This is a genomic window from Gordonia sp. McavH-238-E, assembly GCF_022348225.1.
Lineage (GTDB): Bacteria > Actinomycetota > Actinomycetes > Mycobacteriales > Mycobacteriaceae > Gordonia > Gordonia terrae.
Window position 1 is genome coordinate 1 of record NZ_JAKRFE010000012.1, and the last position, 57,142, is coordinate 57,142.

Here is a 57,142-nt window from a genome sequence, read left to right on the forward strand (position 1 = left end):
GTGCGATACTTTCACTGAAAGTGCCTTCTGAGCTGGAATGTTTTGTTGTCTCAACACCACCAATCATTCCAGCTCAGAGGGCATTTTCACGTTATCGACACCCCGCACCCGTCCACGGATCCAGGCTGAGGTGCGAGCGATGCGCCCCAATGCTCCCTGAGGTGCGAGCGACAAACCCCTCTGCTCCCTGAGGTGCGAGCGACAAACCCCAATGCTCCCTGAGGTGCGAGCGACAAACCCCTCTACTCCCTGAGGTGCGAGCGAAGCGAGCCACGAAGGGCTCGCGAGGTATCTCACCAGGCCCTTCGAGGCTCGTCGCTATCGCTCCTCGCACCTCAGGGAGCAGAGGGGGGTCACTTCTTTCGGATCAGGGAGCAGAGGGGGGTCGCTTCTTTCGGATCAAGGAGCAGTGGGTGTGTGGTTCTTTCGGATCGGGGAGCGGGGGTTGCTCTTCACGCAGCGCCCACCTCAACGCCGGTCGCGGGCCGAGAACGGACGATCCTTGTCCGCTCGGGGCTCCGGCGGCAGGCCGAGCACCCGTTCACCGATGATGTTGCGCTGGATCTGGTCGGTACCACCCGCGAGTCGGTACCCGGGGCTGCCGAGCAGGTGTTCGGTCCACGCGAACCGACTCGGGTCGGTCGCCACCGCGATGTCGTTGCCCAGCAGATCCGCGGCGATCTCACCGATCTTCACGAGAACATCGGACGCCATCAACTTGCCGACGGAAGCAGCGGGTCCGGGTGACCGGCCGGCGGCGGCGGCCCGCGCCACCCGATCGGCGGTGGCCTTACGCAATTCCGCCCGGATGTAGACGTCGGCGAGCTGCTGGCGGACGACCGGATCCCCGGCCGCCCCGACCTGTTGCGCCAGTCCGACCAGTTCGTCGACCGAGCCGCCCTTCTTGCGGGTGACCGATCCGGACGCGGTCCGCTCGAAAGACAGTGTCGCACCGGCGATCTTCCACCCCTGGCCGATGTCACCGAGACGCGCGGAGTCCGGGATACGGACGTCGTTCAGGAAGACCTCGTTGAACGACGCCCCGCCGCTCATCTGTCGAATCGGCCGGATCTCGACACCGGGCGCGTCCAGCGGGATCAGGAACGCGGTGATGCCCTTGTGTTTCGGCAGATCGGGGTCGGTCCGGGCGAGCAACATGCCGAGATCCGCGAAGCGTGCGCCCGAGGACCAGACCTTCTGACCGTCGATGCGCCAGCCGTCGCCGTCGCGCACGGCCCGGCAGGACAGGGAGGCCAGGTCGGAACCGGCGCCCGGTTCACTGAACAGCTGACAGGCCAGGAGGTCGGTCCGCAGCAGAGGTCGCGCGTACGCCTCGCGCTGTTCGTCGGTGCCGAACATCGCGACCGCGGGACCGACCAGTCCGGTGGTGACACTGATCAGTTCGGTCGACGGGGGCACGTCGAACTCGAGTTCGGCGCGGGCCACCTCCGACGCATACGACGCGGGCAGGCCCCGCCCACCGTGCTCGGCGGCGAGTGTCAGCGCGCCGTATCCGGCGTCGTAGCGCTTGCGCCGGTACTCTCTCGCCGCGTCGAGCAGCCGACGTTCCTCGTCGTCGGACAGGTTGCGGAACACCGCGAGATCGGCGGGCCCCGACGGGGTTGCCGACTTGGGTGCCGCGATCCCGGAGAGCCATTCGCGAACCTCCGTGCGGAACACCGCGAGGTCCGACCCACCCGGGTCCGTGGTCGACAGTGCGGGTGCCGACATCGGCAACCTCCTCAGACAGTCAGAACCGTGCACGCCGACAGTCCCGGCGCGCCATAGACATGTGTGAAACCGACCTTCGGTGCGCCCGGCACCTGTTTGCCCTCGGCACGACCCTGCAGCTGGCGGACCACCTCGTGCACCTGGCGTAGCCCGGACGCACCGATCGGCTCGCCGTTGGCGAGACAACCGCCGTCGGTGTTGATCGGTGTGGCCCCGTCGACAGCGGTTGCGCCAGAGCGGATCAGCTCAGCCTGTTCGCCGTGCCCACACAACCCGGCCTCGGCGAGGTGGATGATCTCCGAACCGCTGTCGGTGTCCTGCACCTGTGCGACGTCGACGTCGGACGGGCCGACCCCCGCTGTCGCGAAAGCAGCTGCCGCGGCGTCGATGCTAGGGCTGTGCACCGGGTTGGTGGTCAGCCACGGCGAGAACACCTCGAAGGAACCGAAGCGTCGTGTCCGCACCTCCGCGGCCGCGAGCCGGACCGGCTTGTCGCACATGTCCGCGGCGCGGTCGCCGGACGCGAGGATCAGGGCGACACCGCCCTCCCCCGGCGAGCAGAACATGTACTGGGTCAGCGGGCTGTTCACCGGCGCCGCCGCCAGGATCTCGGCCTCGGTCAGGGGTTTACGACGCCACGCCATCGGGTGCGCGGCGCCATTGGCGAATGCGCGCTCGGCGGCCGCTCCGAGCAACGACTCGTCGAGCCCATGGACGTGAAAGTACCTGCGCGTCTTCATCGCGAAGTACTGGGTGGTGACCATCATCCCGGACCGGGCGTACCAGGGTCCGAGCCCGTACGCGGCCGGGTCGGAACCGAAGGCCCCACGTTCGTGCTTGTCGAATCCGACGACGGCCACGACGTCTGCGCGTCCGGACGTGATCATGTCGGCTGCGGTCGCCAGCGCGACACCGCCCGTGGCGCAACCGTTCTTGACGGTGACGAAGGGAATGCCCGTGAGGCCGAGTCGCGAGACGAGCGAGTCCGGCTTGCCCGACACATTGCTACCGCCGACGGCCGCGTCGATCGAGGACCAGTCGAGGCCGGCGTCGGCGAGGGCCGCGCGTAGCGCGCTCTCGCCCATGTCCATGCCGCTGACGTCGCCGTGCCGGCCGAAGGCATGCATTCCGACCCCGACGATGTGGACGCCTGCAGCCCTTCTACCGGCGCTCATCCGGCGACCCTCTCGAACGCGAAAGTGGTGCAGTCGCCGAGATCGAGCAGTCGCAGTTCGACCTCGTCACCGATCCGGACCGGTGACGTCACCCGCGACTCCACCAGGACGACGCCCAGATCGACGTAGGCCACGACGAAGGGATCGAAGCCCGAGTCGGGAACGCGGAACGGGGGTTTGGGCGCGAAGGCCTGCTCCGTCCATGTCCACACCGTTCCGCGCTGCGGTAGCGCGACCCGCGATACCGATGTGCCGGCACAGCCGGGACAACGCGTCACAGCCGGGAACGCGACAACCGCACACTCCGCGCAGTCCGATCCGGCGAGTACCGGCGGGTCGAGCTGCGCGAACAGTGTGTCGTCGACAACCGCTGACACCTTCGTCACGCCCCCGAGAGCAGGGTGAGTGGACGGCCGAGGATCTCACCGACCGTGCGCAGGTACTCCGCCGCGGGAGCACCGTCGACCGCGCGGTGATCGAAGGTGAGACTCAGCGTGAGCACCTGCGTACGCACCGGTGTGTCTCCGTCCCAACGGAATCCGTCCTTCACCCGGCCCACGCCCAGTATCGCGACGTTGCCCGGGTTGATGACCGGGGTGAAGAAGTCCACTCCGTAGGCACCGAGGGTGCTGACCGAGAAGGTGGCACCCTCGAGGTCGGCGAGCCCGAGCTTCCCGTTGCGTGCAGCAGCGGCCAGTTCGGCGGTGTTGCCTGCTATCTCGCCGACCGACAGCTGATCGGCGTCGCGGACGACCGGCACCACGAGACCTCCGTCGACAGCGACGGCGACGCCGATGTCGACACGCTCGGCCACCACGATCTGGTCGTCGACGATCCCGGCGTTGAGCAACGGGTGCTCGCGAAGCGCAAGCGCCGCGGCCCGGATGATGAAGTCGTTGAGACTCGGCGCTCGACGCCCCGCGGCGGCCGACTCCCCCTTGAGCGCGGCGCGCACCGCGACGAGGTCGGTGACATCGACTTCGTATCCGTGGGTGAGCTGCGCCATGGAGTGCAGGCTGTCCATCATGTTCCGGGCGATGGCACCGCGCATACCACGCAGCGGGATCACATCACCGGGTTGCGGACCGACCGACGCCGAATCCGGCACGGCAGCAGAGGTGTCTGCGGCGGAACGGGATCGACCTGTGGCGGCGCGTTCCACGTCGGCGCGGGTGACCCGGCCACCGATCCCGCTGCCACTCACGGTCGCGAGGTCCACCCCGAGTTCGGCGGCGAGTTTGCGGACGACCGGACCCACGAATGTCGCGGCACTCCCCGGTGCCCCGCCCGCCGATGTCACGCCGTCCGATGTCCCGTTCGCCGATGTCGCGGGCGAGGAAGCCTCCGGACCGGACTGTTCTGCCTGCGGGCGCGCGAGGAAGTCCTCGACATCCTCGGACACGATCCGACCACCGGGCCCTGTCCCGGTGAGACGGCGCAGGTCGACGCCGGCCTCGGATGCGACGCGGCGAGCGTTCGGGGATGCCTTGAGCCGGGCGCCGTCGGTCGCGGTCGCCTCCGAGGGGGTGCCGGCAGGTGTCGCCTCCGGTGTGCTCTCGGCTGCGGCCGTCGACTCGGAATCGGGTGCGGTGGGGGTCGATCCACCGTCGGGCGCGGATTCACCGTCGGCGAGGAGCCAACCGACCACGGACCCGACCGGCAGCACCGCACCGTTGTCCGCATTGGTGGCCAGCACACCTTCGGCCTCTGCCTCGACGTCGACGTCGACCTTGTCGGTCTCGACCCGGAACAGGGTGTCGCCCAACGCGACCCGCTGTCCGGGTTGGGCGACCCACTCCCCGATGACACCTTCCTGCATGGTGAGCCCCAGTTTGGGCAGCACGATCTGGAAGGCCACGATCAGTTCCTTTCCAGGAGTCGCCGGGCACCGGCGACGATGCGGTCCGCGTCCGGCACGTAGGCCTTCTCGAGCGGCGTGCTGAACGGGACGGGCGTGAACGGAGCACCGATCCGCAGCACGGGCGCGTCCAGGTGATCGAACGCCTCCTCCTGGATCTGCGCCGCGACCTCGGCGCCGATGCCGCCGAACGTGACCGCCTCGTGGACCACGAGGATGCGGTTGGTCTTGCGCGCCGATTCGACGATCGTCGCGGTGTCGAGCGGCTGCACCGACCGCGGGTCGATGACCTCGGCGGAGATTCCCTTCTCGGCCAACGCGTCGGCCGCCTTGAGGGCCTCGGCGACCATCCGGCCGAACGCGACGATCGTCACGTCGTCACCGGTGCGGGCGACAGCCGCCTCCCCGATCGGGATCTCGTAGACCTCCTCGGGCACCTCCCCGCGCGAGCCGAGCAACACCTTGTTCAGCATGAAGACGACGGGGTTGTCGTCGCGCACCGCGGAGACGATGAGGCCCTTGGCATCCCGTGCATTCGACGGCATGACGACCTTGAGTCCCGGCGTGTGGGCCAACCAGGACTCCAGGCTCTGCGAGTGCTGCGCCCCTGCGCTCACCCCGGCGCCGTAGGCGACGGCGATGACCATGGGCACCTTGACCTCGCCGCCGTACATGAACTTCATCTTCGCGGCCTGGTTCACGACCTGGTCGAGGGCGACGGCGAGGAAGTCCATGAACATGATGTCGACGATCGGGCGCAGGCCACGAGCCGCCGCACCGACACCGAGGCCGATCAGACCCATCTCGGCGATGGGTGTGTCGACCATGCGGCGCTTGCCGAACTCGGCGAGCAGACCGTCGTACATGTGGAAGACGCCGCCGTATGCGGCCACGTCCTCGCCGATCACGAAGACGTTCTCGTCTTCGCGCATCACCTGCGCGACACCCTCGTTGAAGGCCTTCACGTAGGTGGTCGACCGCGCTGCCGGAGCCGCGTTGTCTGCGCCGGATTCTGTTGCGATGGTTTCTGTTGCAGTGGACATGTTCTCGGCTTCTCCGGGTCAGACGCTGTAGACGTTGAGCGCGATGTCGGCGGTGTCGGGGTACGGGCTGTTCTCGGCGAAGGCGACGGATTCGGCGATGTCGGCGTCGACCTCGGCCCAGATCTGGGCGAACTCAGCCTCGGTCACCACACCTTCGGCGACGGCCCGGGCCTCGAGCAGCTTGATCGCGTCGCGCTCCTTCCAGGCCTCGACCTCTTCCTGGGTCCGGTAGGTCTTACGGAGACCCTTGACGCCCTGGTGGTCGTAGTAGCGGTAGGTCTTTGCCTCGACCAGGGAGGGTCCCCCGCCGGCGCGGGCGCGTTCGACGGCCCGCCCGACCGCGGCGCGCACCTCGACGGCGTCCATACCGTCGCAGATCTCACTCGGCATCCCGTAGGCGGCCGCGCGGTCGGCGACGTTCTCGAGCTTCATGTGGTCACGCAGGGCAGTGAACTCGGCGTAACCGTTGTTCTCGCACACGAACACGACGGGGAGTTCGAGGATGCCGGCCATGTTGGCCGCCTCGTGGAAGGCGCCGATGTTGCTCGCACCGTCACCGAAGAACGGGATGGCCACCGAGTCCTCGCCGCGGTACTTCGCCGCGAAGGCCGCACCCACGGCGATCGGGATGCCACCGCCGACGATCCCGTTGGCGCCGAGCATGCCGATCGACAGGTCGTTGATGTGCATCGAGCCGCCGCGCCCCTTGCAGTAGCCGTCGACGCGGCCGAACAGTTCGGCGAACATCTGCCGGAACTGGGCACCCTTCGCGACGGCGTGGCCGTGGCCGCGGTGTGTCGAGGAGATCTGGTCGTCGTCGCGGAGGTTGCTCATCGCGCCGGCCGCGACCGCTTCCTGTCCGACGTAGAGGTGCAGGAACCCGGGAAGCCGGCCACCCTCCATCAATCGGCCCGCCTCGGTCTCGAACTGGCGGATACGCACCATCCGCCGGTGCAGGTCGAGCACGACCTCTCGGCTCGGCAACGGCTCCGCGGTCTTGGTCGCCTTTCCGGCAGGAGCAACCGGCGCGACGCCGGTCTCTGTGGTGGTCACCATGACACCTCTCTGGGATGACTGTGCAGGTGGCGGCGCTGTGAACCCCGCCGGAACCGCAGACTTTGTTGATCGCTTCTGCAGTATGTGTCACCACTGTAGACGATTGTTAGTAGAATCACTATCAAGTTAGTCGCCGAAAGTGGACCAGTTCGGACTGTTACTTGACTTGCTCTCCAGTTAACCCGACGATGGGTGCGCAGACAACCCGTGCGAAGGAGTGGTGACCGATGCTCGACCGGATCCGCGATCGAGCGAAGGCCGATCCCCAGAGCCTCGCGCTCGTCGACGATTCCGTCTCCCTCACTTGGGATCACGTCGCCGAGACCCTCGCGGCCCTTACGTCTGCACTGCGCCGTCTCGCACCGGGTCCCGACGATCGAGTGGCCGTGATCGGTGAGAACAGGGCGGAGACCCTGCTCGCCCATGTTGCGGCCATCGGAGCGGGGATCGGGACCGTGGCCGTGTCCCGCCAGTTGACCGCGGGTGAGATGGCCGACCAGTTCGTCGACGCGGGATGCGTCGCGGTCGTGACGGGCCCGGCGGGCCTGGCCGCCGCAGGTGAGGCGGCCGGTACGGCGTCGTTGCGGACGGTCATCACCCACAATCACGAGGGAACGGTCCCGCTCGACGGCCGAGTGGAGCATCTGACGTGGGACGGTCTGCTCACGGGTGAGCCGAGCCCACCGAACGACCTCGCCGACCGGCCGGCGCGACCGCCGCTCGTCTACACCTCCGGCACCACCGGGCGCGCCCGGGGCACCGAGGTTCGCTGGCTCCCCGGCCACGCGCGGGATGCCGCCGAATTCCAAGCGGCCGTGGCGACGAGGTCCGGCTACCCGACGGGTGCTCACCTGGTCGTCGGGCCGTTGCAGCACAACGGCCCCCTCACCTCCATCCGGCACCTCCTCTCCGGTGAGCCCGTCGTCATCCTCGGCCGCTTCGACGCCGACCGGGTCCTCCACCTCATCGACGCCCACTCGGTCACATCGACCCTGATGGTGCCGACCCATTTTCAGCGACTACTCGCGCTGCCGCCGCAGATCCGAGCCCGCTACGACGTCACCGGCCTGCGCTACGTCGCCCACACGGGATCCGCCTGCCCGGCGGATGTGAAGCGGGCGATGATCGACTGGTTCGGGCCGGTTCTGATCGAGTCCTACGGCGGGAGCGAGATCGGCACCGTGTGCAAGATCGACTCCCACGAGTGGCTCGCCCACCCGAGTTCCGTCGGCCGCGTCGTCGAGCCGTTCGAAGTGGTGGTGGTCGGATCGGACGGAGAAGTTCTCGGCCCCGGCGACACCGGCATCCTGGGATTCCGCACTCCCCCGGGTCGCGAGGTGGTCTATCACGGCGATCCGGAGAAGACCGCCAAGGCCTACATCCTTCCCGGCGTCGCCACCCTCGGCGACGTGGGTCATGTCGACGAAGACGGGTTCGTGTTCATCACCGACCGGGTGGCCGACATGGTGGTCTCCGGCGGAGTGAACCTCTACCCGGCCGAGAGCGAGCAAGTGCTGCGCAGGCATCCCGACGTCGCCGAGGTCGCGGTCATCGGCGTACCCGACACCGATCTCGGTGAGGCACTGCTGGCCCTGGTTGTCCCCGAGACCGGCGCGACCGTCGACACCGAGTCGCTGCGCGCCTTCGCCAGAGAGTCCATGGCGTCCTACAAGTGCCCGAAACACTATGTCGTCGTGGCGGAATTGACCCGCAACGCGATGGGCAAGCTCGACAAGAAGGCCCTGCGCCGACCGTACTGGGACTCCGAGCGCACCATCGCCGGCTGACCATCCACCGAAAGGCACACCCATGATCGAGATCCTGTTCGTCCGGCACGGACAACCGGTCTCCGGCATACGCAATCCCGATCTCGCGCCTGCGGGTATCGACGACGCCCGGCGGTTGGCCACCTGGCTGCGCGGCGAACAGATCGACCTCGTCGTCGCGAGCCCGTACGCCCGCGCATTGCAGACCGCGCAGGTCTTCGCCGCCGAGCTGTCCCGCGACGTGGACCTCGTACTCGACGACCTCCGCGAATGGGACGACGACATCACCGCGGAGGATTACACCGCGATCGAGGACATGGCGGCCGACGATCCGCGGCTGCTCGCCGTCAGCTCCGGGCGGTACGAGGAGTACGTCCCTTCCCTCGACCTCGGCGGATTCCGCCGGCGAGCACGGTCGGCGCTCGAGCAACTGTTCGCTCTCCGGCCCAGCGGACGGATCGTCGCCGTCGCACACGGCGGGATCATCAACGCGGCCCTCGCCGACGTCCTCGAGATGCCGAAGACGTTCTGGCACAACCCGGCCTACACGAGCGTCGCCCGCGTGCGACGTCTCGACTCCGGGGTCGTCGTGGTCGATTCCGTCAACGACACGGCTCACCTGCGCGGCCTGCCGTTCGCGGCCGAACCGGACCACCACACCGATGCCGCCTTCGACGCCGAGCCCGCGCGATGACCACGACGTCGACATCCGTTCCCCCGACCCCCGTCGATGCCGCTCCTGCCCCGGATGCCCTTCGCACGGACGTCCCAGACACGATCGCCCCAGACACGATCGCCGCCGCGAGCAAGATCATCCTCGTCCGCCATGGTCTCCCCGGCGGGCCGGCCGGGCCGGACCCCGGCCTCGGCGACGAAGGCGTCGGCCAGGCCCGCCGACTCGGCACCTGGCTGCGAGGCCTCCCGGTTGTGCAGGTGGTGGCGAGCTCGTACACGCGCGCCTATGAGACGGCACGTCACGCGGCCCAGCCGCTCGGTCTCGAGGTCACGGTCGACGAACGCCTCCGCGAGTGGGAGAGCGACCGCGCGGTCTACGCCACTCCGGAGGCCATCGCCGCCACCGACCGTGGGCGGGCCTTCGCCGAGGGCCGCTACGACGACTTCATCCCCGACTACGACCGGAACGCCACCGCGGCCCGGATGCGGGATGCGGTCCTCGACGCGGCGCGCTCGGCTCCCGGCGAGCTGTCGGTGCTGGTCTCCCACGGTGGGGCCATCAACACACTCCTCACCGACATCCTGCAGGCACCGTCGCCGTTCTTCTTCAATCCCGCCTACACATCGGTGAGCCGGGTCGCGGTCCTCGGTTCGGGCCGCATGGTCATCCAGTCGGTGAACGAGACAGCACACCTCGGCTGAAACAGCTTTCTTTACTTCGATACCTGTTAAGGTTCTCCTCAACAGTGATGTGCAACACACGCACTCGCTCGTTTCGAGGAGATCCCATGAGCCATTCCGGCGTCGTGGCGAGTCGTACACTCGCCGATGAATACTCGACCATCGTCCGCAGCCTCTCCGGTCCCGAGTGGTCGGCCCCGAGCCGGTGCGCCGGCTGGTCCGTCAAAGACCTTGTGGCACACACCGGCTCGAACTTCGCAGCCATCGTGAACCCGCCCGAACCCGACCCGGACGTGCCGGCCCCGACGACCGCCGAGGAACTCCAGGAGCGTCTCGTCGACGAGCGCCGCGACTGGGCCCCCACCCGGGTCGCCGACGAGTTCCTCAGCACGGTCGGACCGGCCATGGAGGTGCTCTCGGCGATGCAGGCGCCGGAGATCGGTTCCGCTCCGATGACGCTCACCGACCTCGGAACCTATGACAGTCACCAGCTCTCGGATGCTTTCGCCTTCGACATGTGGTGTCACATGTACGTCGACCTGCTCGCACCCGGCGGTCCGGTGTCGCGCCCGGTCGGCGACCCGGACGACGCGGTCCTGGGTGCGGCGATCGGATGGATGCTCGCCGGGTTGCCGCAGATGTGTCCCGACGTCAACGCAGCACTGGGTGGTCGCGCACTCGGGGTGCGGCTGACCGGCCCGGGTGGCGGCGAGTGGACCCTTCGGCCGGGTGAACGACTGCTGACCGTGGAGACCGGACTCGACCGGAGCTACACCGTGATCGATTCCTCGGCAGCCTATTTCGTCCTGTGGGGCACGACCCGGTCACCGTGGCGGCAACACGTGTCGGTCCACGGTGACGAGGCTTATGCGGCAACAGTTCTCGACAGGATGGACATCGTCTGAGCGTTCGGCCGCGCCACCCGCGATCGACAACAGAGCCCGGAACGCGACAAGCGTTCCGGGCTCTGCTGATGATCGAGGTCAGTTCAGTGCGACCAGCATCTTCCCGACGTTGCCACCCTCCAGCATCGACAGGAACGCCTCCACCGCGTGGTCGATGCCGGTGTGGATGGTGGACTCGGCTACGAGGTCGCCGGCGGACAGCCACCCGAGCACACGTTCCTCGAACTCGGGACGTAGGTCCTCGTGATCACGAACGATGAACCCGGTCAATGTGATCCGCTTCAGGATGGCCTGCATGAGGTGGTCCATCGACGGTCCGTCCCCACCGCCGGCGGAGATCATCCCGCACATCGCGACGCGTCCGTTGAGGCGTAGATCGTGCAGCGCGGCGACGAGGTGCTCCCCGCCGACATTGTCGAAGTAGAGGTCGATCCCGTCGGACACCCGGCGCAACCCGTCGGCCACCGATTCGGCGCGGTAATCGATCGCCGAGTCGAAGCCCAGACGCTCGGTCAGCAGCGCCACCTTCGCCGGTCCACCCGCGCTACCGATGACGCGCCCGGCGCCGAGAAGTTTCGCGAACTGTCCGGCCGCACTTCCGACCGCGCCCGCAGCGGCCGAGACGAACACGTCGTCCCCCGGACGCAGACCACCGGCACGCCGCAGTCCGCAGTAGGCCGTGAACCCGGGCTGTCCGAGCACGCCGAGCCAGTGGTGCAGATCGACGCCGCGCGGATCGATGACAGTGGCCGCGTCGGCATCGACGACGGCCAGTTCGCGCCAGCCGAGCCGGTGCCGCACACACGCACCGTCGGGGATGCGTGAGTTGCCGCGGACGACGATGCCGATCGCCGAGCCGTCGAGCGGCGCATCCTCCTGAAAGCTCGTGGTGTAGTGCATCTCCGAGGTGCCCAGGCGCCCGCGCATCGAGGGGTCGACGCTCATGAAGCGGTTCTCCACGACGATCTGGTCGTCGCGGACGGGCCCCAGCTCGGCCTCCCGGACCTCGAAGTTCTCCGTGCGCGGAACCCCGTCGGCGGGTCGCTGCTTCAGGAACACCGCACGTGTGGTCGTCTCGACCCCGCTCGTCATGACAGCTCCAGGATGGTGACCGTGCCCTTGGAGCCGTCGACCTCGACCAGCGTGCCGTCGGGGATTCTCCGGGTGGCAGCGGGAACACCGGCAGCACAGGGTATCCCGAGCTCGCGGCTGACGATCATCGCGTGCGAACCCATCGCTCCGACGTCGGTGATGGCGGCCGAGGACACCATGAACAACGGCGTCCAGGACGGATCGGTCTGCGGCGCCACCAGGACCTCGTCCACCTCGAAGCTGTCGAGGTCGTCCATCGATGTGATGGTCCGGGTGCGTCCGCGGACCACGCCCGGGGATGCCCCGGACCCGTGCAGGACCTCACCCTCGGTCACCTCATCCACCTCGACCTGGTCCTTTCGGCGCAGACTCGAGAGCGGGGGAAGCGGCTCACGGGTGTCGAGGAAGGTCGGCAGGTCCAGACCGAACAGGCCCTTCCACGCCCGATGCCGTTCGGCAAGGGTCTCGGTCAGTGCGGCCGGTTCGCTGGCCAGGAGGTCCAGCTCGTCGTCGACGGCCATGAAGACGTGATCGGCAGCGGCGAGATGACCCTGCTCGTGCAGCCGTCGCCCGAGCTCGGCCAGCGGCACACGCGCCTCGTGCAACACCTTGATGCAGTTCGTCTTCGCACGTTCGCGCCAGGCCGCGAAGCGTCGTGCCGAGGCGAGCGCCGCGTCGAGGGTCGCCTGCCCCTCCGCGTCGTCGCCGACGATCGCACGCGCCCGTTCCAGGGCCGAGTCGGTGTCCCCCGCGTGCTCGGCGAGACGCGCGGTGGGTGACGCCGAATCCTCCTGCAAGCGCAGGCGGTCGATGAGTCCGAGCACCAGTTCGGGTTTCGTCTCCCACGATGTCGAACCGAGGTCCCATTCGTTGGGGCCCCGGTAGCCGAACTCGGCGATGAAGTCGGCGAAGGAGGCGTCGAACTTGGGATCGAGCCCGCGCACCCGCGCCGCGACGCCGTCGATTCCCTGGTCGAATGCCTCGGTCAGGCGCTCGTCGGCGCGCACCATCCGGCCCAACTCCCAGAGCGCGAACGACGGTAGCGCCGAGTCGACGTCGCCCGCCGAGCCCACCAGCGTGACGATGAGGTCCTGGTTGTCAGCTCCGAGAAGCTGGCCGAGCACCGACGGGCCGACCGCCGCCCCGTTCGTCGCGGCCACCTCACCCCGCCATGCGGCCCGCTCGAGGGGCATGACCGACCGCGCGCGGGCGACGAGCGCGACCGGGGTCAGGCTCGACAGGTCGGGGCGTTCGGTGCGCAGCCGATCGGCGAGCACGCGGTCCTCGTCGAGTTCCGGGAAGGTCTCGGTGGACAGAATCCAGGCGTTGCGCGCGGCCAGGCGCGCACTGGCGTCGGCGTTTTCGTCGTCGGGGTGCCCGACGTACGCGGGGATGTCCGGATCGCCACCGTAGAACAGCTGATCCACGAGCTCGACCGACAGGCCGCCGCGGATTCCCACGAGTCGCGACATCGACAGGTTGATGTACAGATGCCCGTAGAAGATCCCCGACGAGGCGGCGACGTCCGGCTTCTCCACAAGTGAGTAGCTCCCGTGGAAGGCGTAACCGGCGTTCCATCCGGGCAGGATGTTCTGAATCCACCCGAGGTCGGCGCCCAGCGGCGTGATGGGATCGGACAGCACATCGCTGGCATTGAGCCGCGTGTAGATGGGTAGACGGGCACTCGGTTCGGTGTCGACCAACCAGCGCTGTTCGGACATGTCGTTCTCGTCTCTGCTGGGACCGCATGGGATGAGCGGCCATAGTTTCTTGACAGGGTATACACGTGGGCTGTGATGTGTGACACTCTACCTGCAAGACTGTAGGCGTTGGCAAGTAAGTCGTCTCGGTCTCTCGTACAGGAAGCAAGGAGACGTTCGATGAAGTTGCAGGACAAAGTTGTTGCCGTCACCGGCGGAACCCAGGGAATCGGCCGTGGGATCGCCGAGGCAGCACTCGCGGAGGGCGCGAAGGTCGCCCTGAACGGCCGGTCGAAGGAGAAGGGGGATAAAGCTCTGGCCGATCTCGGTGCAGGCGATCGTGCCGCGTTCTTCGCCGGCGACGTCACCCTGCAGGCCGATGTCGAGGACTTCATCGAGCAGACCGTGAGCACCTTCGGACGCATCGACGTCCTGGTGAACAACGCCGGTGGCGCAAACGACCTGCAGCCGACGGCGCAACTCTCCGACGAGGAGTGGAACCTCGTACTGAACTGGAACCTGAACTCCAATTTCTGGGCCACCCGCCGCGCGCTCCAACACATGATCCCCCAGTCCTACGGCCGCATCATCAACATCTCCTCGGTCGAGGGCAAGCAGGGCAAGCCGGTGTTCACCGCCTACGTCGCCGCGAAGCACGCGATCAACGGCATGACCAAATCGATTGCGCGCGAGGTGGGTACGCAGGGCATCACGGTCAATGCGATCTGCCCGGGGCTCGTCATCACCGACATCATCAAGAACAACGGCCCGCAGACCGCGGCGGCGATGGGCATGAGCTTCGAGGAGATGGTGGACCTCTTCGCCCAGGAGTCCGCCATCAAGCGGCCCAACACCGTCGAGGAAGTGTCCGCCATGGCGATGCTTCTCGCGTCGGACGCCGGCGCGGGTATCACCGGTGCCATCCTCAGCGTCGATGGCGGTACCGCTTCCTACTGAGCACCACTGCTCCCTGAGGTGCGAGCGAAGCGAGCTTGCGCTCCGCACACCTCAGGGAGCAGGGGAACAGACACTTCGGGCGTTCGTCACAACGTCCCGCGCACCGCCCAGGCCACGCAGCGCTCCAGGATCGTGCGGAACTGCGGGATATCCCAGCTGCCGCGGTCGACTCGGCCGAGGTCGTCGATGCCGAGATCCTGCACGTCGAACCTGCCCCGGCAGTGCCCGAGGGTGAAGTAGCAGACGGTCCCGGGGTCGTGGTGCTTGAGGTAGAGCACCGGGCGGGGTTCGTCGGTCGAGGTGTGTCCCTCGTCGAATCCGGTTGACTCACCGACAAAGCGGGTGTGGGCCAGCACCTCGATCGGTTCGAACAGCTCGCTCACGTACAGCTCGTCGACCGCGTCGAAGTCGTCGACGCCCGCCACCAACGGGTGTTCCGGGTCGGCGATCTCGACACGATAGGGCGCGATCGGCGGATGGCCGAGGAACTGACTGCCGACCAGCGCGGGCAGCACCCCCATGGATCGCGGGGTCACATAACGGCTTGCCGACCCCGGCGGGGTGGGTTCGATGGCCGAGTTGGTCGCGTGCAGGGCCAGCCAGCGGCCACCCCGCGCCAGGAAGCGCGTCAATGCATCCTGAGCGGCGTCATCGGGAATCCGGTTGCAGGTGTAGGTGATCAGCAGGTCCGCGGCGTCGAGGGCGGATACACATCCGTAGTCCTCGAACACTCGGGTGCGCACCGTCTCGTACTCGCCGAGCAGTCCGAGGATCTGCAACCGGGCGTGATCGAAGTCGTGCCACTGCCCGCCGCAGATGACGACCGCATCGAGGCGGCCGGCCGGTCCGGCCATCGTGGGCTCCTCCGTCCTCAGGCGTGCGCGTGCAGCGGCTTGCCGGCCAGAGCGAGATGGGCTTCGCCGAGCGCCTCGGCCTGGGTCGGGTGCGCGTGCACCAGGTTCGCGACGTCGTCCGCGTTCGCTTCCCAGTTGTAGATGAGCTGCGCCTCGCCGATCAGTTCACCCACACGGTCCCCGACGAGGTGGATGCCCACCACCGGACCGTCGGCGCCCGCCCGGATCAGCTTGACCCCGCCCGCGGTCTGCAGTATCCGACTCTTCCCGTTGCCGCCGAGATCGTAGACGGCGGTGGTGATCTCACCGTACCGTTCCGCCGCCTCCGCTTCGGTCAGGCCGACGGAGGCCACCTCCGGATGCGAATAGGTCACCCGCGGGATTCCGGTGTCCGCCACGGGCGCGCAGTCGAGGCCGGCCAGCTGTTCGGCGACGAAGATGCCGTTGCCGAAACCGCGATGGGCGAGTTGAGGTCCCGGCACGATGTCGCCGATCGCGTAGACGCCCGGCACTGCGGTCTGCAACCACTCGTCGACCACGACGAAGCCACGATCGAGTCCCACACCGGCCTCTTCGAGACCCAATCCGGCAGTCCGCGGTCCCCGACCCACGGCCACCAGCAGAACGTCCGCATGCAGTGGCGCTGACTCGCCGTCGAGCTCGACGACCACTCCGGACTCGGCGGTGCCGGCGGACGACACCATCGCCCCGGTACGAATGGTGATGCCGCGCTTGCGGAACGCCCTGGTCAGTTGCTTCGACGACCACTCGTCCTCGGTCGGCAACAACCGGGGTGCGGCCTCCACGACCGTGACCTCCACGCCGAGCGATGCCCACAGACTGGCGAACTCGCAACCGATGACACCCCCGCCGAGGACGATCGCGGTCGTGGGGATCGAATCGAGCTCCAGCGCACGGTCGCTCGTCATGATCGGGCCGCCGATCTCCACGCCCGGCAGGGTCCGCGACTGGGAACCGGTCGCGATGACCAGCGCCTCACCGCGGACGCGGGTCGTCCCGCCGTCGGTGAGCTCGACGTCGACGGTCCGCTCACCCGATACCCGTCCGAGCCCGCGGACCACCCGGATCCGACGCGACGAGATGAGACCCTCGAGCCCTCGGTACAAGCCGTCGACGACCTTCTGCTTGTACGCGTGGACTGCGGTGATGTCGATGCCGTCGAGAGACGCCTTGATCCCGAAATCTGGGGCTTGACGCACGGATTCGGCGATACCGGCGGCATGGAGCAACGCCTTGGTCGGGATGCACCCGTTGTGTAGACATGTGCCGCCGAGCTTGTCGGACTCCACGAGGACGATCGACATGCCGAGCTGCGCTGCGCGCAGAGCACACGAGTAACCACCCGACCCGCCTCCCAGGACGACGACGTCCACAGTCTCGGTCGTGCCGGTCTTCTCCGGGTCCGTGCTCATGTCAGAAGTCGAATCGGTTGGTGAAGCCGCCGTCGATCACGACATTGGTACCCGTGATGTGTCCGGCGGCCGGCGACGCGAGGAAGGTCACGGCGTTCGCGATGTCCTCGGCCGAGGCGAACTTGCCGAGAGCCGCCGCCGACATCGCCGCGTCGTACAGCTGCGGTCGCTGCTCCTTGATGGTGTCCCAGGGGCCACCCTCGAAGTACACCGGGCCGGGCGAGACCGCGTTGACCCGAATACCTTTCGGCCCCAGGGCGCGAGCCTGCGCCGACGAGTGTTGCAGCACGGCGGCTTTCAGCGCCCCGTAGCTGTTGGCGGTGGTGATCGGGCCGGCCTCGATGGCCGAGGTCGTGCTGATGGTCACGACGGACGCGGCAGAGCTCTGCTCCAGATGCGGTGTCGCGGCCTCGATGAAGTTCACGAGGCTCATGAGGTCGACGTTGAAGCTGTTCTCCCAGGCCTGGCGCCCCTTGCCGGTCATCGCAGACGCGTTGACGATGACGATGTCGACGCCGCCGAGCGCGTCGGCCGCGTCGGTGACGAAGGAACTCACCGCTTCGGACTCACCGACATCGACGGCCTTCCAGAACACCGTGCCGACTTCCGACAGCTCGTCGGCGACGGTCTTGAGCTGGTCTCCGCCCCGGGCGCAGATGCCCACCGAGGCACCTTCGGCGAGAAGACTCCTGGCGATGGCCAGGCCGATGCCCTTGCTCGCACCGCTGATGAGAGCGCGCTTTCCGTTGAGGTCGAGATCCATGTCGGGTCCTTCGTGTCGTGTCGGTGATCAGGTCGGTGGAGGATTGTCGAGGGGTTAGAGATTCATCGCCCCGACGGAGGTCTGGAAGTCGAGGACGTGGCCGAAGTCGTTGATCGACTGGACGGCACGTCGGGTGTCGGCGCCGCGGAGCACGCTGACCGAGGTGTGGTGGACGCGGACGGGCATGTCGAAACCGCTCGCGAGCGCGTCCGCGAGTACCGCGTTGATGACGCCGCTGTGGCAGGTGATGACCACCCGCTGGCCGAGATGGGCGTCGACGATGAGCCCGACCTCACCGAGTACCCGCTCGCGGAAGGCCACCGGATCCTCAGCGTAGGGGAACGCCTCATATTTGCGAGTTCGGATGTGGTCGCGGAAGATTCGCGAGATCTCCTCGTGGGGCAGCGTCTCGAAAGGCGATTGATCTGCCGGAAAGCTCTGCCACGGCTCGTATTCGGTGAGCCCCTCGCGGACGACCGGCTCGAGGCCGTGATGCTCGGCGATCGCACGGCCGGTGTCGAGGGCCCGGCGCAGTGGAGAGCTGTAGACGGCGTCGACGGCATGGGTGGACAGACGCTGGGCGACCGCCCGGACCTGACGTTGCCCGAGCTCGGAGAGCGGCGGGTCCACGGTCTGCGCCGCGCTCAGTTCCTTGCTGAGGGCCTGCTCGCCGTGCCGGATGAGCACGAGCTCGCACAAGCCGTCCAGCGGGGCGAACGGGTTGTCGAGGTCGATCGAGCGCGCACGGGTCTGATTGGGCACGCCCCCAGTGAACCATAAACTGAGGCCGCTATAAAGATACTCCGCCGATGTGCCTGTTCATCGCATCAAAAGGACCGCGAGGCTATAGGCGGCGACCCGCGAGGTCACACACTGGCGATGTCGGTGGCCAGTTCGCGCACCTCGTCGGAGAAGCGGCGTCGGCCCAGGTTCGCGAGCACGACGTCCTCGGTGAGCCAGGAGGACGCGGACACCTCGAGAAGACTCGACAGGGCCGTCGCCGCGGCGGCCTGCTTGGCCTTCGACGTGATCCGGTCGCGCACCCGCAGTTCGGCGGAGAAGATCGCCAGCATCTCCAGCCGGACCTCCCGACGGAGCGCCTCGATCGACAGGCTCCATCCGGGCGATCGCACGAAGTAGACCAGCGAGGCGGCGCGGTGCGCGTCGGTCCACTCGAGCACGGACACGATGACGTCGCCGAGGGTGGCGTCCGGGTCCTCGTCGATCACCGTTCTGAGCTGCGCCAGCATCTGCTCGGCGAACAGGCGCAGACCCCCGAGCAGCACTTCTTCCTTGGACGGGTAGTGGTAATAGACGGCCGCCGAGGTCATCTGCGCCTCGGCCGCGATGTCGGCGACGGTCACGTCCTCGATCGAACGCATGGAGTAGAGGTGCATCGCCGCCTCCACCACGACGTCGCGCCGGGAGGGACGGTGAGCGGCCCGCTTGGCGCCGGTCCCCGTCCCGCTCGCGGCCGCAGTCCGTGCGGCGCCGCGGCGACCAGAGGGAGTCCGCCCAGAAGGGGCCCGGCCTGAAGAATTCTTGCCCGCCATGCGATAGATCATGACAGCATCGGGACCTTGTAACCCGCTGTGCCATCCTGTTGGCACCCCGTTGTCGACGGCAGAGGTCGTACCGCGGGCAGACGACGACCGGGAATCGGTGAGGAGGACGCGTGGCGAGATCGAGACGAACCGATCGTACGACGGACCACACGGCGGACCCCGGGACACCGGATCCCGACGCAACCGGGCCGGACGCGGACTGGCTCGGTTGGGACTCGTCGCCGGCCGCCGACGATACGGCCTTCGACGAGGGCGTCGAAGCCGTCGCTGCCCGGGAGGTGCCGGACGACGAGTCGTCGGCATCACCGCCCGAAGACTCACCCGAACCCGCGCCCACCGGCACCGGTAACGGCTCGACTGCGCATCGCCCGTCACGACGACATCTGATCGTCAAGGCCGCCGTACGGGTCTTCTCTCGGAAGGGCTTCGCCGAAGCCTCGATCCAGGAGATCGCCACGGAGGCGGGAATGGTGCCGACCGCGGTCTACTACCACTTCGCGAGCAAAGAAGAACTGTTCGAGAGCGCGTTGGGTTACGCCATGGACGCGAGTTCGGCCGCCGCGCAGTCCGCGCGTCCCGATGATGTGTCGGCGGGCCCGGACACGTTCAAAGATGTCGTCTCGGCGGTGTGGGACTGGACCGCCGAGCATCCCAACTCGGCCCGCATGCTGTTCCTGCAGATGGCCGGCGGCGCGACACCCGGCACCCGACTCCTGGCCAAAGAGTACGAAGAACGCCACATCCGGCGCGCGTTCGACTATTTCCCCGCCGGCGAGGATCCCCCGAGCCGGCGGGCCGCGACCGCTCAACATGCCGCCCGCACGCTGCGGGTCCGGACCATGATCGCGATGACCATCGCGATCCAGCCGCTGCGCATCGAGGGCGGCCCGTTGTCGGACATACCCGTCACCAGCTTGCGCACCGCGACCACCGACGTCTGCACCAAGATGATCGAAGGACGCTGACCACCCCGGTCGCCGGACTACAGTAACTTGATCGAAGACACAGTTACTTCGATGCTGGTTGGAGTCCTTCATGCGCATCCTCGCGATCACCGGCGGCCATTCCTTCGATCGGACGGCCTTCGCCGACTTCGCCGAGTCCCTGCCGGGTGAGGTCACCTGGCTCGAACACCCCGATGCCGAGATCGGCCCGGATCAACTCGCGGACTTCGACGCATCTCTGCACTACGACATGCCCGGGACCCTGCCCGAGCCGTATGAACCGCCGGATGCGTTGCGCGCGTGCCTGCGGGACGCACCCCGGACGGGCCACGGTTATGTGGTCTTGCACCACGCCATCGCCAGTTGGGCGACCTGGGACGAGTGGGCGGAGTTCGTCGGCGGACGCTACCTGTACCGGCCCGGGACCGTCCGCGGTGCAGAACGCCCCGATTCCGGATATCGGCACGCTGTGGCACAGCGCATCTCCGTCGTCGACGGCGAACACCCGGTCGTCGCCGGCCTGCCCACCCAGCTCGATCTCGTCGACGAGACGTACTTGTGCGAGGTGTTCGAGGATTCGGTGACCCCGCTGCTGCGGACGGATGCGCCGATGACCGAGGACGTGCACTTCTCCACCGCACTCGCCATGTCCGGTCGGCGTGACGAGCGGGCGGGATGGCACCACGAGCCCGGGTCGTCGCTGGTCGGATGGTCTCGCACCAATGGACGATCGCGACTGGTCTACCTTCAGCCCGGCGACACCGCCGCGACTCTCGGCGACCCGCATTACCGCACGCTCGTCGCGAATGCGCTGACGTGGGTCGCGCGTCGACGCTGACCTTTTTTGACAGTCGATACAGTTCGATGTGTCGCTGCTCACTCCCGGTGCTACAGTAAGTGCATACGTTGCCAAGTAAGAGGCGGCAGTCCAGTCCACCGAGGAGATCCCGATGCGTCAGATCCGGCATCCGATGAGTCGAGCCATCTACGAATTCGACGAGGACTACAACGTGCTCGTCACCACCAAGGACGGGAAGACCGGCACCTTCGACCCGGAGGGCCGCTATCTGCACGGTGAGGTGAAGTCCGTCGATCCGGAGATGGCCCGGTGGGTCGGCCTCGGGCCGCGTGAACCCGTGCCCATCACCCAGAACCGCCGATTCATGGGCGCTGCAAAGCTGCTCGAGAAGATGCAGGCGGACAAACTCGCCGAAGAAGCCCGTGCCACGCGCCTGGCCGAAGGAGGCAAACTGTGACCGAGATCGACACTCGTACCGCCGACCAGACGGCTTCGACGGATGAACAGTCCGACTATGCCGAGAGTTACCAGCGGTTGCTGGACACCGACACGCACCCGGTTCCCCAGGTGCTGCGCGAGGAGACCCACGACCTCTACGAGGATCAGAACTTCGTCCCGGTCTCCCGCTACATCAGCCGGAAGTACCACGAACTCGAACGAGATCGTATGTGGTACAAGGTCTGGCAGATGGCCTGTCGCGAGGAGGAGATCCCCGAGCCCGGCGACACGCACGTCTACGAGATCTGTGAGAAGTCGATCCTGGTCGTGCGCGGACAGGACATGTCGATCCGTGCCTTCTACAACTCGTGCCTGCATCGTGGGCGCACGCTCCGCGAGGAGAGCGGCCCCGCCGGACACGACCTCCGGTGCCCGTTCCACGGCTTCTGCTGGAATCTCGACGGATCGCTGAAATCCATGACGTGCGAGTGGGATTTCCCGCACGTCGACAAGAGCACCATGAACCTCCCCCAGGTCAAGGTCGACACGTGGGGCGGTTTCGTCTTCATCAACATGGACCCCGCATCGGAGTCCCTCGCCAGCTTCCTCGGCGACCTGGGCAAGCACTTCGAGGCCTGGCCCCTGGAGGACCGCTACATCCAGGCGCATGTGGCGAAGGTGATCGACGCGAACTGGAAGATCGCCCAGGAGGCATTCTCCGAGGCGTTCCACGTCGTGACCACCCACCCGCAACGCGTTGTGGGAACCGGTGATTCGAACAGCCAGTACGACGCCTGGGGCAACTTCAACCGCGGTATCACCGCCAACGGCGTCCCGAGCCCACACATCAAATTCGTCCCGACCGAGCAGGAGATGTTCGACTCGATGGTCGATGCCCGCATCGACGAGGACCCCATGGTGACGCTGCCCGACGGCGTCACCGCCCGCGAGATGTCCGGCCTGCTCGCCCGCGAGGGCCTGCGTGACACCATCGGCGATGTCAAGGCGGACAACATGTCCGACGCCGAGTCACTCGACAGCATCTACTACACGGTGTTCCCGAACTTCCACCCGTGGGGCGCCTACCAGCGGATCGTCTACCGGTTCCGCCCCAACGGCGACGACCACGACACCTCCATCATGGACGTCTACCTCCTCGCGCCGTTCACCGGTGAGCGGCCGCCCGCGGCCAAGGTCCAATGGCTGACCCCGGAGCAGACCTGGATCGACGCGACCGTGCTGGGCAGCTCGGCCCGCGTCTTCGACCAGGACGCCTACAACATGCCCAAGGTGCACCGCGGACTGAAGACGACGACGCAGAAGTACCTGCCGCTTGCCGGTTACCAGGAACTCAAGATCCGCCACATGCACCATCTGCTCGCGAAGTGGGTGGGCGAGGACGTCGACTGATCCTCCGCCGCTGCCCGCCGGCGGTCGACCCCCATACCCGGGGTGATCGGCATGATGGGTGGGGTGGTGATGTTGACACTGGTACTCGTCGTCGGGGCCGCGGCCGCCGGATGCGCGATGACGGCGGCCTACGTCTACCTGCGGCCCGGTGACGATCACGTACGCGCCGAACACCTCGCCCGGCGCTGGTTGGTCGCGACCGCCGTCCTGGGTGTCACCGCGCTCTGCCTGCGGTTCGGGTGGCTGCTGCTGCGCTGAGTACAGACATGAGCCCCCAGCCAGAATGCGGGATCCGTATCGTTCTCCGATACGAATCTCGCACTCGGCATCGACGCTGCGCGCCCCTCAGCTCACTGGCGTCTTCAAGAACGCACTGTAGGGCTCCTTGCTGTCGACCACGATTTTCCCGCCGGCGATGTGGCCTGGGAACGCCCACAGATTGGCCTGGCGCGGCGCGGTCAGCACCGGTCCGTCGGTGATGGTGAAGTCGATGGGATGCAGGACATCGGTCTGGAAGTCGGTCAACCCGGTGGTGTGCTCGCGGAACGTGTCGGCGTTGACGACGTCGAGCTTGCGCGCCTCCTGGGCGAAGGTCCAGACGGCGAGCCAGTCGGTGGTCACGCTGCCGTCGTGCGGGGTCTTGATCTCCCCCTCCGGGTCGTACTTGGCGAGCTGCTCCTCGTACTGCTTCCAGGTGGGGAACTGTTCGGCGTCCTCCCCCTTCTCCAACGCCACGGAGTTCGGGATTCCCGATTGCGAGACCAGCTCGATCGTCGCGTCTTCCATCACATTGTTGCTGAGTACCAACGGGATACGAAGGTTCTGGTCGATCGCGGCCCGGATGAGCGAGGTCAGCTTCTCCGGCGTGTAGATCATGCCACCCCAGACGTCGGGGTTCTGCGCCTTGACCTGCGCGATGATCGGCGCGAAATCCGTTGTCTCCGGGGGTACCTCCACAACGGCGACGTCGTCCACACCGGCGTTGCGGTAACCAAGTTTCGCGTTCTCGATGTACGGGGTGTTACCGGCGAAGGCGACGTAGACGGCCTTACGTGGCTTGAATCGGGTACCGCCGAGGTAGGTACCCTGGCCCGCGCCCGCGCAGTTGAGCGCGGCGATCATGGACAGCTCGTTGGCGACATCGGCTGCGGCGCAACCCATCGGGAACCAGTTCACCACGCCGACCCGCTTGCCGATCTCGGCAAGTCCGTCATTGCTGTTCCCACCGATGAACGCGACGACGTTGTCCTCGTTCACCAGCTTGCGCGCGCCGGCGACGACATTGGCCGGTTGGCCCTTGGTGTCGTAGACGATGACGTTGAGCTTCTTGCCGTTGATGCCGCCCTGATCGTTGACGGCCTTCTCGGCGACCTTCGCGGCCAGCGCCGGATCCTGGAACGCCGATGGCGAGGACGACAGCGGCGCGACGAAGCCGACATTGATCGTGTCGGAGGTGTCCTCCGATGAGCACGCGGTCAGCAGGCCCGCGGTGACGGCCAGGGACGCCACTGCGGCGACAGGCAGTTTGATTCTGAACATGTTTGTGCCACTGCTACTTTCTCGAAACGGGACGCACCGGAGAGTGCGTTCAGGGATGGAGATAGGTGTTCTCGACGTCGCTGGTCTGTGCGGCCAGTTCGTCGGTGCTCAGGTCGAGCACGGTCCGGCCCTCGGACAGCACGAGCGTGCGGTCGGCGATGGCCAGCGCAGTCTCTACGTGTTGTTCGACAACCACGACTGCGAGCTGCCGACGGGTTGCCTCCGCGCGGACGACCCGGGCTATCAGTGCGCGAACCGCAGGGCTCAGACCGAAGGTCAGTTCGTCGAGGAGAACCACCCGGACGTCGCGCAGCAGGGCGCGGCCGACTGCCGCCAGTTGCTGTTGGCCGCCACTGAGGCTGCCCGCCACGACGTCCCGGCGTGACCCCAGCTGAGGGAAGAGGCCGAAGAACTCGTCGGCGTCGATCCTGGCGAGCGCCAGATTTTCGGCGAGTGTCAGACTCCCGAACAGCGATCGGCCCTTCACCACCAGCGACACGTGCTCACGACAGCGCCGGTACGGCGCACCCGAGAGCTGCGCGCCGTCGACCTCGACGATGCCCCGGTCGGGCGTCACGAACCCGGAGATACCCAGCAGCGCACTCGACTTCCCCGCTCCGTTGCGGCCGATCACGCAGGTGACCTCACCGGGCTGCACACGCAGATCGAAGTCCCAGAGTCCCGCGCCGTTCCCGTAGTCCACGGTCAGCCCCGACACGCTCAGCCCCTCGGCTCGGACCGATGTCGACGCACCGACCGCTGCGGCGGTCATGCCGGGACCCCCACGGTCTCGAGTTCGACGTCATCCGGTTGCTCGCCGAAGTAGATGGCGCGGACCTCATCGCTGTCGAGTACCTCGGTTGTCGGACCGGACGCGACCACTCTGCCGTCCTCGAGGATGTAGACGAGGTCGCAGACGGCACCGATCACGTCCAGGTTGTGTTCGACGAGGAGAATCGCGAGCCCGTCGTGATCGCGGAGCGTCGTGATCGTGTCGACCACGGCGTGCCGCGCATCGAGGCTGAGCGCCGCCGCCGGCTCGTCGAGCAGCAGGACCTGCGGGCCCTGGGCCGCAGCGCGGGCCAGATTGACGCGGGCATGCCAGCCGAGGGACAACTGCTCGACGCGACTCGTCCGGTACCTTGCCAATCCGTGTGTCTCGATGACGCGTTCGACCGTCGCGAGCGCGGCGGCCGAGGGGCGGCCGAATCGGAACAGGTCGCGCGCGAGGATCTTGCGTACACCGATCTCCGCCGCGCACAACAGGTTCTCTTCGACGGTCAGGTCCTCGAACAGGAGGTAGTCCTGAAAGGTTCGCGTGATCCCCGCCCGTGCCCGGCGAGCCGCACCGAAGCGGTCTACGGTACGACCGTCCACCGAGATGGTGCCGCCGACCGTCTTCTGGTACCCGGTGATGGCGTCGATCGTGGTGCTCTTGCCCGCCCCGTTCGCGCCGAGAAGTCCGACCACCGTTCGCGGTGGGACGGTCAGCGAGACGTCCGAGAGGATGCGGTGCCCGCCGATCTCGACCGACAGGTCCCGGACTTCAAGCTGTGGCATCGACTTTCCTGTTCTCTCGGCCCGGCTCGCCGCCGGTGACGGTCGGTTCGGGCCCGTCGGACCGAACACGTTTACGCCGCAGTCGGTCCCGGATACGGAGATACTGTCCGACCACTCCGTCCGGCTCGGTGGTGAGTATCCAGATCATGTTGGCCGCGAAGAACAGTGACAGCCAGTCGTTGATGTCCGGGGTGAACGACAGCAGATTCGAGAGCAACCCGCCGGGAGCGAAGGCGCCCGCCAGTACCGCGCCGGTCAGATGACCTGCCCCGGCGAGGATGACGAAGGCGATGAGCGCCAGCGATTCCGAGTAGCCGAACCCTTCCAGCCGGACGTCACCCTTCGAGATGAAGCCGCGCTGGATGGCGAACAGCACCCCGGCAAGTCCCCACAGCGTGGAGGAGACGACAAGACCGATCAGCTTGGACCGGGCCGAGACGATGCCCAGCGCGGCCGGGAGTCGCTCGTCCTGCCGCACCGACAGCACGTAGCGGCCGGTGGCCGACGATCGCAGATTGGCGACGAGAACGAGCGCCACCAGCAACACGATCCAGGCGACGACTGCGAAGGCGTGCGGGTCGGTGATGTTGCTGATCTCGATACCGAACAGCGTCGTGTCGCCGATCGTCCACCCTGTTCGACCGTTGAAGAACCAGTCGACGGAGAAGACGACGGTCTGCAGGATCGACGCGACGGCCAGCGAACCGATCGTGACCTCATAGACCTTGGCATTGACGAACAGGACGCTCAGTGCGAGGGCGACGACGACAGCCGTCGCGAGTGCGGCGAGAGCCGAGAGATACAGCGACGCTCCGGAATGGCTGACGGCGCCGAAGACGATCATCGTCACACCCGCGACGCCGAGCGGCAAGGCGTTGACCTGCCCGGTGTACCCGGTGGAGACGACGATCCCGAGCGCGACGAGACCGAAGATGGCGGTGAGACTGAGGGCGTCGACCACGGTTCCGGCGGCGCTGAAGATCGTCACCAGGACGACCGCCGCACCGACTACCACCCACGGCCAGCGGATGCGGCCGCTGCCGACATGGAACACCGCCTTGACCTCACGGGTCCCCCGCGCCATGTCTGTCCTGGCGATCAGCAGCAGCACGATAAGGGTGACGACGAACGGAATCGCCCGCGCGACCTGCGCATTGACGAGGCCGGTCACCAGACCTTCCAGGATTCCGGCGCCGACCCCGACCGCCAGGGCGATCGGGAAGCTCGTGAAGCGTGCGGCGAGTGCAGCCCCGAGAGCCGGCACCAGAAGCGTCGTCAGTGATGTCGGGGAGAGCTGGGTGATCGGCAGCACCAGAATGGCACTGGTCGCGGCGAGGACGCCGGCCAAACCCCACGCCACCGATCCCCACAAGCGGGGGTTGAGACCGATCGACTGGGCACCGAGGTCGGTGTCGCGTAGCGCAGTGGTGATGTGCCCGAACGCTGTTCGCGTGAACAGCAGGTGCAGGCCGATCGTCGCCAGCACCGCCACCGCCGCCAACAGGAGACTGATCGACTGGACCCGGACGCCGGCGACCTCGAATCCGCCGCCGACGAGGAACGGCTCGACGGTTTCCTGGTGGTTGGTCCAGATGATCCGGACGATCGCCTCCAGGACGAGCATCAACCCGATGGTGATGAGAATCTTCGTGATGGCCGGTGCGTGTGCCAGACGCCGGCCGATCAGGGCGAAGAAGGCGATCGCGATGGCCGCGCTCACCGCCAAACCGAGCACGATGGCCACGCCAAGCGGAATCCCGGCGTCCTGGTAGGACTTCCAGAATATGTAAGCGCCGAACATGCCGAGCGCACCCTGGGCGAAGTTGATGACCCCGGTTCCGCGGTAGGCGGCAACCAGCCCGAGGGCCACCAGAGCGTACGCGCCACCCGTGGAGAGCCCGAGCGAGGCGTAGGTCAACAGGTTCATCCTCGGCCTCGTAGATCGATGCCGCTGAGCCATGTCCGATAGGGCGAGGTGCCGTTCAGGTCATGGTCCCCGATGCTCACGAGGCGGTTCGGCGTGGGGTTGTGACTCGCCAGCGTCCGGGCGTTGCGCCAGTGGCGATCCCACCCGTGGGTCCGGCCGAGCGCCGATGCCCCGCCGACGTCGAAGACCCGGGTCGCGGCGGTCAGCACCGTGTCGACGACACTGACCTGCGCACGGTAGACCTCGATCTCCACCGCGTCGTATTGTTCGTCGGTGACGGTACCGGCGACGATCGCCGCATCGAGATCGGCCAGGACACCGGCGATCTGGCGGGCAATGGTATCGGCAACGTAGCGGGCCGAACTGATCTCACCGACCACGGACTGGACGACGGCGTCCTCGCGAGGCAGCGCCCCGCTGCCCTGACTGAAGTATCGCTTGCGGCCGCGCACGTAGTCGACGACGTCGCGATGCAGGGCGCGAGCGATACCGGTCAGTGCGGCGATGTGCCAGAACTGTGCGAGCGACGTGCCGTAGCTGCCCGGCACGACCTCGGCAGGCAGCGATGGGGAGTCGGTGATGTCGACATCTCGGAATCGGGTGGTGCCGCTGGCGGTCAGTCGCTGACCGAACCCGTCCCAGTCGTCGACGAGGTCGAGACCGTCGGCCGCAGCCGGGAGCACGACCGTCTCGATGCCCGCCGGGCCCTCACCCGTGGTGATGATCCAGTCGGCGTACAGCGAGCCGGTGCTGTAGTACTTCTCACCGTTGACCAGACGACGCCCGCGATCGTCGACCTCGATGCTGGTCGAGAAGTGGGTCTGGTTCGCCGCCGTTCGCTCGGTGTACGCGCCGCCGAACAGTTCACCGTTTCCGATGCGACGCAACCACTCCGACCTCGACCGCGACGCCGGCGCATGGATGAGCGACTCGGTGTAGAGGAAGTGCGCGCGAAGAAGCTGGACGAAGTTCGGATCCGCGCTCGCCAGGTCGACGACGAGTCCGGCGAGTTCACCGACCCCGATCTCGTCGCCGCCGAACTCACGGGGTACGCGCAGCGCGCCGAAACCGGCATGGGCCAGTTCGCGAACGAGATCGTGCGGGACTCGGCGTTCCGCGTCACGCTCGGCCGCTCCGGCCGCCACCCGTGCCAGGATCGGGTCGAAGCGCCCGGCCAGCGGCGCGCGCGTGGCGGCGGTGTTCTCGGTGATGGTCACCGCTCACACCCCCGCCGGTGCGAGGCCGACCTGGTGCACACGATGCCCGGAGTCGATGCGGTCTCCGTTGCCGAAGATCTTGTCGCGCAGCGTTCCCGGTGCGTAGTCGCGCTGCGCCAACCCGCGTTCCTGCAGAACCGGGACGACGTGGTCGACCCACTCGTCCCACCAGCCCAGGGTGGTGATCGGCACGACGTTGAAGCCGTCGGCGCCGGCGGCGACCCACTCCGCGACGTGATCGGCGATCTGCTCCGGCGTGCCGGCGAACTTGCCGGGCAGGAGGCCGTTGGTCAGCAGGTAGTCGCGCCACGAGACGGTGGACGCGTCGGCGGTCGAGTCGGCGGCCGCACGGAAGATGGACTGCACGTGATCGCCGAGCTGGACCCGTCGGGCCAGTTCGGCGAGGGGGGTGTCGGGATCGACGGCAGAGAGGTCGATGCCGCTGCCACCGCTCCAGAACGCCTGCAGCGCCTCGAAGTCGATGTTCTCGCGGAAGTACTCCTGCTTGCGGCGCGCCTCCTCCTCGGTCGAGCCGATGACGGTCGACAGCGCGACGATCTTCTTCAGCGCGTCGGGCGTCCGTCCCACCGAGCGGAGGTGGTCGTCGAGGGTGGCGATGTCGGCGCTCGCGGTGGCCGGGCTCATCGACGGCAAGAACGTCACCTCGGCATTCCGTGCCGCGAAGTCCCTTCCCGCAGGGGAGTTCCCGGCCTGGAACAGCACCGGGGTCCGCTGCGGCGAGGGTTCGACGAGGTGGGGTCCCTGCACTTTGTACCAGCGACCCTCGTGGTCGATGGCGTGGATGCGATCGGGGTCGAAGAACCGACCGGTCTCGGCGTCGTGGAGAACCGCACCGTCCTCCCAGGAGTGTTCCCACAGCTTGTAGGTGACGTCCACGTACTCCTGTGCCCAGGCGTACCGCTCGTCGTGGCCGACGATCGTGTCGTACCCGTAGTTGCGGAAGCCGTTGCTCAGGTACGACGTCACGATGTTCCACGCCACCCGACCGTGCGTGAAGTGGTCCAGCGAGGACAATCGGCGCGCGAACGAGAACGGGTGGTCTTGGATGATGTTGCTGGTCACTGCGATTCCGAGATCGGTGGTGACATGGCCGAGCGCTGAGACGATGGTGATCGGGTCGTTCTCGGGGAACTGGGAGCCGGCCCGGATCGTCGTCGAGCCGTCGCCGAAATCCAGGTCGTACACGCCGACGACGTCGGCGATGAACAGTGTGTCGATGCGACCGCGCTCCAGGGTGCGGACCACGTCGATATAGGGATCGAGATCCTTGTATCCGTACTGCACGCGACCCTCGGGGGTGCGCCAGAACCCGTGACTGTGGTGATTCGGGGTCAGATGCAGGAACGCGTTGTAGATGGGCGGTCTGGACACGGAGGAAACCTTCTCTCACGAACACGGTCGAAGCTCGACGCGGCGGTGCACACACGTGGCACTCACACATCGCTGCGGCCAGTATCGGAGCGTAAAGGCGATACTTACAAGCTGAGGGCTGGAACTTCGTGACTATTAATCATCACTTCTTGTAAGTCGAATCGAACCCGTTTCGAATGCTAACGACCGTTCCCTCATCACGAGATGAACACGACCGCGGGAACGGCGCCGAGGTTCGTGACCGCGCACCCGATGGCGCGGTCGATGTCGACGATGTCGCCGGCCCGGACCAGCGCCCGCTGCGGCGCCCGCTCGACCCGCAGCAACCCCCCACCCACCAGGAGCGTCAACCGCCCCGACGCCGACACCGGCGGGATGAGCGTGCCGCCCGGGGCGACGAGGGTGCTCCGCAGCGGGGGGCGAGGCACCACATTCGCCGTCGACTCCCTCCGCACCGGGGATCTTTCGCCCGCGATGCCCGGACGTTCCTCGACGACGATGTGGTCCGTGCCGGGTCCGCGGAGCAACTCGTCGAAGTCGACCCCCAACCGGTCGGCGACTTCGATCGCAGTCTCCAGCGACAACCCGAGCCGACCCCGCTCCATCTGCGAGATCGCACTCGCGCTCACACCGACCCGCCGTCCCAATTCCGCCTGACTCCAACCGAGTTCGACACGGCGGGCGCGGATACCGCGACCCAGGTTGCCGGCTCTGATCGAGGCTCGCCGACTCGCACCGTTGCCCTCGCCGTGTCCGGTCTGGATCACCGAGTCCGCGGCCCGACGCCCGTCCGCACGATGGACGATCACCTCGCCGGAGTCCGCCGACAGCACGCACTGGGCCGACCAGAGCCACTCGGCGCTGTCGAGTTGTTCACGGTCGAGCAGCCAGTGGCAGATCGCCGCCGAACCGAAGACAGTCCGGACCGCCTCCCCGATTCGGGAGGACGAGCGGACGAGATCCGACGGCCCGATCTGCGTGAGGTCCGTCAGCCAGACGGTCGTGGCCTCTGCCGACGGCGCGGGCAGTTCGTCGAGACTCGCGGTCAGCAGCGGAACCCCAGCCCCTGACGTCACCCGGCCGACGACATCGTCCCGACATCCAGGGGCGACACCCCAGACGATGTTCTCCCCCGGCACCAGCGGCCCGAGGAGGTCATCCAGTTCGGCGATTCCGCAGCCGACGCGCTCCGACCGTGCGGGGCCCGACCCCAATTCCATCCAGTCCGCCACTTCCCCCGAGATCCGGATCGACGCCGACACCCGCCCGCGATCGCCGGAGATGTCTCCGAGCGACGATGGGCCGCAGCACCGTCGACCATTACGCTGGTCCGGTGACCGGAGCACAGGACTCAGACGACGATTCGCTGAACGGTATCAGCGCGGCGCATCGTCGTGAACTCTCCGCTCGGCTCGGGGACCGCGAGCGGGTGTCGACGTTCAGCGGTCCCTGGGAGGTCGAAACGGTCTGGCGCGGCGGCTTCCGAGTCGATGCACAGGCGCGCGGTCACACGATCGAGTTCGACGAACCCGCCGATCTCACCGCGAAGGACTCGGCGCCGACGCCGCACGAGTACGTGTTGTCGGCGGTCGCCGCCTGCATCACCGACGGCGTCGTGCTGCACGCGACGACGCAGGGGATCCGCATCGACGATCTCGAGGTGCGGGTGACGGGGACATTCGAGAACATCCTGCGCTGGGCGGGCCTGGCGAGCACCGGCAACCCGGGCTTCGGTGCACTCCAGGTGTCCGGACGCATCTCCGGCGATGCGGACGCGTCGACGCTGACCGAGCTGTGGAACCGAGCGATCGCGGGATCACCCGTGGCGCAGACGATCAGCCGTCCGACGACGATCACGTCCCAGCTGTACGTCGACCCACGGTGAGCCGGTGACGATCGCTGCGCCACAGCGGCGTTCGGCAAGGATCGTCGCAGAGCCCACCACCGGGCCCGACTGGTGCCGGACTACGAAGCCGCCCCCGGAGTCGTGGTGGAAACCGTTTGCGGTCAGGCGCAGGCGATGACTGAACCAGGAGTTCCGTCGACTCCTGCCGGGGCAGAGCGAACTGCCCGTCGCCGGGAGGCACTCCTGCTGATCGCGGCCACCTCGACGATGGTCCTGCTCGTTCTCGATTCCAGCATCCTCGGCGTCATGCTGCCCACCATGATGCGGGATCTGGATCTCAGCGTGGGCCAGTCGTCGTGGCTGGTATCGGTCTATCTGCTGATGCTCGCGGTGTTCGCCCCGGTAGGCGGCCGCCTCGCCGATGCGCACGGTGCGGCGAGGATGTTCCGAATCGGGATGGTCGGCTTCGTCGCCGCGTCGACGATGATCGCGGCGGTGCCGACCTTCGAAGCGGTCGTGGCCGGTCGAGCACTGGCCGGCATCGCCGGTGCGATGCTCATGCCGGCAACCCTCGCCCTGCTCATCCAGACCGTCGACGAAGCGCGACGGGCGAGCGCGATGGCGGTCTACACGGGAGTCGGCCAGGGTTTCGCCCTCGTCGGTCCCGTCATCGGAGGAGTCTGTGCCCAGATCCTCACCTGGCAGGTGGGTTTTCTCGTCAACGTTCCGGTCGGGATCGCCGCCGTGGTCCTCAGCCATCTCGCCCGCCCGACACCTCACACGCACGCGACACAACCGTGGGATCTGCCCGGGATGGCGTTGCTGGTGACCGGACTCGGCGCGGTCGTCGCCGCACTGCTGCAGGGACCCGCCTGGGGGTGGCGATCGCCGGCGGTCCTCGTCCTGCTCGTGGTAGGGGTCGGCGCATTGGCGGCGTTCCCGATCGCAACACGACGCGCAGCCGTTCCCGTTCTCGACATCGGTCTGCTCCGTGATCGCGACTTCGCGGTCCACACAGCCGCTCTCGCCGCGATCGGTTTCGCGATGACCGCCGCGACGGTCTACGGCGCGGTGATGCTGCAGGAGGCCATGCACCTACAACCCGTCGAGTCCGGCCTCGCTCTCCTGCCGCTGGTGGTCCCGCTCCTGGCTGCCACCCGCCTGGTCGGAGGGCGATACCAGCGCTACGGACTGAAACGCGTCGTCGTGGCCGGGAGCCTGTGCCTGGCAGCCGGAATGCTGATCGTGGCAACCGGTTTCGCGGTGTCGTCGGTGGTGGTCACAGCCATCGGACTCGCTCCCGTCGGTGTCGGGATCGGTGCGCTGCTCAGTCCGCTGACCACCGCAACCGTCGCCTCCGTCCCGGCCGGACAACGCGGTCAGGCATCGGGGGTCATCACCACCAGCAGACAGATGGGCGCCATCCTCGGCGTCGCAGTGTTCGCGGCCCTTCTCGCGGCCTACCCGGGTCGCCCCGGGACCACGATCGGATTCGTCGTCACCTGCGCGTTGCTCATTGCTGTCGCGGTCGTCGCCGCCACCACCTCGTCGCGCGATACCGCATGGTGACGGATGCGTTTCGGTTCGATGGGCATCCCCTCCTCACCGTGTTCGGTCGTCGCCGAACAGCTGGGCGATGATGGCCGGCCGACTCGGCTTACCCTGCTCGGTGACCGGGAGGGTGTCGACAATCTCGAGTAGCACGTCGACGGGGTCTGGGATCGACACACGCAACTGCACGGAGATCTCCTCGACGGTCAGCGAGGCTGCGGAATCCAGCACGACGACCGCCCCGAACACCGCATCGGCCCCGTCAGGCGCCGGCACCGCCACGGCGTAGCGAACCTGCGGGAGGTCACACAGCGCCTCTTGGATGTCGACCGGAAAGACGGAGCCCACGGCCGTGTCACGACGGTCGTCAGCGCGACCCCGCACGAGCAGATAACCCTCGTCGTCGACCATCCCGACGTCGCCGGTGGCGAACCACCCGTCGTCGGTGAACCCGGAGTGCGGTGGCGCAACGCTGTATCCGTGGGCCTGTGCCGGTGTCCGGACATGGATGGCGCCCTCTTCCAGCGGCGGGCAGAGCCGCCCATCGCTCGCCCTGATCTGCAGTTCTGTCGACGGCAGCGGTCGTCCCGAGGTACCGAGACGGGGCGAGTCGACGACGTAGTCCGGGCCGGAGAGCATGCTGATCACGCCGAATTCGCTTGCTCCATAGGGATTGACGAGTATCGGTCGGCCAGCCAGCCGTAGTAGCCGACGCCGTAGCGACGGTGCCGCGTCCGCACCGACGTGACTGATTCCGACGACGGAGGACAGGTCTGCTTCGGCGAGGTCGACACTATCCAGGAGTTCGACGAGGAGCGGTTCGACCAGCGCGAGGTGGGTGATCCGCGCGTCGGCGATCGTCTGCAGGACCGACATCGGTGTGAACTCGTTCTGCAGATACACATGTCCCCCGCCGAGAAGAACTGTGTCGACCAGTGTCTGGGCGATGTAGGCCAACGGAGTGCAGACCAGTTGGCGCCTGCCCGGCGTCGGGCCGAGGTCGACCAGCCGACGGTACTCTCCCTGTGTCCGGACACTGGCCTTGGAGACTCCGGTGGTGCCTCCGGTGGCGACCAGAACGCATTCGTCGTCGGACGAGATGGTCACGACTCCCGGCTCGGCCGCCTCGGCTGTCAGCAGATTCTGCAGTCCGGGAACTCCCCCGACCGCAAGCACATTCAGATCCGCGGCACCCGCGATCGATGGTGCGGTGTCCGGGAAGACGATCACCGCGTCCGCGCCGATGCGCGACAGGAACACCCTCAATCTCGCGGGTGACCCCGCATCGGGGCAGTACACGGTGGCCGCGCCGAGAACCGACGCGGCGTACCGAGCCGCGATCGCCTCACCGGTCACCGGCGCGACGAGTGCGACGCGATGTCCCTGTCGGACACCGTGAGTGCACAGAGCACCCACGAGACCCTGAATGAGCTCGAGGAGCTCGCGCCCGGTGAAGCGCCTGCGGTCGTCGACCAGGACCACATCGTCCGAGTCGCGGCGGAGCCGGTGCACGATGTCGTCCAGGTAGGTCGCGAAGCCCTCGGCGTCGGTCATACAGGTGGCTCCTTTGCGGTGATGCTGTCGCCGGAGTGTCGCATGGTGTGCTCCGTCGTCTCACGTGTCAGCGAATGATGTTGTGCGGGACGAGGGGTCCGATGTCGAGCGGGGGCAGCACCCGGACTCCGACCATGATCCCGTCGCACAGCAGGGCGGTCGGCGCGGCCGTGGTGCAGACGTAGTTCGAGCGCTTGTCCCAACTGTCGCAGTAACCCTCGAAGCAATAGGTCAACCCATCGGCGGACTTGCTCCACGGGGGCGTGTGGGGCTTGGGCACGTTCACCGGTTCGGCACCGGCGACGCCGACCCCGAGGGTGGCTCCACCCGCGGTGAGGAGAGCGATGGCGGCGGCCTTGGCGAGTGTTGGCGGGGTCGTCATCTGTAGTCCTGTCATCCGGGGATCGGTGAGACAAGCATGCTGCTCCCTCCGTCAGCAATCGTCTGCGCAATGACGTAGGTTTCGGTGCCATCGTGCGCGACGAGTCCCCCTCTGCGCGCGGCTCAGCGTGCGACGGATCTGAAGTGCGGATGCGCCGCACCGTGGTGCCATACGATGCCGACCAGGCATATCACCGTTCCACCCCACAGATTCGGAGCAGCATGCGACTCGGACTCCACGCTCTGGGCATCGGCACCGGAGCGCGCCGCGACATCATCGACGCCGTTGCCCACCATGCCGAGACGCGCGGCTTCCGCACATTGTGGTGCGGGGAGCACGTGGTGATGGTCGATGACCCGGCCTCGCCGTACCCGTACACCCCGGACAAGAGAATCGCGGTCCCCGCCGAGGCGGACTGGCTCGACCCGACGATCGCGCTCTCGTTCGCCGCCGCGGTCACCGACACGATCCGCCTCGCCACCGGGGTGCTGCTCCTTCCCGAACACAACCCCGTCATCGTGGCCAAACAGGCCGCCTCACTCGACCGTCTGAGCGGCGGACGACTGACCCTCGGTGTCGGAGTCGGTTGGTCCCGTGAAGAATTCGACGCGTTGGGAGTCCCATTCGAGCAGCGCGGAGCCCGGGCCGACTCCTACGCGGACGCGATGCGTGTGCTCTGGCGCGACGAGGTCGCCTCCTACCGCTCGGAATTCGTCGCCTTCGAGAACATCCGGGTGAATCCGAGACCGGCGGCCGGCCACATTCCGTTCGTCGTGGGCGGCAACAGCGATCGCGCTCTGCGCCGCGTCGTCGGCTGGGGTGATGGCTGGTACGGGTTCAACCTCGACGACGTCGACGCAGTGGCCGATCGGATCAACACGATCGAGCGGCTGTGTTCCGAGAAGGGTCGTGACCGCACCGGGCTCGATGTCGCGGTCGCTCTTCGTGATCCCCATCCCGCGGATCGCGACCGACTCGCTGCTCTCGGCGTCGACGAACTCGTGCTCGTGGAGTCACCGCCTGCGGAGGCCGACGCGGTCCCCGGGTGGTTGGACGAGCTGGTGAGCCGCTGGGGCGTCGAGGACTAACGCAGCCCCGGGTCCGGTTCCTCACGCAACAGGCGTGCGCGCCCTTTGCGTCGATAGCGATAGATCTGAACGGCCCCGAGTCCCCAGAGCACGAACTGCGCCGACATCGCCCAGGTGAACGCCTCGGGCGGATACCCCTGGACACCGTCGGGGGTTCGCCAGTCGAGAATCACACCGATGAGCCCCGCGAGGATCAGACTCGCGATGAAACCCGCCTGATTAATGATCCCGGTCGCCGTGCCCGCCCGCGACGCCGGATTGGACGTGCGGCCGACATCGAAACCGATCATCGACGCGGGGCCGCCCATCCCACAGACCACCACGAGGAGCACGAGAAGCCAGAACGGCGCACCCCCGGGCCACGCCAGTACCACCGTCCAGGTGGCCGCGATGCCGGCGAGCACCGCCAACACCACCGTCGATCGATGCCAGGGCCACCGGGTGATGAGCCACGCGAAGATCGGCCCGAAAGCCATGATGGCGAAGACCATGATCGTCAGGAGCGAACCCGCCGCAGCGGAACTCACCCCCTGGCCCTCCACGAAGAACGGGTACCCCCACAGCAAACCCAGCACAGTGGCGCTGAAATGCGTCGAGAAGTGCATCCAGAAACCCAGCCGGGTCCCCGGGTGCTCCCACGATTCGCTGAGACTGCGCCGGATTCCGGCCAACCCGAGCATGGGTCCCGACACCGAGCGGACCGTCGCGGAATCCCGCACGACGAGCGCGGACGCCACGAGCAGGACGACCCCGAGCCCGGCGGTTGCCATGTATGCGCGACTCCATCCCCACGAGGACAGCGCCCAGGTCATCGGTATGGCGGCCGCGACCGCGCCGAGCTGGCCGAGCACCCCGGTGAGCTGGGTCAACAACGGAACACGTCGCGCCGGGAACCAACTCGAGACCAGCCGCAGAACACACACGAAGGTCATGGCATCGCCGACCCCGACGAAGAACCGAGACGAGAGGGCCCACGTGTAGCTGTCCGCAAAGGCGAACCTGAGCTGGGCCAGCGAGAGGATCAACGTGCCGGTGAGAAGAACCCGTCGCGGACCGAACCTGTCGACGAGGAGGCCGACCGGTACCTGCATCAACGCGTACACCAGCAGCTGCAGCACGACGAAAGTCGACAGCTGGGAGGCGCTGATCTCGAAACGCTCAGCCGCCAGCAGGCCGGCAACGGCCAATGATGATCGCTGCAGCACGGCGACGAAGTAGACCGTGACGCCGACGATCCAGATGATCATCGCCTGCCGCGAACTGGATGACGAGGTCATCTCAGCGTCTCACCGACGGGCCGGACCTCAGGAACTCTTTCGATCACCTAACTATTGTCCGACACGCTGCGCTTTCGTTGCGAGCGCCCCGCAGAGTGCGGCCTCGATGCCGGATTCCGCGACAGATCCCGCACTCTGCAGTGCCTTGTCAGCGGTCCGCGCCCGCCGACGCCCCGACCAGTTCGGCGTCATCGGCTTCGTTGCCGAGTGCACCATCGCTCGGTCCCTCGCGTCGCGTCCGGGCCATTCGAATCAGGAGCAGCGCCAACAGGATTGCGCCCACCCCCGAACCCGCGACGACCGCCCAGCTCACACGTTCGGCGACACTGCCGGCGGACTGGTTCGACGCGGGAGGCGCGGTGTCGCCGGGGGTGGCCGGGGTCAGATTGGTCGACGCGTTGTCGAGGTCGTCGTTGATCGAGTTGAGCACGCCCTGGAGTTGCTTGACCCCGGCGTTCACCTTGTCGGTGGCACTCAGGGTGTCTTCCCGCGCCGATGCGAGGCGGTTGAGTCCGGTGGACAACTGGCCGGCGGCCGTCTGTGCTTGCGTGATCGCGGAGTCGATGCCGGCGGCGGAGGACTCGAGTGACTTCCGCATCGTCGCCAGCTCGCCTTGCAGCGAATCGAGGGAGCCGAGGTGCTCACTGATCTCCCGACTCGAACCCTGAAGCGCTCGGAGCCGTTCGAGGGCGTCCGCCGACCCGGGGGTCCGGGAGTTCTCGAGGTAACCGATGAGCGGTGTCACCAGTGAATCGAGCTCGGTGACGGAGTTCGAGAGCGAGGACACCTGCCCGAGGACCGCTGACACCGCCAACGCACCGTCGTTGACCTGGCGGGTCGCCGACGACACATCCGGAGCGTTGCCCAGACCTCGCACCAGCTGGTCCGAGGCGGAGGCGGCGGTGTCGACGGCGTCGAAGATGTCGCGCGCACTCCCGGTCGCCGTCGCGATGCCGCCGGTCGCGCTGTTCAGGCCCGCGGACATCAGTTGGAACATCATCTTGGCCGACGACACGGAGTCACCGGCCGCATCGATCTGCTCGGCGGGCGGTCTGGTGTCCTGGGCGTCTGTCGTGTCCGTGGGCAGCGCCAGGTAGACCACCCCGCCGACCAGCAGCGCCGCCAGCAACACCGCAAGCGCACCCACCGGCACCATGGTCGCCGGGACACGCTTGCTCACAACAGTTTTCACACTCACAACGCCGACCGATCCGAACTCCACCACGACTCTCGTGGACACGTCCCGGACGCACGGTACCCGGCCGGCCGCCGGCGTCCCTCATCGAGAAGCACCGGGCGGCGCGATTATCAGCGAGTTCTCACCCCACACTCAGGGGAAGCGGCGAACTACCCCCGCGCCATGTCCACGAACCGGGACAGGTGCAGCTGGTGTGCGACGGTGATCGTGGCGGTCGGGCCGTTACGGTGCTTGCCGACGATGATGTCGGCCTCGCCGGCGCGCGGGTCGTCGCGCTCGATGGAGTCGGGACGGTGCAGCAGGATGACCATGTCGGCGTCCTGCTCCAGCGAACCGGACTCTCGGAGGTCCGACACCTGGGGTTTCTTGTCGGTACGTTGCTCCGGACCACGGTTCAGCTGACTGATCGCGATCACCGGGACCTCGAGTTCCTTGGCCAGCAGCTTCAGCTGACGGGAGAACTCCGACACCTCCTGCTGGCGGGACTCGACCTTTTTACCCGAGGTCATCAGCTGCATGTAGTCCACCGCAACGACTTTCAGGTCGTGGCGCTGTTTGAGACGCCGCGCCTTGGCGCGGATCTCCATCATCGTGAGGTTGGGCGAGTCATCGATGAAGAACGGCGCCTCCGAGATCTCGCCCATCCGGCGGGCGAGGCGGGTCCAGTCGTCGTCGCTCATCGTGCCGGCGCGCATGTCGGCCAGCTTGATCTTCGCTTCCGCCGACAACAGACGCATGACGATCTCGGTCTTGCTCATCTCCAGCGAGAACATGGCGGCGGTCAGGCCGTGGCCGATCGCCGCGGAGCGCAGGAAGTCCATCGCGAGCGTCGAATTGTGGGTCGGGACCATCGCCTCGCCCGCGAGGTACAGGTGTTCGGCGTTGTCGACCTGGACGCAGCGCACGGGGACCGGGTCGACGGGGCGGACCGCGACGACGCGCCGGACACCGGCCCGCCTGCGCAGCTCTTTGTGCCGAATCGCCTTGTGGTGAACGGTGAACACGTCATCGTCGGCGTCGACGCGCAACCAACCGGTGGCTGACCGCTTGTAGTTGAATCCGAGTCCGGCCACGAGATCGGCGACGACGGCCGTCATGTGCCGGGTGGCGGCCGGGACGGTGATCCAGCCGTCGTCGTCGACCGAGGCACGGGCGTCAAGCAGTCCTGCGAGCAGTGCCCGGCGCTGCGCGATCGAACCGCGCAGGTACTCGTACGGGATGCGCCCACCGAGGTCGGCCATCAGCGTCATGACGTCGACCGGGCCCTCGGCGTCGATCCGCATGCTGATCTCGGGGTCGTCGAAGGCCATCCCGGCCAGCGCCGCCACCGTGTAGGGGCCGTAGGCGAAACGCTTGCGCGGCAACTCGAGCGGCGCGGTGTTGCGCACGACAGCGCAGCCGACGTGTGCACGAAGACCGGCTGTGGTGACAACGCGGCGTTTGCCGTCGATCTCGGCCGCCCACTGGTGCTGCTCGTCCGCGACGATCATCGCGCCGTCGCTGAATTCGATTTCGTAGCAGGGGCGTTCGGTCATCACCTCGGTGGCGGCGACAACCCGGGTGGGTCGGCCGTGCGCATCGAGGAGATGATCGCCGACCCCCACCTTGCCCATCGTTGTCCACCCGGTGGGCGTCGGCAGCGGGGTGTCGAGCGCGAGCGCCTTGCCGACACCCGGACGGGCCGCGACGATGATCATCTGGCCGGGGTGCAGGCCGTTGGTGAGCTTGTCGAAGTCGGCGAACCCCGTCGGGACGCCCAACGAGATGCCGCCCCGCGATGCGATGGAGTCGATCTCGTCCATCGTCGGCTGCAGCAGATCCTCGAGGGGGACGTAGTCCTCCGCGGTGCGCTTCTCGGTGACCTCGTACACCTCGGCCTGGGCCCGGTCGACCACCTCGGCGACGTCCTGGCCGTCGGCACCGGCGTAGCCGTACTGGACGATGCGTGTGCCGGCCTCCACGAGTCGCCGCAGCAACGCCTTCTCCGCGACGATCTCCGCGTAGTAACCGGCATTGGCGGCAGTGGGCACCGTCGAGATCAGCGTGTGCAGATAGGGCGCACCGCCGATCCGTTTGAGTTCGCCCGCTCTCTCGAGTTCCGCGGCGACCGTGACGGCGTCGGCGGGCTCACCCTTCGAGTACAGCGTGAGGACCGCTTCGAACACCGCCTGGTGAGCGGGACGGTAGAAGTCGTTGGTACGGATCTTCTCGACGACGTCGGCGACCGCATCCTTGGACAGCAGCATGCCGCCGAGCACCGACTGCTCGGCGGCCAGATCCTGCGGGGGCTGCCGGCCGAAGTCCTCCGCGGGGATCTCTTCTTCTCCCCGTGTTCGGCCTCCGGCGGCGGGGCCGCGCCCGCGGTCATCCACAACAGCCACGCGTGTCAAACCTCTCGCAACGCTCGATCCCACCCGACATCGAATGAGTACGACCTTGAGTCTGGTGTCGGCCCCGGTAGGCCACGTCGCGAGTCCCCGGTGTCGACGTCGTGTTTCGGTCAGTCTCTTCCTATCGGGTGGCACCGACATCGACTGTCGTGTGCGCCGAGACGGACGGAGACGCTGAGGCGTGACACTAGGACGTCTGCGACCCCGACTCAAACCGACCTGTTGACGAATCTGGGGATTACTTGTGGAGCGTGTGTGAGTGGCCAGGGGACGCGTTGTGCACCCTTTGTGGACAACCTGAGGAATTCGGGTGTGAACAACACTGTTTCCGCAGCTCAGAGGGCTGACTAATTTCCACAATCAAGGAATTGGAAATCCTTTGGACTTCCTCGGCGCGTCGCCTTGCGGGCGTGTTGCGGGTGCCCGTTCAACCACCCGTGGCGAATATTCGGGTGAACATCCGGTGTGGTCTGCGTTACACCTGGCCAGACGAGCTCCCGAGCATCTTCAGTCGTGCGACTTACCGACGAACGCCGACGACACGCCTGCCGGGTGTGATGCAATGTCGATCGTGTCGAGGTTGGGGTCCAAGTCGGTCGTTGTCCGTCGCGTGGTCACCGTGCTGGCCGCCCTGAGTGCTGCCGCCGGGCTCGCGACGGCCCCGTCGGCCGTCGCCGCACCGGGTCCCTCGATGCCCGTCGAATTCGATCTGTCGCGGTATCAACCGATCGACCCGACGACGTTCCGGTCTGTGGCCTACGTCGACAACGGGCGCTCCTTCTTCACGACCGGCCGATGGGTGTGCCAGGTCGGCCCCGGCTACCGCTACGTGGGTTGTGCGGGCCGTCCGGCGACCGCCCCGCCGAATGCCATCGGTGCGGTCATCTCCGACGACCAGCAGGGACCCTGGTGGGCGCGCACGGACCAGACCTATCGCTTCGGTCCGAAGAGCGGCTTCCGGCCGCCGCTCCTCGGCGTCGGCAAGCGGGTGACCATCGAGGGCGTCACGTGCACCGCCCCCCGCCGCGACACCGTGGCCTGCCGGACCGGCGAGCGCGCGCTGATCTTCACGCCGGCCTGGCACAAGTTCTTCTTCCCGTCGTGGGACACCCTCGGTCCCGGCAACAACGCGGTCGACCACAGCGCCAACCCGGCGCCGCGGTACCTCCCGCCCCGATTGCAGTACTGGAACCAGCTGCCTGCCAATCCGCCGGCACCGAAGTAGGGACAGACGACGAAGGCCGGGTGGAGATCTCCACCCGGCCTTCGTGCGTGAATCTGGAGGTCAGCTCGCGGGGACGACGGCGAGCTGGACGGTCGCCGAGACCTGCGGGTGCAGGTTGACGACGACCGGGTAGCTGCCGGTGGCCTTGATGTGCCCCTTGGGCAGCTCGACGCTGCGCTTGTCGACGGTCGGGCCGCCTGCGGTCTTGATGGCACCGGCGACATCTGCCGCGGTGACCGAACCGAAGAGCTTGCCCGAGTCGTGGGTCTTGACGTCCAGCGAGACATCGGCGAGGCCCTCGAGGGCCTGCTTCAGCTCGTTGGCGTGCTCGAGACCGCGGACCTCGCGGGCTTCCTGCGAACGGCGGATGCCCTCGACCTGCTTCTCGGCTCCGCGGGTGGCCTTGATGGCCAGGCCGCGAGGCAGCAGGTAGTTGCGGCCGTAGCCGTCCTTGACCACGACGATGTCGCCGGCTTCGCCGAGGTTCTCCACGGCGGCGGTGAGGATGAGCTTCATGTCAACTGATCCTTTCCGCTTATCGGCTGGTCGAGGTGAAGGGCAGCAGGGCCACCTCACGCGAGTTCTTCACTGCCACAGCGACGTCGCGCTGATGCTGCACGCAGTTACCGGTCACGCGACGCGACCGGATCTTGCCACGGTCGGACAGGAAACGACGCAGAAGCGCGGTGTCCTTGTAGTCGATGACGGCCTTCTTGTCCTTGCAGAAGCTGCACGCCTTGGTCTTGGTGACCTTCTCGACGCGAGGCTTCCGGCTCGGCTTTGCCTTTGCCATGTGTGTATTGCTCCAGTCAATGCTTCGGGGACGGTCGCTGCCGTTCCCGGGTGTTCGGGGCGGGTGATCGTGCCCCGAGCGCTATCAGAAAGGTGGTTCGTCGTCCCCGCCGCCGAACGATCCCCCGCTGTTGCTGGCAGGCGCGCTGCCCCAGGGATCGTCGGCAACCTGCTGGTTCGAGTTCCCGCCGCCGCGGCTACCGCCGCCGCCACCGGACCCGAATCCGCCGCCACCACCGCCACCGCGCGAGGCGCGGTTGACCTTGGCGGTGGCATACCGCAGGGAGGGGCCGATCTCGTCGACCTCGAGTTCCACGACCGTGCGTCGTTCGCCCTCTTTGGTTTCGTAGGACCGCTGCTTGAGCCGTCCCTGCACGATCACCCGGGATCCCTTGGTCAGGCTCTCGGTCACGTTCTCCGCGGCGTCGCGCCAGATGTTGCAGCGGAGGAACAGCGCTTCGCCGTCCTTCCACTCATTGGTCTGGCGGTCGAAGGTGCGCGGAGTGGAAGCCACCGTGAAGTTGGCAACCGCTGCGCCCGACGGCGTGAACCGCAGTTCCGGGTCGGCGGTGAGGTTGCCGATGACGGTGATGACCGTGTCGCCTGCCATGTGTTTCCCCTTGGGTCGTGTGGTGGGCACTCGCTGATCGACATGCACCGGGTTGTGTTGAACTGTCGGGTCCAACCCTAGAACCCGGTACCGACGTGTTCAGACGATCAAGAAAGCCTGTGGATTACTTCCGCAGGACCTTGGTGCGCAGAACCGACTCGTTCAGCTTCAGCTGACGATCGAGCTCGGTGACCGTGGCGGGCTCGGCGTTGAGATCGATGACGGCGTAGATGCCCTCGTTGTGCTTGAGGATCTCGTAGGCAAGACGGCGCTTGCCCCAGATGTCGACGCCGTCCACCGAACCGCCATCCTTGCGGACAACATTGAGGAAAGTATCGAGTGAGGGTGCGACGGTGCGCTCGTCCAGATTCGGATCGAGGATGACCATCAATTCGTAGTGACGCATAAGACCACATCACCTCCTATGGGCTAGGTCGGCCACGGACTGTCCGTGGCAGGAGGGTCGCCTGCGTCGGCAACCGGTCCAAGATACATGACCTGCCCGTTCGCAGTGAAATCCGTGGTCACGGGTCGCTGCGGCGACCTACCGCCGGACCACCTACGCTGTTGCCCATGTCGGAGCGGCGGACAACCCCGGGAAGGTGGTCCGCACGGTTGTCCGGCCGTGGCGAGACGGCCGTCATCGTTCTGGTCTCGGTGCTGGCGACCGCGGCCACGATGTTCTGGAGCTTCCAGGCCAAGCTCCGGTGCGGCGGCGCCCCCTTCGACGAGTACGGGCGCAGCGACAACTGGCCGACGGGTGATCCCGACGCGGTGATCCCCTGCTACTCGGACCTGATCTACCTGTGGCTCGGCCGCGACATCAACACCCACGTCTTCCCCTACATCCACGGCGGGATCGCCTCCGACGGCACCCTGTTCGGCGGCGTCGTCGAGTACCCGGTGCTCTCCGGCGTGCTCATGTTCTTGGGCGCGAGCGGGGCCGACACCGACACCGACTTCTTCATCCAGTCCGCACTCCTGTTGGCGCCGTTCGGTTTCGCGATCACGGTGATGCTCGCGCTGATGGTCCGATGGTGGGCGTTGCTCTGGGCCGCGACACCCCCGCTGGTGCTGTACTCCTTCCACAACTGGGAACTGCCGGTTGTCGCGACGGCCGTCGGGGCGATCGCCGTGATGGCCTGGGGCGCGTCCGTCCAACCCGGTACAGATCGACGACGGCTGCCGCTTCGCACGTCCGCGGTCATCGCGGCAGTCCTGCTCGCGGTCGGCTTCTGCCTCAAGCTCTACCCCGGCATCTTCGTATTGCCGCTCGCCGCATACGTTCTCACCCGCGGCGCCGGTGGTGCACGCACAGGCGGGCAACGACGGCGCGGTGGAAGCGGCCTGGACTGGACGGGCGCCGGTTGGGTTGGCGGCGCCGCCGTCGTGACGGTGGCCGCGATCCAGTTGCCGTTCATGGTCCTCGGATTCGACGGATGGAAGGCGGCACTGTCCTTCCAGAGCCGCCGCCGAGCCGACGTCGACACCAATTCCATCTGGTACTGGGGGCTGCGGTACCTCACCGGGACCGGAGACACTTACAACTCCGTGGTCAGCGTGCTGTCCCCGCTGCTGATCCTTGCCTCGTTCGCGGTGGCGATGTACCTCGGGTGGCGCCGGTTCGAGCGCGTCGGCATCTTCCCGTGGATCGGCGTGAGCGGCGCGATGCTGGCGGGTTTCATGCTGTTCCACAAGGTGCACTCGCCGCAGTACACGCTCTGGATTCTGCCGTTCTTCGTTCTCATGAAGGTGCGCTGGCCGGTGATCCTGACCTATCTCCTCGCCGACCTCGCCCTCGACCTGACGATCTTCCGCCTGTTCCCGATCCGGGATGCCGGCGATCCGCTGCCATGGTGGATCGTCACCGGCGTCGCCGGTTCGGTGTGGGTGCACGCGGTTCTGCTCGCCTACCTGATCGTGACCTTCGTGGGCACCCCGCTCCGTGAGCCGTTGGCTGTCCGAATGGCCGCACGGGTTCCCGGTGCCGTCGACCCGTCCTCCGACGGGGAGCGGTTCCGTTCACCGCGCGACACGATCACGAGAGGTTCGGCATGAGTACATGGTTGGCGACCGGCCCACTGGTGCACGATCGGGTCACCCTGCGGCCGATCGGCATCGAGGACATCGGACCGTTGGCGCGCGTCGTCGACGACCCCACCCTCTTCCGGTGGGTTCCGGGCGTGCCGACCGACGAGGACAGTGCGCGCCGGTACGTCCGGTCGGCTCTCGACTCACGCGTCGCCTTCACCGTCGTCGACAACGCCGACGGCAGCGTGGTCGGGTCGACGAGTTACTACGAAATCGACGAGACCAATCGGTCAGCGTGCATCGGTTACACGTTCTACAGCGAACGCGTCCAGGGGACCGCGGTGAATCCCACCGCCAAATACCTGTTGATGCGCCACGCATTCGAGGAGTGTGGCGCCGTCCGCCTGACGTGGCACACGCACGAGAGCAACGCGCGATCGCGCGCCGCGATCTCGAAGCTGGGTGCGAGCTTCGAGGGTCTGCTGCGCAAGCACCGCCGATTCGGTGACGGCTGGCGCACGACCGCCCTGTACGCCATGACCGATGACGATTGGCCCGCGGCCAGAGATCGCCTGCTGCAGCGGATCACCGTCTGAGCGAGACCTACGGGTTCTTGGTGTGTTCTGAATGTCCCCGGGTGCGCCGATCTTCTTTCATCCGCGCCTCGTGCACGTGCCGCCGGCCGTCGGTCAGATCGGCTCGCACCCGGTCGACGTACTCGCGCAACGGGCCCCAGTAGGTGTCGTCGAATTCCTCGACGACCTGGAACGTCCAGCGACCCTCCAGCACATTGCGACCCACCAGCTCGGTGGACAGCTCATCGGCGAACTCGGCATGGCCCGCCTCGCGCAGTTCGTCGACGGCCTCCCCCAGCAGCAGATCGCCACGCCCGATGAGCTGATGGAAGGAGTAGAGGTGGCCGCGGGCGCGCTCGATGTACTCCAGCGCCTCCCCAACCTTGCCGACCGCCTCCGCGGTGTCGTCCGAGATGTGTGGTGCGGTATCCGACATGACCGGTCATTACCCAGGGACGCGGTCACCCAATCGTCAGGAGACCTCGAACGTGCGTGACCGCTGACCGAGCACCGGCTCCGGTTCTCGCGCTGTGTCTGCCGCCCTGGTCGTCGGCGACCGTCGACCGATCCGGTCCGGCGCGCCGTCGAGGACGCCACCCGCCGGATCGTCGTACCACTTTCCGCCGCTCCCGCGACGGACCAGATCGTCACGTGGGTGCCAGATCTGCCACAGGACGACGGCGCAGAGTGCGAGCACCATCAGTCCGCGGAGCACCACGGCGGCGGTGAACCACTGGTCCGGGAGCCAACGACGTTCGGCATCGAGGAACAGACTCATCCGCGGCACCCAGATGAGCGCGTCGACCGCCATCCAGGCCAGCAGCAGGCGAGCGTGTGGAATGGCAAGTACCGCAAGCGGAACCAGCCACAACGAATACTGCGGACTCCACACCTTGTTCACCAGCAGGAAGCCGGCCACGGCGAGGAACGCCAACTGCGCGACACGAGGCCGGTACGGCGCCAGGACACCGATCGCGGCCACCGCGGCGATCACGACCACGGTCAACCCCACCGACAGCGCATTCAGATAGCCGGTGTTCCAGGTGAAACCGGCGGCGTCGGCGACGACCCGGTAGATCGTGTCGGGGTCCGCGGACCGGTCGCCGTTGAACCGGAAGAACTCCCACCACCCCGACGGGTACGGGATCAGGATCGGCAGATTCACCGCGAGCCAGGCGGCGATCGCGGTCGCGGCCGCGACGCCGAACTCGCGGACCTTCCCGGTTCGCAGGCACAGCGCGCCCAGCACCACCAGCAGCAGCGCCGGATACAGCTTGGCCGCGGCGCCGAGTCCGATGAAGACACCCGCCAGCCAGAAGCGCTCCCGCGACCAGGCCAGCAGCGCGACCGCCACCGCCGCGGTGGCGATGGCGTCGAAGTTGGTGAACGCATGCACGAAGACGAGCGGGGACAACGCGGCCAGCCACACCGACCACATGCGGGTTCGCGCGGTGAGCGCGGTGGCCCAGATGGTCACCAACCAGAATGCCGCCAGTCCCAACGCGACGATCGTGAAGAACAGCACGACGTCGAGCGCCCCGGGCACGCCCCAGTGGGTCTCGGCCCAGAGCCACCCCTGGGTCAGCTGCGCCGCGCCGTACATGAACATCCCGGTGAGGACCGGGTACTCCATGTACCGCTTGACGGTCTGTCCCGCGGAGTCCTCCTGGAACCAGAAGTCCCGGTAGGGCAGCGCGCCCTGGTTGAGCCGCTCGGCGCCGAACAGGCTGATGACGTCGGAGTAGCAGAGGTTGGTGAACTGGCGCTGATCGTCCCAGTCGAGCCGCATCTCCGCGCCCGCGGTGGTGCCGCCGTCAACCGGTGCCTGTTGCAGGCAGGCGGCTTTGCCGAACCATCCGAGTGCGAGTCCGCACAGCGCCAGGACGAAGAGCACCCGCAGGGGTGTCAGATGCCGGCTCCGGCCGATGACGGCGTGTGCTCCCACCGGTCCACCGACGAGCGAACTCGCCTCGCGCACCAAGCCGTCCGTGCGTGTCGGCAGGATCCGCGCGTCGTCGACACGCTGATCACTCGCAAGGGGTGCAGGGCTGTCCCAGACGGGGTCGGGGCCGCTCGCCGCGGAGTCGCCCGCCGAATCCGGGTCAGCCGATGGGCGGTTCAGGGACTCCTCCGCCTCCGTCACCGCCGCCGGGTACACCGTTGCCGGAGTCGCCGCCGCCGTCACCGCCGTCGCCGGGGGCCAATCCGCCGCCGCCCGGGCTGTTGCCACCGCCGCCACCGCCGCCGTTCCGCGGGGCGCCCGGGATGGGGATCGTCACGCCCGGAGCGAGGGTGAGGTTGCCGTCCCCGCCCTGGTCGGGGATGTCGAAGGTCGGCACGGAGGGTCCGCGGGTCCGCGTGGGCGCCTCGGTGGTGACAGGGGCCTCATAGGGCACGCCGGCCACACCGCCGACCGACTCCGGCTCGGGGAACTGCTTGATCTCCTTGCCCTCGAGGGCGGCGTCCATCGCCGACTTCCAGATCGACGACGGCAGCCCGCTGCCGTAGATCGAGGCACCGTTGTAGTTGGTCAGGGCCGTGCCGTCATTGGTACCGACCCACACCGCGGTCGACAACTGCGGTGTGTAACCGACCATCCACGCGTCCTTGTTCTGCCCGGTGTCGCCGAGCTGGACGGTGCCGGTCTTGGCGGCCGAGGGACGCGAGCCGAGGGACGAGTCGTAGAGCGAGTTCCCGTTGGAGTAGGCCGCGATCGGCTGCAGGGCGGCGCTCACATTGTCGGCGACCTTCGCGGGGAAGACGCGCTTGCCCTCGGTCTTGCGCTCGTAGAGGACCTGCCCCTCCGAGTCGACGACCTTCTGGACGAAGTACGGCTCGTGATAGACGCCCGACGCCGCGAGGGTGGCGTACGCCGAGGCCATGTCGATCACCCGTGATTGGTACTGACCGAGCACCACGCCGCCCTCGGGCTGACCGTTCGCCTCCTGCAGCGTCTTCTCGATGTTGCCGAACGACTCCGCGACACCGGCCTTGTGCGCGGCGTCGGCGACCGCCCGGGCGCCACCGTCGAGATCCATCATCAGGCGGTAGTACACGGTGTTGAGCGACATCTTCATCGCCGTGGCGAGGTTGCAGGTGCCGCAGCTCTCACCGTCGGAGTTCTCGACCGTCAGACCACCACTGGCCTCGAACGGCGCCGAGCTGTAGGTCTTCGACAGCGGGATGTCCTGTTCGAGCGCCGCGACGAGTGCGAACACCTTGAACGACGATCCGGTCTGGAGGCCGGCCTGGGCGAGGTCCCAACCGCCCGGGTTGTCGCCGCCGTAATAGCCGCGCACACCACCGGTCTGCGGATCGATGGACACCGCCGATGCGAGCAGATCGTCGGGCTCGCCGTTCAGTTCACCGTTCGGGCACTTGTAGATCCGGTTCTTGCGACAGGCTGCCTGCACGACGCCGTTCTGGACCTGCGGATCGATCGTGGTGCTGATCTTCAGGCCGCCGGTGCGCAGCTGCTTGTCGGTGATGCCGATGCGGTTGAGCTCGGCGAGTACCTGCCGCTTGATGAGTCCGTTCGGGCCGGGGGTCTCGTCGGAATCGCTGACGCGAGCCTTGACCGTCTTGGGGAAGACGGCGTTGTCGGCCTGCGCACGGGTGATGGCACCGGTGGCGACCATGCCGTCGAGCACGTAACGCCAGCGCGCCTCGGTGACCTCGCGGTTGGTGTCGGGATCGTAGTACGACGGCGCGCGGATGACGGCCGACAGCAGCGCGGCCTCCTCGAAGGTCAACGGATAGCGCTCGGCGCGACGCTTGTCGGTGATGGACTTGTTGAAGAACTTCTGCGCGGCGACCGCGACGCCGTAGGCGCCCCGGCCGAAGTAGATCGTGTTGAGATAGGCCTCGAGGACCTTCTCCTTGGACCAGCCGTGCCGATCGTTCATCTTCGCCGCGATGGCGAGTTCTTTGAACTTGCGGTCGAAACTGCGTTCGTCACCGACGATCGCGTTCTTGACGTACTGCTGCGTGATGGTCGAGCCACCGCCGGCGGTCTGGTTGCCGGTGATCTGCCCGATCGCCGCACGGGACAGACCGCGCGGCGAGAATCCGTTGTTGGTCCAGAATTCGCGGTCCTCGGCCGCGACGATGGCCTGTTTCATCGTCTCGGGGATCTCGTCGAAGGGGACGACCGTGCGGTTGCCGTCCGGCGAGGTGACATCGGCCAGCGTGCGTCCGGAGGTGTCGACGATGGTGGCCTTCTGGCTCACCTCTGGTTCCGGGATCTCGGCGGTGAAGTAGGTGAACGCGAACGCGACGATGAGCACCAGCACGATCGCCGGGACGATCGCGCCCACGATCCCCAGCGCCCATGCGAACCGCCGATGTCTGGTCGCCGTCTCACTTCTGTTCTGACCGCCACCGCCCGGACCGGGTCGGATGCCGGTGCGCCGGGGCGTGGGCGAAGACCCGCGTGCCTCGCTCATCGTCCACCTTCCTACCGGATCGGGCGGACGTCATCGTCCGTGGATCTCGGTTACCTTCTCTGGCCTCGTGCCGCTCCACTGTGACAGCAGGCAACGGCCCGGGCAAAAAAACCGCAGGCCGGCGCCCTACTTGGCGACGCGTCGGGAGCGACGCGTGGACTGGGGCGGCAGCCCGGCAACGTATGACTGCACCAGATGGTTCCAACTACAGGTCCGGCACACCTCGACGACATGTACCGAGAACTCCTCGGCGGTCGTCGCGAGTCGCGCGATCTCCTCGTTGCTCCGTGCCGAGCCGCTGACCTGGCCCAGTCGTTCGCCGAACACCCATGACACCAGGGTGACCTGCTCTTTTCGGCAGATCGGGCACATCGTGGTGCTGGGCCGACCATGGAACTTCGCCGCGCGCAGGAGGTACGGACTCGCGTCGCAGACCTCGGCAACGGCGGTCCGGCCCGCATGGACCGAGGACAGCCGAGCGCGCCGCTGCAGGGCGTAGTCGACGATCTGGCGTTGCACGGTTTTCAGGGTACGTGGTCTCTGCCGGGGCGTCGGCGCGACGGGTCCGGCGAGGAGGCCCCGGAAACCGGCCCGTGCGCGTCCCGAGATGTCCGTCACGCCACCGCCGGATGCCCTCCGGCCATCTGTCCTTCTCCTGACCGACCGCTCGTGGACACCAGTTATATCGGTGCGATACATTGGCAAATACATCGGAATGAGGTGTCGGCGCGTCAGAGCGCGTCGGTACATCAAGTCCGAGGAAGAAGTGACAGATCATCGGCAGGACGTGAAGGGGGTGGCGAAGTGCTCGAGCTGGCCATTCTCGGATTGCTTCTCGAATCCCCCATGCACGGCTACGAGTTGCGCAAGCGACTCACCGGCCTGCTCGGCGCCTTCCGTGCGTTCTCGTATGGATCGCTCTACCCGACGCTGCGTCGCATGCAGGCCGACGGCCTCATCGATGAACCCGAGACGCCCCTGGGCGTCAAGGTGCGGCGTGGCCGGCGTGTCTACCAGCTCACCGACGCAGGCCGGGAACGGTTTGCCGAGCTGGTCGCCGACACCGGACCCCAGAACTACACCGACGACGGTTTCGGTGTGCACCTGGCGTTCTTCAGCCGCACCCCCGCGGTTGCGCGTATGCGCATCCTCGAGGGCCGCCGCCGGCAGGTGGAGGAGCGTCGGGAGGGGTTGCGGGAGATCGTCGGACGGTCCAACCGGACCGTCGACCGGTACACCCGTCAGCTGCATCAGCTCAGCCTCGAGTCCAGCGAACGCGAAGTCCGCTGGCTCAACGAGCTGATCGCGGCCGAGAGCTCCCAGCAGGACGGGGCGCCCAACCCGTTCGACACACAGTTCGACGACGACCTCGCCGACAGCGAACGGTCACAGTTCGATTCGGGGAAGCCCACGGCCTCCACCGGACGAGCCGATGACGAATATCAAGACCCGGACTCGATGCAGAGCCGGGACGCACAGCTCGACGAACCCGAGCAACGGAAAACACCGGTTGCGCAGCGAACGACTGCGATGCCGCGAGAAGAAGGAGAACCCGACCATGGGTGAGCCCAATAAGGTGCGCGTTGCCATTGTGGGCGTAGGAAACTGCGCTTCATCCCTGGTGCAGGGCGTGCAGTACTACAAGGACGCCGACGAGAACTCCAGCGTTCCCGGCCTGATGCACGTGAAGTTCGGCCCGTACCACGTCCGCGACGTCGAGTTCGTCGCCGCGTTCGACGTGGACGCCAAGAAGGTCGGCTTCGACCTGTCCGACGCGATCTTCGCGAGCGAGAACAACACCATCAAGATCGCCGACGTCCCGCCGACCGGTGTCACCGTCCAGCGCGGACACACCCTCGACGGTCTCGGCAAGTACTACCTCGAGACCATCACCGAGGCCGACGGTTCGGGTGTCGACATCGTCCAGGCCCTGAAGGACAACGAGGTCGACGTCCTCGTCAGCTACCTCCCGGTCGGTTCGGAGCAGGCCGACAAGTTCTACGCCCAGTGCTGCATCGACGCCGGCGTCGCCTTCGTCAACGCACTCCCCGTGTTCATCGCCTCGGACCCCGAGTGGGCCCAGAAGTTCGCCGACGCCGGTGTCCCGATCGTCGGCGACGACATCAAGAGCCAGGTCGGTGCCACCATCACCCACCGCGTGATGGCGAAGCTGTTCGAGGATCGCGGCGTCACCCTCGACCGCACCTACCAGCTCAACGTCGGCGGCAACATGGACTTCAAGAACATGCTCGAGCGTGAGCGTCTGGAGTCCAAGAAGGTCTCGAAGACCCAGGCCGTCACCTCCAACCTGACCGGCTCGCTCGCCGGCAAGGTCGAGGACAAGAACGTCCACATCGGCCCGTCGGACCATGTCGCGTGGCTCGACGACCGCAAGTGGGCCTACGTCCGCCTCGAAGGCCGCGCCTTCGGCGACGTGCCGCTGAACCTCGAGTACAAGCTCGAGGTCTGGGACTCCCCCAACTCGGCCGGCATCATCATCGACGCCGTGCGCGCCGCCAAGATCGCCAAGGACCGCGGCATCGGCGGACCGGTCATCCCGGCCTCGGCCTACCTGATGAAGTCCCCGCCGAAGCAGCTCGCCGACGACGTCGCGCGCGCCCAGCTCGAAGAGTTCATCATCGAGGCCTGAGCCTCGTAGAACGCAACCCGGCGGCGCTTCCTGATCTGATCAGGGAGCGCCGCTTCTGTTGTCGCCGTCCCGACACCCCACTCGACGGAAACCGCAGGTCATCCAACCAAATCAGTGACCGCGTCAAACCCTTCACATAGAGTGTTGTCGATTGCTCCGAGTGGCCCGGGATCGGGCACATCGGACATCACGAGACCCCGTACCAACAGAAAGGCGCAAACCATGGGCGTGAGCCTGAGCAAGGGCGGCAACGTTTCCCTCAGCAAGGAGGCTCCGGGCCTGACTGCGGTCTCCGTCGGCCTCGGCTGGGACATCCGGACCACCACCGGAACCGACTTCGACCTGGACGCCAGCGCCATCGCGCTCGGTACCGACAAGAAGGTCGTCTCCGATCAGCACTTCGTCTTCTTCAACAACCTGCGTTCGCCCGACGGCTCGATCGAGCACACCGGCGACAACCTGACCGGTGAGGGCGAAGGCGACGACGAGGTCATCAAGGTCGACCTCGCCGGCGTGCCGCCGAACATCGACTCCATCGTCTTCCCCGTCTCGATCTACGACGCCGACGCACGCTCGCAGTCCTTCGGTCAGGTGCGCAACGCGTTCATCCGCGTCGTGAACCAGGCCGGCGGTGCCGAGATCGCCCGCTACGACCTCAGCGAGGACGCCTCCACCGAGACCGCGATGGTCTTCGGTGAGCTGTACCGTCATGGGTCGGAGTGGAAGTTCCGCGCGGTCGGCCAGGGCTACGCCTCGGGTCTCGCAGGCATCGCCCGCGATTTCGGTGTGAACGTCTGAGTCCTCTCGGACTCCGGCTGTCCGCCTGACATGCCCGTGGATGCCGCACTCGCCCTACTGGCGGGTGCGGCATCCGCATGTCACACTCCTCTCCGACGATGCGGTCGGCTGGACCACACACACCCTAGAAAGGCCACAATCCGGTGGTAGTAAGAATTTTCGGCCTCTCGGTCGTCGTGACGATCGTGTCGCTGATCATCGCGTTCCTCTATGGCGGTGTCGAAGCGCTGATCCTGACCGCCATCCTCGGCGTCTTCGAGATCTCGCTCTCCTTCGACAACGCGGTCATCAATGCCACGATCCTCCGTCGGATGAGCGAGTTCTGGCAGAAGATCTTCCTCACCATCGGCATCCTGATCGCCGTCTTCGGCATGCGCCTGGTGTTCCCGCTGGTCATCGTGTGGCTCGCTTCGGGCCTCAATCCCGTCGATGCACTCGACCTCGCACTGAACCCGCCGCCCAACGACGCGGCGTACTTCGCCAACGGCGATCCCAGCTACGAGACGATCATCACCGACGCCCACCCGCAGATCGCGGCGTTCGGCGGCATGTTCCTGCTGATGCTGTTCCTGGGCTTCGTCTTCGAGCAGAAGGAACTGACCTGGCTGACCTGGATCGAGCGTCCGCTCGAGAAGATCGGCAAGCTGGAGATGCTCGAGGTCGTCATCGCGATCACCCTGCTCGTTCTCACCGCGAGCTACATCGCCGCGCCGGACGAGCAGTCGACGGTCATGATCGCCGGCTCGCTCGGCATGATCACCTACATCCTGGTCAACGGCCTCGGCGAGTACTTCAACGTCGAGACCGAAGAGGACGACGAGGCGGCCGAGCCGGGAACCGATGCGGCCGAGAAGTCGGCGGTCGAGAAGTCCAACGGCAAGTCCGGCCCGTCGGATCTGGCCAAGGCGACCGGTAAGGCGGGATTCTTCCTGTTCCTCTACCTCGAGGTGCTCGACGCGTCGTTCTCCTTCGACGGCGTCATCGGCGCGTTCGCCATCACCGCGGACCCGATCATCATCGCCCTCGGCCTCGGCCTCATCGGCGCGATGTTCGTCCGTTCGCTCACCGTCTACCTGGTGCGCAAGGGCACGCTGTCGGAGTACGTGTACCTCGAGCACGGTGCGCACTGGGCGATCGGCGCGCTGGCGTTCATCCTGCTGTACTCGATCGGGACACACGTGCCGGAGATCATCACCGGCCTGATCGGCGTCGCGCTGATCATCGCCGCGTTGATCTCCAGCATCATCCGCCGCAACCGCCTCGCGGCGAGGGGCGAAGTGGAGAAGGTCGAGGTCTGACCTTTCGTGACGCTCGCAAGCTCGCTCCTCAAGGAGCGGTGAGCGCCCTCCGCACGCTCCAGGCGCTCCTCAGGGAGCGGAGGGCGGGAACGCGTGAGACAACTGCGCCGCAGGTCCTCGACGGACCTGCGGCGCAGTCTTTTTCGACGGACCGGACTCAGCCCTGTTGCTGACCGAGTTGCTGGCTGATCTGCTGGTTGATCTGCTGCAGACCAGGGACCGACATTCCGGGTAGGTGGCCCTGGATGGTACGCACGATGGACGAGTCGTCGCGCACCTTCTCGCTGGACTGGACCAGAACGGTTCCGGCGCCGGTGAAATCGAACTGACGTTCCTCGCCGGAGTTCAACCCCATCCGCCGGCCCGCGGCGGCGATGAACCCGTTGACCCACGCCTCGTCGTAGTGGTGACTCGGTGACGGGCAATCCGACCACCCGACAAGGGCTTCCGGGTCGACGCGCACGGGCGGTTCGACGAACATGACCGGACCGTTCGACGACGCGAGGAACTTGCCGGTGCCGATGAGCGTCAGAAAACCCGGCACGATGGACTGGTTCAGCGACAGGTTCGGCTGGAACGCAAGCAGATTGGCTGCTCGGATGGTGAGGTTGCCGTCTTCGAGGTCGTAGGCGTTGATGTCGTAACCGCGATCACCGATGATCAGCTTGCCGTGGCCCTCGGCGACGACGTAGTCACCGAGGTACAGCGGGGCGGAGAACTGCTGGGCCACCATCTGCAGCATGTTGCCCTGCAGCCCCTGCGTGAGCGCGGTGAACTGCATCTGACCGTAGTAGGCGATCATCGCGCCCTTGGACATGAACCAGGGCTGGTTGAGATCGATGCAGAACGAGTAGTTGTTGTCCGGAACGTTGTCGTCCGATGGCAGATTCATCGGACTCCACACGGTGTTGAGTTGGCTCACAGCTTCTCCTCCGATGCCTGCACGTACACG

55 protein-coding genes (1 of these 55 cut by a window edge) are annotated in these 57,142 nt (G+C 67.0%); 20 read left to right on the forward strand and 35 right to left on the reverse strand.

Going from position 1 to position 57,142, the window contains the following annotated elements; translation table 11 throughout:
- Positions 1–468: 468 nt before the first annotated feature.
- Genes MHN80_RS18415 through MHN80_RS18440 form a run of 6 tightly spaced genes read right to left on the reverse strand, consistent with a single transcriptional unit; the run spans position 469 to position 6,863 of the window.
- Positions 469–1,731: an acyl-CoA dehydrogenase family protein gene (locus tag MHN80_RS18415; RefSeq protein WP_239402925.1), complete on the reverse strand. Its 1,263-nt coding sequence runs from the start codon at positions 1,729–1,731 to the stop codon at positions 469–471.
- A gap of 11 nt (positions 1,732–1,742) precedes the next feature.
- A complete protein-coding gene (locus tag MHN80_RS18420) occupies positions 1,743–2,906 on the reverse strand; it encodes a thiolase family protein (protein ID WP_239402926.1) in 1,164 nt (387 codons plus the stop codon).
- A complete protein-coding gene (locus MHN80_RS18425; RefSeq protein WP_239402927.1) occupies positions 2,903–3,292 on the reverse strand; it encodes a Zn-ribbon domain-containing OB-fold protein in 390 nt (129 codons plus the stop codon). The genes MHN80_RS18420 and MHN80_RS18425 overlap by 4 nt, the downstream gene beginning before the upstream one ends.
- Positions 3,289–4,764 (reverse strand): 2-oxo acid dehydrogenase subunit E2, encoded by a 1,476-nt coding sequence (locus MHN80_RS18430; RefSeq protein WP_239402928.1) that lies wholly within the window; start codon positions 4,762–4,764, stop codon positions 3,289–3,291. Before MHN80_RS18430 ends, MHN80_RS18425 begins: the two co-directional genes overlap by 4 nt.
- A 2-nt stretch (positions 4,765–4,766) precedes the next feature.
- Positions 4,767–5,807 carry an alpha-ketoacid dehydrogenase subunit beta gene (locus MHN80_RS18435; protein ID WP_004022792.1) on the reverse strand — a complete coding sequence of 347 codons (1,041 nt, stop codon included), beginning with the start codon at positions 5,805–5,807 and terminating at the stop codon, positions 4,767–4,769.
- An 18-nt stretch (positions 5,808–5,825) separates the two neighbouring features.
- Positions 5,826–6,863 (reverse strand): thiamine pyrophosphate-dependent dehydrogenase E1 component subunit alpha, encoded by a 1,038-nt coding sequence (locus tag MHN80_RS18440; RefSeq protein WP_239402929.1) that lies wholly within the window; start codon positions 6,861–6,863, stop codon positions 5,826–5,828.
- A gap of 227 nt (positions 6,864–7,090) precedes the next feature.
- On the opposite strand from MHN80_RS18440, the gene MHN80_RS18445 reads away from it, so the two are divergent.
- The 4 genes from MHN80_RS18445 (at position 7,091) to MHN80_RS18460 (ending at position 10,890) form a co-directional block, all read left to right on the forward strand.
- Positions 7,091–8,650 carry an AMP-binding protein gene (locus MHN80_RS18445; RefSeq protein WP_239402930.1) on the forward strand — a complete coding sequence of 520 codons (1,560 nt, stop codon included), beginning with the start codon at positions 7,091–7,093 and terminating at the stop codon, positions 8,648–8,650.
- 22 nt (positions 8,651–8,672) lie between these two features.
- Positions 8,673–9,323, forward strand: a complete 651-nt coding sequence (locus tag MHN80_RS18450; RefSeq protein WP_239402931.1) for a histidine phosphatase family protein — start codon at positions 8,673–8,675, stop codon at positions 9,321–9,323.
- A complete protein-coding gene (locus tag MHN80_RS18455; protein WP_239402932.1) occupies positions 9,320–10,006 on the forward strand; it encodes a histidine phosphatase family protein in 687 nt (228 codons plus the stop codon). The genes MHN80_RS18450 and MHN80_RS18455 overlap by 4 nt, the downstream gene beginning before the upstream one ends.
- Positions 10,007–10,092: 86 nt before the next feature.
- Positions 10,093–10,890: a maleylpyruvate isomerase family mycothiol-dependent enzyme gene (locus tag MHN80_RS18460; protein WP_239402933.1), complete on the forward strand. Its 798-nt coding sequence runs from the start codon at positions 10,093–10,095 to the stop codon at positions 10,888–10,890.
- A 78-nt stretch (positions 10,891–10,968) separates the two neighbouring features.
- On the opposite strand, the gene MHN80_RS18465 is transcribed toward MHN80_RS18460, so the two are convergent.
- Entirely contained in the window at positions 10,969–11,982 is a 1,014-nt protein-coding gene (locus MHN80_RS18465) for an NADP-dependent oxidoreductase (protein ID WP_239402934.1), read from the reverse strand.
- On the reverse strand, positions 11,979–13,703 hold the full coding sequence (locus MHN80_RS18470) for a PEP-utilizing enzyme (RefSeq protein ID WP_101819919.1): 1,725 nt from the start codon (positions 13,701–13,703) through the stop codon (positions 11,979–11,981). The genes MHN80_RS18465 and MHN80_RS18470 overlap by 4 nt, the downstream gene beginning before the upstream one ends.
- A gap of 159 nt (positions 13,704–13,862) precedes the next feature.
- Between MHN80_RS18470 and MHN80_RS18475 the strand changes: the two genes are divergently transcribed.
- Positions 13,863–14,639: an SDR family NAD(P)-dependent oxidoreductase gene (locus tag MHN80_RS18475; RefSeq protein WP_004022800.1), complete on the forward strand. Its 777-nt coding sequence runs from the start codon at positions 13,863–13,865 to the stop codon at positions 14,637–14,639.
- Between the two features lie 86 nt (positions 14,640–14,725).
- On the opposite strand, the gene MHN80_RS18480 is transcribed toward MHN80_RS18475, so the two are convergent.
- The 5 genes from MHN80_RS18480 to MHN80_RS18500 all read right to left on the reverse strand — a co-directional run bounded on the left by MHN80_RS18480 (position 14,726) and on the right by MHN80_RS18500 (position 19,086).
- A complete protein-coding gene (locus MHN80_RS18480; RefSeq protein ID WP_239402935.1) occupies positions 14,726–15,493 on the reverse strand; it encodes a ThuA domain-containing protein in 768 nt (255 codons plus the stop codon).
- Between the two features lie 17 nt (positions 15,494–15,510).
- Positions 15,511–16,926: a dihydrolipoyl dehydrogenase gene (gene lpdA, locus MHN80_RS18485; RefSeq protein WP_239402936.1), complete on the reverse strand. Its 1,416-nt coding sequence runs from the start codon at positions 16,924–16,926 to the stop codon at positions 15,511–15,513.
- Between the two features lies 1 nt (position 16,927).
- Positions 16,928–17,689, reverse strand: coding sequence for an SDR family NAD(P)-dependent oxidoreductase (locus tag MHN80_RS18490; RefSeq protein ID WP_239402937.1), 762 nt, complete (start codon positions 17,687–17,689; stop codon positions 16,928–16,930).
- A 54-nt stretch (positions 17,690–17,743) separates the two neighbouring features.
- Positions 17,744–18,451, reverse strand: coding sequence for a histidine phosphatase family protein (locus MHN80_RS18495; RefSeq protein WP_004020687.1), 708 nt, complete (start codon positions 18,449–18,451; stop codon positions 17,744–17,746).
- A 104-nt stretch (positions 18,452–18,555) separates the two neighbouring features.
- Positions 18,556–19,086 (reverse strand): TetR/AcrR family transcriptional regulator, encoded by a 531-nt coding sequence (locus tag MHN80_RS18500; RefSeq protein ID WP_239402938.1) that lies wholly within the window; start codon positions 19,084–19,086, stop codon positions 18,556–18,558.
- A gap of 278 nt (positions 19,087–19,364) precedes the next feature.
- Here MHN80_RS18500 and MHN80_RS18505 point away from each other — a divergent pair, with 278 nt between their 5' ends.
- The 5 genes from MHN80_RS18505 (at position 19,365) to MHN80_RS18525 (ending at position 23,103) form a co-directional block, all read left to right on the forward strand.
- Positions 19,365–20,219, forward strand: a complete 855-nt coding sequence (locus tag MHN80_RS18505) for a TetR/AcrR family transcriptional regulator (RefSeq protein ID WP_239402939.1) — start codon at positions 19,365–19,367, stop codon at positions 20,217–20,219.
- Between the two features lie 70 nt (positions 20,220–20,289).
- Entirely contained in the window at positions 20,290–21,036 is a 747-nt protein-coding gene (locus tag MHN80_RS18510; RefSeq protein WP_239402940.1) for a ThuA domain-containing protein, read from the forward strand.
- A 112-nt stretch (positions 21,037–21,148) separates the two neighbouring features.
- The gene (locus tag MHN80_RS18515; protein ID WP_004020683.1) at positions 21,149–21,454 is read left to right on the forward strand and encodes a hypothetical protein; all 306 of its coding nucleotides are present in this window, start codon (positions 21,149–21,151) and stop codon (positions 21,452–21,454) included.
- Positions 21,451–22,845: an SRPBCC family protein gene (locus tag MHN80_RS18520; RefSeq protein WP_004020682.1), complete on the forward strand. Its 1,395-nt coding sequence runs from the start codon at positions 21,451–21,453 to the stop codon at positions 22,843–22,845. Before MHN80_RS18515 ends, MHN80_RS18520 begins: the two co-directional genes overlap by 4 nt.
- Before the next feature lie 69 nt (positions 22,846–22,914).
- Positions 22,915–23,103 carry a hypothetical protein gene (locus MHN80_RS18525; protein WP_231895817.1) on the forward strand — a complete coding sequence of 63 codons (189 nt, stop codon included), beginning with the start codon at positions 22,915–22,917 and terminating at the stop codon, positions 23,101–23,103.
- Positions 23,104–23,190: 87 nt separating this feature from the next.
- Here MHN80_RS18525 and MHN80_RS18530 read toward each other — a convergent pair whose 3' ends face one another.
- The 7 genes from MHN80_RS18530 to MHN80_RS18560 form a co-directional block, all read right to left on the reverse strand.
- Positions 23,191–24,384, reverse strand: coding sequence for an ABC transporter substrate-binding protein (locus MHN80_RS18530; RefSeq protein ID WP_239402941.1), 1,194 nt, complete (start codon positions 24,382–24,384; stop codon positions 23,191–23,193).
- A gap of 49 nt (positions 24,385–24,433) precedes the next feature.
- Positions 24,434–25,156, reverse strand: a complete 723-nt coding sequence (locus MHN80_RS18535) for an ABC transporter ATP-binding protein (RefSeq protein WP_101819912.1) — start codon at positions 25,154–25,156, stop codon at positions 24,434–24,436.
- Positions 25,153–25,944: an ABC transporter ATP-binding protein gene (locus MHN80_RS18540; RefSeq protein WP_004020678.1), complete on the reverse strand. Its 792-nt coding sequence runs from the start codon at positions 25,942–25,944 to the stop codon at positions 25,153–25,155. Before MHN80_RS18540 ends, MHN80_RS18535 begins: the two co-directional genes overlap by 4 nt.
- Positions 25,931–27,871: an ABC transporter permease gene (locus tag MHN80_RS18545; RefSeq protein ID WP_239402942.1), complete on the reverse strand. Its 1,941-nt coding sequence runs from the start codon at positions 27,869–27,871 to the stop codon at positions 25,931–25,933. The genes MHN80_RS18540 and MHN80_RS18545 overlap by 14 nt, the downstream gene beginning before the upstream one ends.
- Positions 27,868–29,088, reverse strand: coding sequence for an acyl-CoA dehydrogenase family protein (locus tag MHN80_RS18550; protein ID WP_239402943.1), 1,221 nt, complete (start codon positions 29,086–29,088; stop codon positions 27,868–27,870). The genes MHN80_RS18545 and MHN80_RS18550 overlap by 4 nt, the downstream gene beginning before the upstream one ends.
- 3 nt (positions 29,089–29,091) lie before the next feature.
- Positions 29,092–30,480 carry an NtaA/DmoA family FMN-dependent monooxygenase gene (locus MHN80_RS18555; RefSeq protein WP_239402944.1) on the reverse strand — a complete coding sequence of 463 codons (1,389 nt, stop codon included), beginning with the start codon at positions 30,478–30,480 and terminating at the stop codon, positions 29,092–29,094.
- 197 nt (positions 30,481–30,677) lie between these two features.
- On the reverse strand, positions 30,678–31,700 hold the full coding sequence (locus MHN80_RS18560) for a helix-turn-helix domain-containing protein (protein ID WP_239402945.1): 1,023 nt from the start codon (positions 31,698–31,700) through the stop codon (positions 30,678–30,680).
- Between the two features lie 113 nt (positions 31,701–31,813).
- On the opposite strand from MHN80_RS18560, the gene MHN80_RS18565 reads away from it, so the two are divergent.
- Positions 31,814–32,365: an OsmC family protein gene (locus tag MHN80_RS18565; protein ID WP_239402946.1), complete on the forward strand. Its 552-nt coding sequence runs from the start codon at positions 31,814–31,816 to the stop codon at positions 32,363–32,365.
- Between the two features lie 135 nt (positions 32,366–32,500).
- A complete protein-coding gene (locus MHN80_RS18570; protein ID WP_239402947.1) occupies positions 32,501–33,895 on the forward strand; it encodes an MFS transporter in 1,395 nt (464 codons plus the stop codon).
- A 33-nt stretch (positions 33,896–33,928) separates the two neighbouring features.
- Here the strand turns inward: MHN80_RS18570 and MHN80_RS18575 are convergent, their stop codons facing one another.
- Together MHN80_RS18575 and MHN80_RS18580 are read right to left on the reverse strand one after the other, a co-directional pair.
- Positions 33,929–35,431, reverse strand: a complete 1,503-nt coding sequence (locus tag MHN80_RS18575) for a class I adenylate-forming enzyme family protein (protein ID WP_239402948.1) — start codon at positions 35,429–35,431, stop codon at positions 33,929–33,931.
- A 67-nt stretch (positions 35,432–35,498) separates the two neighbouring features.
- On the reverse strand, positions 35,499–35,813 hold the full coding sequence (locus tag MHN80_RS18580) for a hypothetical protein (protein WP_239402949.1): 315 nt from the start codon (positions 35,811–35,813) through the stop codon (positions 35,499–35,501).
- 221 nt (positions 35,814–36,034) lie between these two features.
- Between MHN80_RS18580 and MHN80_RS18585 the strand changes: the two genes are divergently transcribed.
- Positions 36,035–36,901: an LLM class F420-dependent oxidoreductase gene (locus MHN80_RS18585; RefSeq protein WP_239402950.1), complete on the forward strand. Its 867-nt coding sequence runs from the start codon at positions 36,035–36,037 to the stop codon at positions 36,899–36,901.
- On the opposite strand, the gene MHN80_RS18590 is transcribed toward MHN80_RS18585, so the two are convergent.
- The 3 genes from MHN80_RS18590 to dnaB all read right to left on the reverse strand — a co-directional run bounded on the left by MHN80_RS18590 (position 36,898) and on the right by dnaB (position 41,757).
- Entirely contained in the window at positions 36,898–38,178 is a 1,281-nt protein-coding gene (locus tag MHN80_RS18590) for a nitrate/nitrite transporter (RefSeq protein WP_239402951.1), read from the reverse strand. The genes MHN80_RS18585 and MHN80_RS18590 overlap by 4 nt on opposite strands.
- Positions 38,179–38,326: 148 nt before the next feature.
- Positions 38,327–39,358: a hypothetical protein gene (locus tag MHN80_RS18595; RefSeq protein WP_239402952.1), complete on the reverse strand. Its 1,032-nt coding sequence runs from the start codon at positions 39,356–39,358 to the stop codon at positions 38,327–38,329.
- A 167-nt stretch (positions 39,359–39,525) separates the two neighbouring features.
- Complete coding sequence (dnaB, locus tag MHN80_RS18600; protein WP_239402953.1) at positions 39,526–41,757, reverse strand: replicative DNA helicase; 2,232 nt, start codon at positions 41,755–41,757, stop codon at positions 39,526–39,528.
- 571 nt (positions 41,758–42,328) lie between these two features.
- Here dnaB and MHN80_RS18605 point away from each other — a divergent pair.
- On the forward strand, positions 42,329–42,991 hold the full coding sequence (locus MHN80_RS18605) for a hypothetical protein (protein ID WP_239402954.1): 663 nt from the start codon (positions 42,329–42,331) through the stop codon (positions 42,989–42,991).
- A 60-nt stretch (positions 42,992–43,051) separates the two neighbouring features.
- Here MHN80_RS18605 and rplI read toward each other — a convergent pair whose 3' ends face one another.
- The 4 genes from rplI to rpsF all read right to left on the reverse strand — a co-directional run bounded on the left by rplI (position 43,052) and on the right by rpsF (position 44,799).
- Positions 43,052–43,507: a 50S ribosomal protein L9 gene (gene rplI, locus MHN80_RS18610; protein WP_239402955.1), complete on the reverse strand. Its 456-nt coding sequence runs from the start codon at positions 43,505–43,507 to the stop codon at positions 43,052–43,054.
- A 19-nt stretch (positions 43,508–43,526) separates the two neighbouring features.
- Positions 43,527–43,784 (reverse strand): 30S ribosomal protein S18, encoded by a 258-nt coding sequence (gene rpsR, locus MHN80_RS18615; RefSeq protein ID WP_004020662.1) that lies wholly within the window; start codon positions 43,782–43,784, stop codon positions 43,527–43,529.
- Positions 43,785–43,868: 84 nt separating this feature from the next.
- A complete protein-coding gene (locus MHN80_RS18620; protein WP_004020661.1) occupies positions 43,869–44,393 on the reverse strand; it encodes a single-stranded DNA-binding protein in 525 nt (174 codons plus the stop codon).
- Between the two features lie 124 nt (positions 44,394–44,517).
- Positions 44,518–44,799 carry a 30S ribosomal protein S6 gene (rpsF, locus tag MHN80_RS18625; protein WP_004020660.1) on the reverse strand — a complete coding sequence of 94 codons (282 nt, stop codon included), beginning with the start codon at positions 44,797–44,799 and terminating at the stop codon, positions 44,518–44,520.
- Positions 44,800–44,966: 167 nt separating this feature from the next.
- Between rpsF and MHN80_RS18630 the strand changes: the two genes are divergently transcribed.
- Positions 44,967–46,451 carry a hypothetical protein gene (locus tag MHN80_RS18630; protein WP_239402956.1) on the forward strand — a complete coding sequence of 495 codons (1,485 nt, stop codon included), beginning with the start codon at positions 44,967–44,969 and terminating at the stop codon, positions 46,449–46,451.
- Positions 46,448–47,020: a GNAT family N-acetyltransferase gene (locus MHN80_RS18635; protein WP_239402957.1), complete on the forward strand. Its 573-nt coding sequence runs from the start codon at positions 46,448–46,450 to the stop codon at positions 47,018–47,020. Before MHN80_RS18630 ends, MHN80_RS18635 begins: the two co-directional genes overlap by 4 nt.
- A 7-nt stretch (positions 47,021–47,027) precedes the next feature.
- On the opposite strand, the gene MHN80_RS18640 is transcribed toward MHN80_RS18635, so the two are convergent.
- The 4 genes from MHN80_RS18640 to MHN80_RS18655 all read right to left on the reverse strand — a co-directional run bounded on the left by MHN80_RS18640 (position 47,028) and on the right by MHN80_RS18655 (position 51,963).
- On the reverse strand, positions 47,028–47,435 hold the full coding sequence (locus MHN80_RS18640) for a hypothetical protein (protein ID WP_239402958.1): 408 nt from the start codon (positions 47,433–47,435) through the stop codon (positions 47,028–47,030).
- 36 nt (positions 47,436–47,471) lie between these two features.
- Positions 47,472–49,142, reverse strand: coding sequence for a glycosyltransferase family 87 protein (locus tag MHN80_RS18645; RefSeq protein ID WP_239402959.1), 1,671 nt, complete (start codon positions 49,140–49,142; stop codon positions 47,472–47,474).
- Positions 49,102–51,444, reverse strand: coding sequence for a transglycosylase domain-containing protein (locus MHN80_RS18650; RefSeq protein WP_239402960.1), 2,343 nt, complete (start codon positions 51,442–51,444; stop codon positions 49,102–49,104). Before MHN80_RS18650 ends, MHN80_RS18645 begins: the two co-directional genes overlap by 41 nt.
- Before the next feature lie 126 nt (positions 51,445–51,570).
- Complete coding sequence (locus MHN80_RS18655; RefSeq protein ID WP_010844588.1) at positions 51,571–51,963, reverse strand: DUF5318 family protein; 393 nt, start codon at positions 51,961–51,963, stop codon at positions 51,571–51,573.
- Between the two features lie 285 nt (positions 51,964–52,248).
- Between MHN80_RS18655 and MHN80_RS18660 the strand changes: the two genes are divergently transcribed.
- The 4 genes from MHN80_RS18660 to MHN80_RS18675 all read left to right on the forward strand — a co-directional run bounded on the left by MHN80_RS18660 (position 52,249) and on the right by MHN80_RS18675 (position 56,190).
- Positions 52,249–53,010 carry a PadR family transcriptional regulator gene (locus MHN80_RS18660; RefSeq protein WP_239402961.1) on the forward strand — a complete coding sequence of 254 codons (762 nt, stop codon included), beginning with the start codon at positions 52,249–52,251 and terminating at the stop codon, positions 53,008–53,010.
- Entirely contained in the window at positions 53,003–54,094 is a 1,092-nt protein-coding gene (locus tag MHN80_RS18665) for an inositol-3-phosphate synthase (RefSeq protein WP_004020652.1), read from the forward strand. The genes MHN80_RS18660 and MHN80_RS18665 overlap by 8 nt, the downstream gene beginning before the upstream one ends.
- Positions 54,095–54,316: 222 nt before the next feature.
- A complete protein-coding gene (locus MHN80_RS18670; RefSeq protein ID WP_004020651.1) occupies positions 54,317–54,892 on the forward strand; it encodes a TerD family protein in 576 nt (191 codons plus the stop codon).
- A gap of 143 nt (positions 54,893–55,035) precedes the next feature.
- Positions 55,036–56,190: a DUF475 domain-containing protein gene (locus tag MHN80_RS18675; RefSeq protein WP_064569647.1), complete on the forward strand. Its 1,155-nt coding sequence runs from the start codon at positions 55,036–55,038 to the stop codon at positions 56,188–56,190.
- 157 nt (positions 56,191–56,347) lie between these two features.
- Here the strand turns inward: MHN80_RS18675 and MHN80_RS18680 are convergent, their stop codons facing one another.
- On the reverse strand, positions 56,348–57,112 hold the full coding sequence (locus MHN80_RS18680; RefSeq protein ID WP_004021133.1) for an AIM24 family protein: 765 nt from the start codon (positions 57,110–57,112) through the stop codon (positions 56,348–56,350).
- Positions 57,109–57,142, reverse strand: the end of a protein-coding gene (locus tag MHN80_RS18685) for an AIM24 family protein (protein WP_004021132.1). It continues 686 nt past the right edge of the window; the window shows 34 of its 720 coding nt (coding positions 687–720); its start codon lies beyond the right edge, outside the window; the stop codon is at positions 57,109–57,111. The genes MHN80_RS18680 and MHN80_RS18685 overlap by 4 nt, the downstream gene beginning before the upstream one ends.

Bases quoted from the DNA above. Each gene is read 5' to 3' on its own strand.
- MHN80_RS18475 (WP_004022800.1), top strand. From the start codon at position 13,863: ATGAAGTTGCAGGACAAAGTTGTTGCCGTCACCGGCGGAACCCAGGGA.
- MHN80_RS18510 (WP_239402940.1), top strand. From the start codon at position 20,290: ATGCGCATCCTCGCGATCACCGGCGGCCATTCCTTCGATCGGACGGCC.
- MHN80_RS18440 (WP_239402929.1), bottom strand. From the start codon at position 6,863: ATGGTGACCACCACAGAGACCGGCGTCGCGCCGGTTGCTCCTGCCGGA.
- MHN80_RS18445 (WP_239402930.1), top strand. From the start codon at position 7,091: ATGCTCGACCGGATCCGCGATCGAGCGAAGGCCGATCCCCAGAGCCTC.
- MHN80_RS18575 (WP_239402948.1), bottom strand. From the start codon at position 35,431: ATGACCGACGCCGAGGGCTTCGCGACCTACCTGGACGACATCGTGCAC.
- MHN80_RS18460 (WP_239402933.1), top strand. From the start codon at position 10,093: ATGAGCCATTCCGGCGTCGTGGCGAGTCGTACACTCGCCGATGAATAC.
- MHN80_RS18585 (WP_239402950.1), top strand. From the start codon at position 36,035: ATGCGACTCGGACTCCACGCTCTGGGCATCGGCACCGGAGCGCGCCGC.
- MHN80_RS18670 (WP_004020651.1), top strand. From the start codon at position 54,317: ATGGGCGTGAGCCTGAGCAAGGGCGGCAACGTTTCCCTCAGCAAGGAG.
- MHN80_RS18605 (WP_239402954.1), top strand. From the start codon at position 42,329: ATGTCGATCGTGTCGAGGTTGGGGTCCAAGTCGGTCGTTGTCCGTCGC.
- MHN80_RS18525 (WP_231895817.1), top strand. From the start codon at position 22,915: ATGTTGACACTGGTACTCGTCGTCGGGGCCGCGGCCGCCGGATGCGCG.
- MHN80_RS18420 (WP_239402926.1), bottom strand. From the start codon at position 2,906: ATGAGCGCCGGTAGAAGGGCTGCAGGCGTCCACATCGTCGGGGTCGGA.
- MHN80_RS18465 (WP_239402934.1), bottom strand. From the start codon at position 11,982: ATGACGAGCGGGGTCGAGACGACCACACGTGCGGTGTTCCTGAAGCAG.
- MHN80_RS18620 (WP_004020661.1), bottom strand. From the start codon at position 44,393: ATGGCAGGCGACACGGTCATCACCGTCATCGGCAACCTCACCGCCGAC.
- MHN80_RS18480 (WP_239402935.1), bottom strand. From the start codon at position 15,493: ATGGCCGGACCGGCCGGCCGCCTCGATGCGGTCGTCATCTGCGGCGGG.
- MHN80_RS18545 (WP_239402942.1), bottom strand. From the start codon at position 27,871: ATGAACCTGTTGACCTACGCCTCGCTCGGGCTCTCCACGGGTGGCGCG.
- MHN80_RS18640 (WP_239402958.1), bottom strand. From the start codon at position 47,435: ATGTCGGATACCGCACCACACATCTCGGACGACACCGCGGAGGCGGTC.
- MHN80_RS18590 (WP_239402951.1), bottom strand. From the start codon at position 38,178: ATGACCTCGTCATCCAGTTCGCGGCAGGCGATGATCATCTGGATCGTC.
- MHN80_RS18490 (WP_239402937.1), bottom strand. From the start codon at position 17,689: ATGGATCTCGACCTCAACGGAAAGCGCGCTCTCATCAGCGGTGCGAGC.
- MHN80_RS18560 (WP_239402945.1), bottom strand. From the start codon at position 31,700: ATGGAATTGGGGTCGGGCCCCGCACGGTCGGAGCGCGTCGGCTGCGGA.
- rpsF (WP_004020660.1), bottom strand. From the start codon at position 44,799: ATGCGTCACTACGAATTGATGGTCATCCTCGATCCGAATCTGGACGAG.
- MHN80_RS18415 (WP_239402925.1), bottom strand. From the start codon at position 1,731: ATGTCGGCACCCGCACTGTCGACCACGGACCCGGGTGGGTCGGACCTC.
- MHN80_RS18535 (WP_101819912.1), bottom strand. From the start codon at position 25,156: ATGACCGCCGCAGCGGTCGGTGCGTCGACATCGGTCCGAGCCGAGGGG.
- MHN80_RS18455 (WP_239402932.1), top strand. From the start codon at position 9,320: ATGACCACGACGTCGACATCCGTTCCCCCGACCCCCGTCGATGCCGCT.
- MHN80_RS18665 (WP_004020652.1), top strand. From the start codon at position 53,003: ATGGGTGAGCCCAATAAGGTGCGCGTTGCCATTGTGGGCGTAGGAAAC.
- MHN80_RS18450 (WP_239402931.1), top strand. From the start codon at position 8,673: ATGATCGAGATCCTGTTCGTCCGGCACGGACAACCGGTCTCCGGCATA.
- MHN80_RS18580 (WP_239402949.1), bottom strand. From the start codon at position 35,813: ATGACGACCCCGCCAACACTCGCCAAGGCCGCCGCCATCGCTCTCCTC.
- MHN80_RS18570 (WP_239402947.1), top strand. From the start codon at position 32,501: ATGACTGAACCAGGAGTTCCGTCGACTCCTGCCGGGGCAGAGCGAACT.
- MHN80_RS18630 (WP_239402956.1), top strand. From the start codon at position 44,967: ATGTCGGAGCGGCGGACAACCCCGGGAAGGTGGTCCGCACGGTTGTCC.
- MHN80_RS18500 (WP_239402938.1), bottom strand. From the start codon at position 19,086: ATGCACCTCTACTCCATGCGTTCGATCGAGGACGTGACCGTCGCCGAC.
- MHN80_RS18515 (WP_004020683.1), top strand. From the start codon at position 21,149: ATGCGTCAGATCCGGCATCCGATGAGTCGAGCCATCTACGAATTCGAC.
- rpsR (WP_004020662.1), bottom strand. From the start codon at position 43,784: ATGGCAAAGGCAAAGCCGAGCCGGAAGCCTCGCGTCGAGAAGGTCACC.
- MHN80_RS18635 (WP_239402957.1), top strand. From the start codon at position 46,448: ATGAGTACATGGTTGGCGACCGGCCCACTGGTGCACGATCGGGTCACC.
- MHN80_RS18435 (WP_004022792.1), bottom strand. From the start codon at position 5,807: ATGTCCACTGCAACAGAAACCATCGCAACAGAATCCGGCGCAGACAAC.
- rplI (WP_239402955.1), bottom strand. From the start codon at position 43,507: ATGAAGCTCATCCTCACCGCCGCCGTGGAGAACCTCGGCGAAGCCGGC.
- MHN80_RS18470 (WP_101819919.1), bottom strand. From the start codon at position 13,703: ATGTCCGAACAGCGCTGGTTGGTCGACACCGAACCGAGTGCCCGTCTA.
- MHN80_RS18530 (WP_239402941.1), bottom strand. From the start codon at position 24,384: ATGTTCAGAATCAAACTGCCTGTCGCCGCAGTGGCGTCCCTGGCCGTC.
- lpdA (WP_239402936.1), bottom strand. From the start codon at position 16,926: ATGAGCACGGACCCGGAGAAGACCGGCACGACCGAGACTGTGGACGTC.
- MHN80_RS18540 (WP_004020678.1), bottom strand. From the start codon at position 25,944: ATGCCACAGCTTGAAGTCCGGGACCTGTCGGTCGAGATCGGCGGGCAC.
- MHN80_RS18650 (WP_239402960.1), bottom strand. From the start codon at position 51,444: ATGAGCGAGGCACGCGGGTCTTCGCCCACGCCCCGGCGCACCGGCATC.